The sequence below is a fragment of the Qipengyuania sp. R86523 genome, from assembly GCF_044596365.1.
GTDB classification, from domain to species: domain Bacteria; phylum Pseudomonadota; class Alphaproteobacteria; order Sphingomonadales; family Sphingomonadaceae; genus Qipengyuania; species Qipengyuania citrea.
Map to the genome: position 1 here is coordinate 847644 of NZ_CP138997.1, position 57671 is coordinate 905314.

Genomic DNA, 57671 nt, shown 5'->3' on the forward strand with positions numbered 1-57671 from the left:
CGGTGCCGTGGCCTTCCTGCCCGGCAGCCAGGTCGACATCCGCCCCGTGCGCGACGTCACTCCGCTGATGGACATGGCCCAGCCCTTCCAGATCCTCAAGATGGATCGCCGCCGCGGCAACATCGTCGTGTCGCGCCGCGCCGTGCTTGAAGAAACCCGCGCCGAACAGCGCAGCGAACTGATCGACAAGCTGGCCGAAGGCCAGGTGATCGACGGCGTGGTCAAGAACATCACCGATTACGGCGCCTTCGTCGACCTTGGCGGTATCGACGGCCTGCTGCACGTCACCGACATGAGCTACAAGCGGGTCAACCACCCCAGCGAAATGATCGAGATCGGCGCTACCGTGACCGTCCAGATCATCCGCATCAACGAAGAAACCCAGCGCATCAGCCTCGGCATGAAGCAGCTGGAAAGCGATCCGTGGGATGGCGTTGCCGCGAAGTACCCGGTCGGCATGAAGATGACCGGTACCGTGACCAACATCACCGAATACGGCGCCTTCGTCGAAATCGAACCGGGCATCGAAGGCCTGGTCCACGTTTCGGAAATGAGCTGGACCAAGAAGAACGTCCACCCGGGCAAGATCGTCTCGACCTCGCAGGAAGTCGAAGTCATGGTCCTCGAAGTCGACAGCGAGAAGCGTCGCATCAGCCTCGGCCTCAAGCAGGCCCAGCGCAATCCGTGGGAAGAGTTCGCGGACAAGCACCCGGTCGGCTCGAAGGTCGAAGGCGAAGTCAAGAACGCCACCGAATTCGGCCTGTTCATCGGTCTCGACGGCGACGTCGACGGCATGGTCCACATGTCGGACATCGCTTGGGGCATCTCGGGTGAAGACGCCCTGGCACTGCACCGCAAGGGCGAGCAGGTTGAAGCCGTCGTCCTCGATGTCGACACCGACAAGGAGCGCATCAGCCTCGGCATGAAGCAGCTCGAAAAGGGTGCACCGACCGAGGCCGGTGCCGCCGGTTCGGTCCGCAAGGGCGAAACCGTCACCGTCTCGATCCTCGAGGTTCGCGATGGCGGCCTCGAAGTGCAGGTTGGCGAAGACGGCGCGACCGGCTTCATCAAGCGGAGCGATCTCGGCCGCGACCGCGACGAGCAGCGCCCCGAGCGCTTCCAGGTCGGCAGCAAGGTCGACGCGATGGTCACCGGCTTCGATCGTTCGAAGAAGCCCAACTTCTCGATCAAGGCGCGTCAGATCGCCGAAGAGAAGGAAGCGGTCCAGCAGTTCGGTTCGTCCGACTCGGGTGCCTCGCTCGGCGACATCCTCGGCGAAGCGCTGAAGAAGAAGGACGACTGACGGTAACAGGTTGGCGCCCGCGCGGCGGGCGCCTGCCGCACCGGCATCCCGGACCTGATCCGGGATCATGGGCGACAAGTCCGGCGGTGCCGTCAGCGATCCCGGTTTGCGCCGGGATGACGAACACAGGAAGGCCCGCTTGCGAGATCCGCAAGCGGGCCTTTCCTATACGGGGGAACCCGCCTAGGTTCCCCGTCATGCTCGAAGTTCACCAATTCCCGTGCCTGTCCGACAATTACGGTTTCCTGCTGCATGATCCCGCCAGCGGCGAAACCGCGGCGATCGATACTCCCGACGGAGCGGAATATCTGAAACAGGCCAGCGCCAAGGGCTGGCAGATCACGCAGATCTGGAACACGCACTGGCATCCCGACCATGCGGGCGGCAATGCGGCGATCGTGGATGCGACCGGAGCCACCGTCATCGCCCCGCAGGAAGTCGACAAGTTGAGCCGGATCGACCGCGTGGTCGGCAATGGCGACAGCGTGATGCTGGGCGACTGGCAGGCACGCGTGATCGATGTCTCGGGCCACACCAACGGCCATATCGCCTATCACATCGCCGAAGCGGACATGGCCTTCGTCGGCGACAGCGTCTTCGCGCTCGGCTGCGGCCGCATGTTCGAAGGCGAAGCCGAGCAGTTCTGGAACAGTCTAGACCGGATCCGCCAGTTGCCCGCCGACACGCTGCTCTATTGCGCGCATGAATATACGCAGGCGAATGCCAAGTTCGCGCTGCATGCCGATCCGGACAATGCCGATCTGGCGCTCTATGCCGCGCGCATCGACGAACAGCGCGCCAAGGGCGAACCCACCGTGCCGACCGTGCTGTCGCGCGAACTGGCCACCAACCCCTTCCTGCGGGCGGATGCGGACGCGCTGCGCGATCGCTGGGGCGGGACCATCCCGGCGGAGACCTTCGCCGCCCTGCGCGCCGCCAAGGACAGTTTCTGACCGCAATGAAAGCCGTCCTCGTCACCGCGCTTTCGCCCGACCTGTCGGGCGTCGAACTTGCCGAGGTGGAACGGCCCCGGGGCGAGGTCGTGGTGCGCATGCGCGCGGCCTCGCTCAACTATCCCGACCTGCTGATGACGCGCGGGGACTATCAGTTCAAACCCGAACCGCCCTTCATCGCGGGATTGGAAATGTCCGGCGAGGTCGTGGAAGCGGCGCCCGGCAGCGGCTTTGCCGTAGGCGACCGGGTGCGCGGAGGGGCCAAGACCGGCGCGTTCGCGGAATACGTCGCGCTCCCCGCGTCCGCGCTGCGCCATATGCCGGAAGGAATGGATTTCCCTGCTGCGGCGGCAATGGGCGCGGCCTATCACACTGCCTATGTCGCGCTGGTGGAAATCGGCGGCTTGCAGCCCGGGCAGACCGTGCTGGTGCATGGGGCAAGCGGGGGCGTGGGTCTTGCCGCCTGCGACCTCGCGCGCGCGCTGGGCGGCAGGGTCATCGCGGCAACGCACCGCAAGGACAAGCTCGAGATGCTGCGCGCCGTCGCCCGCCCCGACGCTGCCATCCTCAATACCGGGCGGTTCCGCGAAAACATTGCCCGGATGACCGATGGCCGGTTGTGCGATCTCGTGTTCGACCCGGTGGGCGGAGACGTTTTCGATGAAAGCACGCGCTGCGTGACCTTCGGCGGGAAGCTGCTGGTGATCGGCTTCGTCTCCGGGCGGATTCCCGAAATCGCGGTCAATATCCCGCTGATCAAGGGGTTCTCGGTAGTGGGCGTCCGCGCCGGCGAATATGCGAGGCGGTTTCCCGAGCGCGGCGAGCATGTCGCCCGCGCGATCGACACGCTGGCAAGCGAGGGACGGATTGCGCCGCATGTCGACTGCACGCTGCCGCTAACCTCATGGCGCGAAGCCTTCGAACGGATGGAGCGCGGCGACATCGTCGGCAAGCTGCTCCTCGAACCGTAGCCTCCCGCTGGCACTGGCACCGCCCCAGGCTCCGGCGCCTCCTCCGAGACGCAGCACATACGAAAAGGGCGGCCCCGCAGGACCGCCCTCTCGAATGCCGGGGTGCCGCGCGCGGAATCAGATCCCGGCGATGACCTTGTCGGCCATCAGCCTGTCCGCTTCGGCATCGTGCTTGTCGGAAATCAGCGACCGGCTTGCCGCCGTCGCCACGCTGACCGCGCGGTTGCGCACGTCGGCCACTGCCTCGCGTTCGGCAGCGGCGATCTTGTCTTCCGCCATCCGCTTGCGGCGCTCGACCATGTCCTTGCTGTCGGCTTCGGCCTTCTCGAGGATCGCGTCGGCTTCATGACGGGCATTGGCCAGCATCGCTTCGGCGTCCTTTTCGGCCCCGGCGATCTTCCGCGCATATTCCTCGCGCAGCGTCTCGGCTTCGGCACGCAGCTGCTTGGCTTCTTCGAGCTGTTCCTTGATCGCAGCGATCTTGCCGTCGATCCCGCCGGCCAGCTTTTTGTGAACCTTGGCGCCGAAAAAGGCGAACAGGAGCAGGACCAGCATCGAGATCGAGACGATCTGGAAGGGCGCAAGCCCCCACAATTCGGGCTCGACGTGGACCGGTGCGCCGCCATTGCCATTCTCGACCAGGGTCTGGGCAGCTTCGGTGGCGAACACTTCGGGCGCTCCGGTTACGGGATTAGCCATGAGTCATCGCCTCCTTGACCGCCTTGGTGGCAACCGGCTTGGTCACCTTTACACCGGCCAGACGGCTGACGATGTCCTGAGCCGCTTCGGCAGCGACTGCCTCGACTTCGGTCAGCGCCGCCGTGCGTGCCTCGGCAATACGGTCTTCGGCTTCGGCCAGCTTCTTGTCCAGACGGGTCTGCGCCGCCGTGAGCTTCTTTTCGGACTTGGCGGCAGCTTCGTCCTTGGCCTTGGCCACGATCGCCTGCGCCGCGGCGCGGTTTTCGTTCTCGCGGACCCGCCAGGCCTCTTCCTGCTCGTCGGCTGCATCGCGCGCGGCCTTGGCCGCGCCGAGGTCGGCGGCGATCTGGCTGTCACGCTGGGCGACGGTTTCCATCACCTTCGGCACCATGCCGCGGCCGATGACGAAGAAAGTGATGCCGAAAAAGACCAGCAGCCAGAAGACCTGGCTGGACCATGTTTCGGCAAGCTGTGCGATCTGGGGCATGTCAGCTCTCGAAAGGCGGGTACGGTAAAATCACGGCACCGGCCGGACGCATATCCGGCCGGTGCAATATCGGTGGTCGTGCTTAGGCGACGAAGATCAGGATCATCGCGACGACGAACGCCAGCAGGCCGAGAAGTTCGGCAGCGGCGAAGCCGATGAACAGGCGGCCCTGCTGACCGTCGGCGGCGCCGGGGTTACGCAGTGCGCCTTCGAGATACTTGGCGAAGACATTGCCGACACCCAGCGAGGCAAGACCGGCACCAACAGCGGCGAGACCGGCTCCGAGCAGCTTTGCAGCTTCAGCTTCCATTTCAAACTCCTTTGGAAAAACGCTAAATTAAAACGATTAGTGAAGGTTCTCGGCGTCGTTGATGTACAGCGACGTCAAAAGGGCGAAAACATAAGCCTGAATGCCGGCTACGAGCAGTTCGAGCGCGCAGATGCCGATCATCAGGATAAAGCTGGGCAAACCGACCATCAGGCCGAAGGTGGCGCCGGCATTGGTCCCGTCGATCACGAAGCTCGACAGCACTTCGAGCAGAACGTGTCCGGCCATCATGGCCACGAACAGACGCAGGCCAAGGCTGAACGGGCGCACCATGAAGGAGATGAACTCGATCGGTGCAAGAATGGGGATCATCGGCAGCGGCGTGCCTTCGGGCACGAAGAGCGAGAAGAAGTGCAACCCGTGCTTCCAGAAACCCACCAGCAGCACGATCGAGAAGCTGATGATCGCCAACACGCCGGTGACGGTGAAGTGGCTGGTGAAGGTGAACGGGTGCAGGCCGAACACGCCCAGCGGCATCAGGCCGAGCAGGTTGGCGAAAAGGATGAACATGAACAGGCTGAAGACATAGGGCACATACTTGCGCCCTTCCTTGCCGATGTTCGCTTCGAGCATATCGTCGATGAACCCGGTGAAGGATTCGACGACCATCTGCCAGCGTCCGGGCACGAGTTCGCGCTTCATCCCGCCGAGCACGAAGAGGAACAGGACCACCGTGGTGATCAGCATCCACAGCGCGCTGTTGGTGAAGGCAATGTTGTAGCCTGCGATTTCCCAGCCGCCCGAACCGGCAAGCGGCTCGATCGTGAACTGGTACATCGGGTCGACTTTGGCCTGTTCGGCTGCCACGTCTCTTACGTCCCTAAATCCTGTAACGAACACCCCGTAACCCCCTCGGTTCGGGGATTATTCACCGGGGCGCCGGTTTGCCGCGCGGATAACGTTCCTGAAGGCCACGACTATTCCGAGGAACAGCCCGACCAACAGACCCCACGGGTTGGTATCGGTAAAGAAGCCGATGGCATAACCGATCACCGCACCGCCAAGGAGCCCGCCAAGAAGATCCGCCAGGACCCGGTTTCCGCTGCGATAATTCGCATCGGCACCCGAAGCCTGAGGACGGTTGCGTTCCTCTTCGCGCTGCTGCGCGGCTGCAAGCCGCGCCTCCAGCGCGTCGATCCGCGCATCCTCCTTAACAGGTTCCCGTGCGGGTTCGTCGTTGCTCATGCCTTGCTCCTTTAAGGGGGTTGCGCGGCACGGGCACGGACTTGCCCGCCGAGGGCGTCGCCCCCTTAGAAGGGGGGTGTTGGCGAGTCAACACGGACCGGCGCGTGCTGTGCATCCAAGGTCGGGAAAATCGAAACAGGCCGGGCAGCATAGCCCGCCGGCGTTCACAAATCCGCCCAACCGGCGGTCGGGCCTAAGGGTCAGGGACAGCGCGGGTCGCGCAGGGGAGCGGCCGAAGTGCGCGTCTGCCAGCTGCCGTCGGGCGCCTGGTATTTCTCGCCAACTGCTGTTGCGAGGATGGCCTGGCACCCGGCAGTCAGCGCATATTCCTCGATCGTGGCATTGGTTGCCTTGGCGCGTTCGGAATAGACCGCACGGCGCTTGATGTTGATGTCGTTGACGATGCGGCGCAGCGCCGGGGTCTCCGCCACGACGATGCCGAGATATCCGTCCATCCGCTCGCCCACCTGCCCGGCGGCACGCGCCGAGGCATAGGCGGGATCGCGCTGAGCGAATGCCGGGGACGCGATGCCGCCCAGCGCAGTCGCCAGGGCCGCCGCAGCGAGAACCGATTTCGTTAGCTTGTTCATAACCTCACCCATCAGAAGATATCCGCATTGTCTTCGATCGTATTGCCCGCGTCTTCGGCGAGGCGGTAGATCACTTCCTGGCGGATGTTGACGTTCAGCTCGATCACGATCGGCTCCTCGGGTGCATTGACGGTAATGCAACCACCGAGCGCGACTGTGGCGAGCATGGCGGCAGCCACCCTCCCGGTCAATTTGGGGTCGTTCATAGCCCTCACTCGCTTTCCTGCTCCTGAATGGGTTCTTCATCCGGCACGATGTCGTCCGGGTCGATATCGGGTTCGGCTTCCTCGCCGGTGATCGAGCGCCGCAGCAGGCGCGTGCCGTCGTCGGACAGCAGGCCCAGTTCGCGCGGGTCGCGCACCGATGCGGGATCGTAAAGCGACTTGAGGTTGGTCAGCAGCTGGTAGAACTGCGCCCGCACATTGATGCGGAACTGCAGCGGCAGTGCCGCCAGGCGCCGCGTGACGAAATTGGACCGGGCCGCGTCGCCCTGGCGCACGCCGTCGAAACGCACACGGGTCACGATTTCGCCCGTCAGGGGGCCTTCCATCACGATCCGCATCTGCGAATAATCGAGGCTTTTCAGGGCATCGAAGGCGAAATTGGCAATCGGTGAGAGGTCTTCATAGGTCAGGTCGCCGACATAGGAGACGGTGCCGCCCGGGGGCCGCGAAATCAGTACCCCGGTGTCGATCCGCCCGTCGCCGCGTTCATCGAACACGATTGGAACCGTTCCGTCGAACAGCCCCGTTGCGGAGATGTTTTCGAGCTCCATCGCGGTCACGAAGGTGCCAGCTTCGAGCCCGACGATTTCGAAGATGTAGCGCCGCTCCTCGCTGATCCCCAGCGTCAGATCGACATCGCGGAGCAGCAATTCGCCGCCCATGAAGGGCCACGATCCGCCCGATACCGCCAGCACTTCGCCATTGCGCAACTCGAACCCGACCTCGCCATCGAAGACTTCGATCCCCGGATTGACCGAGGCAACGCGGATCGTCTGGTCGGGTGCGGTCGTAAGGTTGAGCAGGTCGGTGAACTCGACCGTCCCCGCCGCGCCCTTCACCGGTCCGAACGCAGCCGCGAAATCGAGATCGTCGCTGGAGAAACGCCCGGTACTGGTCACGGTCCCGTTTGCGGCCCAGTCGATACGTCCGGTGCCCGTGACCACTCCCCGGGTATTGGCGATCACCCCCTTGGCCAGCTGCGATATCTGTTCGGGCTGCAAGTCTTCATCGAACCGGACACCGGGCACGTCGAGGTCCGCCCAGCCCGCACCGGTTCCAAGATCATGGCGCAGATCGACCGCGGTCACCACGCGTTCGCTTGCCGGATTCCTCAGCAGTGCTTGCGCGTCGATGACATTCTCGGCCAGTGTCAGCGTGGCATTGCGCGCCATAAGCGGTTCGAACCGGGGCGATTCGTCGCGATCGACCAGCGTGAACACGCCTTCCTCGATCGCCAGGCTTCCATCGGCGAAGCGCCACTGCCCTCTCGCCTGCATCAGATCGAGCGGGACGGCCGCAATCGCGATATCCGCATCGCTGAACGTTCCGGCGATGTCCTGCCCGATCCGCGCGTCCAAGTCGGAAATGCGGAACCGGCTGGCGGTCTCGACCGGGCCCAGCGATACATCGATTTCGCGGGCGGTCATTACGCCGGGATAGCCGAACCCGATCGGACCGGTGGCAATCCGTATCGGGGTTTCCCCCAACGATCCCTCGAGATCGAGCCCGCTGGTGCCGGCGGCTATGTGCAGGCCGCCGGGCCCGCTTGAGAGAATGGGGCGTCCCCGTGCCGGGCACAGTGTGACCCCGCGCTTTTCGAACGTGAGGTCGGCGAGCTGAAGCCGGTCGAACGCAACGTCCATGCAGGAACGCCACAGCGCCAGTTGCCCGCCCGCGTAGCGGCCTTCGAGCGGCAGCAGGAGGTTCGTCGCCGAGCCGCCCGGCAGCGGTCCGCTTGCGAGCACCCGGCCAGAGAATCCGAGGGCGCCGCCCGGCCCCTGCGCAATGACGACCTGGGGGACGGCGAGAGCGCTGTCGCCCGCGGCATATCGCTCCATCGCCAGGCGGAATATCGAGCCACCCGATTCGCTGCGCTCCATCCGACCGCTGATCCGCGGCATGTTCGCGCCGCCGGTTGCGATGTTCCCCGCAACGTAAGGGGCTTCGCCATCCGGTGCAGCAATCTCGACGCGTGAAAGCGATACGAGCCGCGCCCCGCTACCACCGCGCAATTCGGCGCGCGGCGCCAGCAGCGAATAGCCAGCTGGATCGATCCGCAGGCGTATATCGGCATCGAGCGCGCTGCCGCGGGCTTCGCGCTGAAGCGCTGCCGCCAGCTTGCCGGTCAGCGGCGCAACCAGCGTGCCCTCCCCGGTCTGCGCCAGCGACTGGATCGCTGCAATCGTGGAGCGGCCCAGCCTTAGCCCGTTGCCTTCCAGATTGCTGTCGAGCTGGACGTGGTCGAAGCCGTCGGTTGCCCGCATTTGCCCTTCGGCGGTGAGCACTGCGGCAAGCGCCTGCGGTGTATCGACCCCGCGCGCGGCGAGCGTGAACCTGGCGGTCGTCAGCCGGTCGCGGATCTGGGCGCGGACCGTGCCCAGCAAGGCTGCGGCGGACTGTTCGCCGAACCTGGTTTCTCCCCCCTCGAGCCGTGCTTCGATCGCGGGATTGGCCAGCGCCGTATCGGCAACGACGCTCAGCTCCATCGCGTAGTCGTCGAGCGCAAGGCCGCTTTCCTCGCAGGTGAGCGCCGCAAAGCGGACGGGTCCTGCGAACTGCGGCTCGCCCGATACCGAGGTGAGCTTGCCGAAGGCGGTGGCATTCTCGATACCGCAGCTCGCAGTCGCGAGCTCGGGGGCGATCGCCGCGATCGATCCCTGCCAGCCATGGCTGAGAAGTCCGGAACCCGCCAGCTTGATGCCGACCGGCCCGTAGTCGGTCGCCAGCAGCGCGCGGCCGTCGCGGACTTCGAAATTCAGATTGGGCAGGCTCGCCGGACTGTCGTCCCCACCGAACACCAGCGGATCGAGCCGCCCGAGGCTCAGTTCGCCATCGCGGTAGCTGGCATAAAGGCGCGGCTTGACCAGCACCACGCCACCGATTTCCGGAATGCCGAACCGGTGGCGCAGGGTGACCACCAGCCGCTCGGCGGTGAAGTCGGGATTGTCAGGATCTCCGAGCACGACGTCGGACAGTATCTGCGTGGTCCCGCCGATCCGCTCGATCGTGTAGCTGCCCGGGATATCATAGGCCTCGAGCTGGTCGCGAATGATGTCGTCGACGATCCGTTCGCGCGACAGCCATAGGCCGAGGCCAGCCAGTAGCAGCGCTCCCAGCACGACCAGCAGCGCCGCCCAGCGCTTGCGGCGCCAGCGGGATCGCCTGACGGAATCGTCGGCCGTCATGTCATTGTCGCTCGCGGCCCGCTCCATCGATCCCACACTTGCGCGATATGCCTGCTAAAGGCAATGCAAGTGCCTCAAACGCGGGATGTGGGGGATCGGTTGCCGGGAGATCCAAAAAATTCGGCGGGCCATGCCGGTACCGGCCATCGACAACGCTTGCGCCAACGGTTGCTCGACGGCGGTGCTGAAGCACTGGCCGATTACGAACTGCTCGAATTCCTGCTGTTCGCTGCCATCCGCCAGGGCGATACGAAACCGCTCGCCAAGGCATTGATCGCACACTTCGGGTCTTTCGCCGCGGTGCTCACGGCCGATCCGCAGGCGCTGCGCCAGGTCAAGGGCATGGGCGATGCCAGCGTTGCGGCATTGCACGCCAATGCGCTGGCGGCGCGGCGCATAGCGCGCGGTGCGGTGCAGAACCGCCCGGTGCTGGGTAGCTGGCAAGCGCTGCTCGACTATCTCAACATCGACATGGCGCATCTGACGCATGAACGGGTGCGCGGGCTCTATCTCGACACCCGGAACCGGCTGATCCTGGATCATCTCCTCAGCGAAGGGTCGATCGACGAAGCCGCCATCCATCCCCGCGAGGTCATCCGCAAGGCCTTCGATGTGGGCGCGACGGCGCTGATCCTCGTCCACAACCACCCCAGCGGGAATCCCGAACCCAGCCGCGCCGATATCACCATTACCGCGCGGATCGCGGAAGCAGGCCGCCTGCTGGGGGTCACCGTCCACGACCACGTCATCATCGGGCGCGAAGGCAACGTCTCGCTGCGCGCCAAGGGCCTCCTCTGATCTGTTCAGGACGGCCCCCCCGGGGGCAAACCTTGCCAATTCTGCCGGCTCGGCCTAGCCGCCGCGCAGCCGCGAATCCCGCCTGACCCGCAATCGGAGCTCTTATATGGTCCCCCGCTACGCCCGTCCCGAAATGACTGCCCTGTGGGAGCCCGAAGCGAAATATCGCATCTGGTTCGAGATCGAAGCGCATGCGACCGAAAAGCTGGGTGAACTGGGCGTGGTCCCGCCGAGCGCGGCCAAGGCGCTGTGGGACTGGTGGGCAACCGATCCCAAAATCGATGTCGAGGCGATCGATGCGATTGAGGCGGTCACCAAGCACGATGTCATCGCCTTCCTTACCTGGGTGGCCGAGAATGTCGGCGACGAAGCGCGCTTCATGCACCAGGGCATGACCAGCAGCGACGTGCTCGACACGACGCTGGCGGTCCAGCTGGCACGCTCTGCCGATATCCTGCTGGCCGATCTCGACGGCCTGCTCGAGGCGATCAAGCGCCGCGCCGAGGAACACAAATACACGCCCACCATCGGGCGCAGCCATGGCATCCATGCCGAACCGGTGACCTTCGGGCTCAAGCTGGCGCAGGCCTATGCCGAGTTCGACCGCTGCAAGACCCGCCTGGTCGCGGCGCGCGCGGAAATCGCGACCTGCGCCATATCGGGCGCTGTCGGCACTTTCGCCAACATCGACCCGCAGGTGGAAGAGCATGTTGCCGACAAGCTCGGCCTGACGGTGGAGCCCGTCTCGACGCAAGTCATCCCGCGCGATCGCCACGCCATGTTCTTCTCGACGCTGGCGGTTATCGCCGGTTCGATCGAGCGCTTGGCGGTCGAAGTCCGCCATCTCCAACGCACCGAAGTGCTCGAGGCGGAAGAGTATTTCTCGCCCGGCCAGAAGGGGTCGAGCGCGATGCCGCACAAGCGCAACCCGATCCTGACCGAGAACCTTACCGGCCAGGCGCGCATGATCCGCGCCTATGCCCTGCCCGCGCTGGAAAACGTCGCGCTGTGGCACGAACGCGATATCTCGCATTCCTCGGTCGAGCGGTTCATCGGTCCCGATGCCTGCATCACGCTCGATTTCGCGCTAGCGCGGCTGACCGGCGTGGTCGACAAGCTGCTGGTCTATCCCGAGCGCATGCAGGCGAACATGGACCGCATGGGCGGGTTGATCCATTCGCAGCGCGTGCTGCTGGCGCTGACGCAGAACGGGGTCAGCCGCGAGGATGCCTACCGCCTCGTCCAGCGCAACGCGATGAAGGTGTGGGAATTCTGATGGCCAGCTGACGCTGCTCGATCTGCTCAAGCGCGACGAGGAGGTTACCGCCGCGCTGGGTGTGGAGCAGCTCGAAGAGAAGTTCGATCTCGAATACCACTTCAAGCATGTCGACACGATCTTCGCGCGGGTCTTCGGCTAGACGCGGGACGGGTCCCGGCCTAGCATCCCACGCCAAGACGAAAGAGGGCTACATTCCATGCAAATCGTGCGCACCATCGGCTGGGTCCTGCTGCTGTTTTCGCTGCTCGCATTCAGCTTTTTCAACTGGAAGCCGGTTGAGGTTCAGATTTGGTCGAACCTCGTGCTCGAAACCAAGCTGCCCGCGCTGGTAGTGGTCTCGTTCCTGCTGGGGCTGATCCCGATGTGGCTCGTGCACCGGGCGAGCAAGTGGCGCGCGACGCGACGCATCAATGCGCTGGAGGCGGCGACCAGCCGGTTCGGCGCGGCCACGCCCGCTCCCGATGCTTCGGCAACCGTCCAGCCCGCGCCTGCTCCTACGCCCGAGCCTCCGGTACACAACCCGCCGCCCGAACCGGCCAATCCCGTCGACCCCGTCGACACAGATCCTGCGAAGCCCGCATGACCAATCCGATCTATCTCGCGCTCGACCTCCCGCATCTGCAGGACGGCCTCGACCTGATCCGGAAGGTCAAGGGCCATGTCGGCGGGGTGAAGCTGGGCCTCGAATTCTTCTGCGCGCATGGCGCGCACGGGGTTCATCTGGTCGGCCAGCTCGGATTGCCGATCTTCCTCGACCTGAAGTTCCACGACATCCCCAATACCGTCGCGGGCGCGATGCAGGCCATCCATGTGCTGGAGCCGCGCATCGTCACCGTGCATGCCAGCGGCGGGCGCGCCATGCTCGAGGATGCCAAGGCCGCCGCAGGCGAACACACCAAGGTCGTTGCCGTGACCATGTTGACCAGCATGGACGATCGCGATCTGGCGAGCACGGGGATCGAAGGCAGCGCGCACGATCAGGTGCTGCGCCTTGCCGATCTTGCGCACCGCGCCGGTCTCGACGGGATCGTCTGTTCGGGCCAGGAAGTGAAATCGGTCCACGACCAGTGGAAGGACGGGTTTTTCGTCGTCCCAGGATTGCGCCCCGCGGGCAGCGGCACCGGCGACCAGAAGCGCGTCGTCACCCCGCGCAAGGCGCGCGATGATGGTGCCAGCGTGCTGGTCATCGGACGCCCGATCAGCCGGGCCGACGATCCGGCGCAGGCCGCCCGCGCCATCGAAGCCACGCTGTAGGTTTCGCCATGGCGGTCCAGATCAAGATCTGCGGGCTTTCGACGCCCGAAACGGTAGATGCAGCGCTTGCCGCGGGCGCGACGCATATCGGGCTGGTTCATTACCAACCCTCGCCCCGCCATGTCGCGCTCGATCTGGCCCGCGAACTGCGCGAGCAGGCCCGGGGCAAGGCCAAGGCGGTGCTGCTGCTGGTCAATGCCGATCCCGAAACCACCGGACGCGCCCTCAACGCGATCCAGCCCGACGTGGTCCAGTTCCACGGCAATGAGACACCGCAATGGATTGGCGGTATCCGTCGCAGCCTGCCCTATGAGGTGTGGAAAGCGGTCGGGCTGAAGGACGCTGGCACGCTGACCCGGAGCGAGAAATACATCGGCAAGGTCGACCGCCTGCTGTTCGACGCACCGGCCAAAGCACTGCCCGGCGGCAATGGCACGGCTTTCGACTGGTCCTTGCTTTCCGGGCACCGCCACAAGATCGACTGGGCGCTGGCAGGTGGCCTCACGGCGGGCAATGTCGCCGAAGCGATCCGCGCGACCGGTGCGCCGCTGGTCGATACCTCGAGCGGTGTTGAAAGCGCACCGGGAGTGAAGGATCCGCAGCGTATCGCCGATTTCTGCCGGGCCGCGCTCGCCGCCTGATCTGCGGCCCGTGGCTGCCAAACCGCAGTCCTCATGCCTCGTGAAAAAGCAAAGCTGTCTCGACTTCGCCTGCTGCGGACGGCATGGGGAGCGCGATGACCGAAACCAATCCCAATTCCTATCGCAACCAGCCCGACGAGCGCGGCCATTTCGGCGACTTCGGCGGACGCTATGTCGCCGAAACGCTGATGCCGCTGGTGCTCGATCTCGAGCGTGAATACCGCAAGGCGCAGGCCGATCCGGAATTCCAGCGCGAATTCGACGATTTGCTCGAACATTACGTCGGCCGCCCCTCGCCGCTCTATTTTGCCGAACGGCTGACCGAGGCGCTGCGCGCCGGTTCGCCCGAGGGCCACGGCGCGCAGGTCTGGTTCAAGCGCGACGAACTCAATCACACCGGCGCGCACAAGATCAACAATTGCATCGGGCAAATCCTGCTCGCCATCCGGATGGGCAAGACTCGCATCATCGCGGAAACCGGCGCGGGGCAGCACGGCGTCGCCACCGCAACGGTCTGCGCACGCTTCGGCCTGCCCTGCGTGATCTACATGGGTGCCGAAGACGTGCGGCGCCAATCGCCCAACGTCTTCCGCATGAAGCTGCTCGGTGCGGAAATCGTGCCCGTCACCAGCGGGCGCGGGACGCTGAAGGACGCAATGAACGAAGGGCTGCGCGACTGGGTCGCGAACGTCCATGACACCTTCTACATCATCGGCACGGCCGCCGGACCGCATCCCTATCCCGAGATGGTGCGCGACTTCCAGAGCATCATCGGCAAGGAGGCGCGGGCGCAGATGCTCGAGAGGATCGGACGATTGCCCGACCTGGCCGTGGCCTGCATCGGTGGCGGTTCGAACGCGCTGGGCCTGTTCCACCCCTTCCTCGACGACGCCGAGGTCAAGCTGCTGGGCGTCGAGGCGGCGGGTCACGGGCTCGATGGCAACGAACACGCGGCAAGCCTGCTCGGCGGTTTCCCCGGCGTACTTCACGGCAACAAGACCTATCTGCTGCAGGACGAGGACGGCCAGATTACCGAAGGTCACTCGATCAGCGCCGGGCTCGACTATCCCGGCATCGGTCCCGAGCATGCGTGGCTCAAGGATTCAGGCCGCGTCGAATACACTGCGGTGACCGATGACGAAGCGCTGGAGGCGTTCCAGCTGCTCTGCCGCACCGAGGGAATCATTCCCGCGCTGGAGCCGAGCCACGCCATATCGGCAGTGGCGAAGCGTGCGAAGGAAATGCCGCGGGACAGCATCATCCTGGCCAATCTGTGCGGGCGCGGCGACAAGGATATCTTCACCGTGGCCGAGAAGCTGGGAGTGGACATTTGACCCGCCTCGCCTCCGCCTTCGCCAAGCCCCACCCCGCGCTCGTCTGCTTCCTGACTGCCGGCGACGGGGACACCGCTGCCAATCTCGACGCCTTGGTCGCGGGCGGTGCGGATGTGATCGAGCTGGGCATGCCCTTCACCGATCCGATGGCGGATGGCCCCGCGATCCAAGCGGCCAATATCCGGTCGCTGGGCGTCGGAACGACGACGGCCGACGTGCTCGCCATCGCTACCGCATTTCGCCAGCGTCATCCCGATGTTCCGCTGGTGCTGATGGGCTATGCCAACCCGATGATTCGCCGCGGGCCCGACTGGTTCGCGGCCGCGGCCAAGGAAGCGGGCATCGACGGAGTGATCTGCGTCGACATCCCGCCGGAGGAAGATGACGCGCTTGGTCCGGCGCTGCGTGCTGCGGAAATCGCCCCCATCCGCCTGGCCACGCCGACCACCGACGCCAAGCGCCTTCCCGCCGTGATCCAAGGCAGCGAGGGCTTCCTTTATTACGTCGCAGTCGCGGGCATCACGGGCATGCAGCAGGCGGCGATCGAGTTGATCGAGGCCAATGTCTCGCGCATCAAGCGATCGACCGACATTCCGGTCGCGGTCGGCTTCGGTGTACGCACACCCGAGCAGGCGAGCGAGATCGCACGCGTGGCCGATGGAGTCGTGGTGGGTTCGGCGCTGGTCGAACTGGTCGCCGAACATGGCGACGACGCTCCGGCGAAGTTGCGCACCTTGGCTTCATCGCTTGCCGAAGCGGTGCGATCAGCCCGCTAGTTCGTCGCCCCTGCGCAGGGATGACGCTCCGGCGGTGCGCTGACTATTTGAGCTTTGTGACAACCTGACTATAGGCTCAGCGCATGAACTGGTTCACCCGCGTCCGCAATTCGATCACCTCGCTGTCCAAGCGCAGCACGGAAAAAGACCTGTGGGTCAAGTGCCCCAGCTGCCAGCAGATGGTCTTCGCGCAGGAATACGAGGACAATTCCTATGTCTGCCCGCGCTGCGGCCACCATGGCCGGATCGGTGCCGACGAACGGCTGCGGCAGCTGCTCGACGAAGGGTTCGAGGTCCTTCCCATCCCCGATGTGAAGGAAGACCCGCTCAAGTTCCGCGACACGGCGAAATACACCGACCGGCTGAAGAAGGCGCGCGCCAAGAGCCCGCACAAGGACGCCTTCCTTGTCGGTTCGGGTGCAATCGAGGGCAAGCCCGCGGTCGTCGGCGTGCAGGATTTCGGCTTCATGGGCGGATCGATGGGCATGGCAGTGGGCACCGCCTTCTGCCAGGGCGCCGAACGCGCGCTGTCGCGGCACTGCCCCTATATCGTCGTTACCGCAGCGGGCGGCGCACGCATGCAGGAAGGCATCCTCAGCCTCATGCAAATGCCCAAGGCAACGGTGATGACGCGGCGTCTGAAGGAAGCCAAGCTGCCCTATATCGTCGTGCTGACCGACCCGACCACGGGCGGTGTCACTGCCAGCTATGCGATGCTGGGCGACGTGCATATCGCTGAACCCGGCGCGCTGATCGGCTTTGCCGGCCAGCGCGTGATCCAGGACACGATCCGCGAACAATTGCCCGATGGGTTTCAGCGCGCCGAGTACCTGCACAAGCACGGCATGGTCGACATGGTGGTGCATCGTCACGAGCTGAAAGACACTTTGGCGACACTGCTCGATTACCTGGCCCCCGCCAAGGCCGCCTGACCTGCGCCATGCGGGACTTCGCCCGCTCCGATCATCCCCGAGTCCAGGCACAGCTCGACCGGCTGGGGCGCCTTTCCGTTCCCGATGGCAGGCTGGGTCTCGAAACCGTGCGCGCCCTGCTCGACCGGCTGGGCAATCCGCACCGTGCTCTGCCACCGGTGTTCCATGTCGCAGGCACCAACGGCAAGGGATCGACCTGTGCGTTCCTGCGCGCAATGCTCGAGGCGCAAGGCTATTCGGTCCACGTCACCACCAGCCCGCATTTGGTGCGTTACAACGAGCGTATCCGCCTGGCGGGCAAGCTAATCGGCGATGAACGGCTTGCCTCCCTCCTGTCCGAAGTGCTCGACGCGGGCGAAGATCTCGGGCCCAGCTTTTTCGAAGTCACCATAGCCGCAGCGTTCCTGGAGTTCGCCCGCATCCCGGCCGATGCCTGCGTTGTCGAAGTCGGACTGGGCGGACGCTACGATGCAACCAATGTTCTGGAGACAGCCGTCCTTGCCGCATGCGGGATCGCGGCGCTGGGGATCGACCATGAACGCTTCCTGCTGGCACCGGAAGACGGTGTACCCAGCGATCCGGTGGCGCGAATTGCCTTTGAAAAGGCCGGAATTGCCAAAGCGGGCGTGCCGCTCGCATGCCTGTCCTATCCGCTGGCAGCACAGCAGCAGATCGAGGCTGCAGCCGCGCGCGCCGGGGCACCGCTATCGGCACGCGGCGCGGAATGGGCGGCGGAAACAGGACGTCACCTCTTCTACCGCGATGCAGAAGGCGAACTCGCGCTCCCGCTACCGTCCCTGCCCGGAGCCCATCAGGCGGTGAACGCCTCGCTCGCCATCGCCATGCTTCGCGCGCAGGATGTGCTGCCGGTCACGCCCCATGCGCTCGCGCAGGGAATCGAGCAGGCGGCCTGGCCCGCCCGGCTGCAGCGCCTTGCCCCCGGTCCCTTGGCAGGCCACCGCGAAATATGGCTCGATGGCGGACACAATGCCGATGCCGGGCGAATGCTGGGTACGCATTTTGCCGGGCAGCAGCTGCACCTCGTGCTCGGCATGCTCGATGCGAAGGATCCGGCTGCGTTGGTCGATCCCCTCGCCCCCATGATCACCAGCCTTGCCGTGGTCCCGGTGCCGGGCCACGATTGGCATCCGGCAGAAGCGATCGCCCCGTCAGCGCGCTTCTTTCCCGATATCGTGAACGCGCTCGCGGCTATTCCCGAAGATGGGTTGCCCGTCCTGATCGCGGGGTCGCTCTACCTTGCTGGCGATGTGCTGCGGCGCAACGGCGAAGCGCCGGAATAGCCCCGGCGCTATTCCGCCGGGGCGACCGCCTGCCCCGCTTCGGGCGCGACCACGCCCGAATTGGCACGCGAGCGGCTTTCGCGATACCATTCGATGCAGACCAGCACCGCCGCCCCCAGTCCGATCCATGTGGTCAGGATGAAGACGTCGTAATAGCCCTGGTTTTCAATCATTTCGCCAAGGGCGCCGCGCCCCAGCGTGCCCACCAGCAGCGTCAGCGACGACAGCAGCGCATACTGCACCGCGCTGAACTTCTTCGAGACGATCGAGGAGAGCCATGCGATATAGGCGGCTCCGGCTATGCCGATCGCGAGGTTCTCGAACGCGATGGTGATGGTGAGCTTGGCAAGGTCCGCATCGCCGATGCCCGGTACCTGTTCGATCAGGTAGGTGAAACCGATCGCCCCGCTGAAGGCCTCCATATAATATCCGCCCACGGCCATATCCGCGTAAAGCAGGTTGGTCAGCGCGGCGAGTATCCCGCCGATCAGCAGCGTCGCCATCCGGCCGATGGTGGTCAGCAACAGGCCGCCGAGCGCGAGCCCTGCGATGATCGCCCCCACGCCGAAGAACTTCGACGCGAAAGCGACGTCGTCATTCGTGTAGTCGAGCTCCCCGAGATAGAAGGGATAGGCGAAAGTACCCCAGATCGCGTCGCAGATACGATAGGTCAGCACCACCGCCAGGATCAGCACCAGCGACCATCCCATCCGTCCCACGAATTCGACCAGCGGCAGCACCAGCGCGCGGTACAGGTGATCGAGGATGTAATTGCCGCCGCTGGCGGGTTCCTCGTTGGCTGTCAGCAGGTGTTCGCCGCGCCGCTTCTTCGAGGCGAGCCAGCCGGCGATCAGCGCGGGCAGGATGATGGTTGCCACGATGATCCACGGGCCGACATTGACCGTGAATTCGGTCGGGTTGGGCCGATCTTCGGGGGCGTAGGTCATCGACATGATCATGAACGTCAGGACGATGCCGATCGCCCCCGCCCACAGCAGCGCGACCAGCGCCAGCGCGCGATTGCGGATCGCGGGTTCGAGTTCCCCCGCATGACGCAGCGCGCGCACCTGCCGTTCGCTTTCGGTCGCCACATCCGCGGCGTTTTCGCTCGCATTGGGCGCCCACAGGCCGATGAAGCCCACGCCCAGCAGGATCGCCCCCATCAGCGCGTAGGTTTCGGGCCAGCCGATCCGCGCGGCAATGATCAGGCCGAGCGCCCCGCCCACCAGCGACGACAGCCGGTAGCCCATCTGGTAAACGGTGGAGAGAATGTCGATCGTCGCGCGCTCGTCGGCCACGTCGATCCGCCACGCATTGATCGCGATATCCTGTGTCGCGCTGGCGAACGCGCCGATTCCCGCCAGCAGGCTGAACCAGCCGAGCTGGGTACGCGGTTCCAGCACGCTCATCGTAATCAGGATCGCGCCCAGCACCAGCTGCATCGGCACGATCCACTGCTTGCGCCGTCCCAGCCGGCGCAGCACCGGTATGTTCACCTTGTCGATCAGCGGCGACCAGAGGAACTGGAAAGCATAGGCCAAACCGATGAGCGAGAAGATGCCCATCGTCTCGAGATCGACTTCGGCTTCGGTCAGCCAAGCGAACAGGGTGCCGAGGAACAGCGCGAAGGGCAGACCGCTGGCAAAACCGAACAGCAACATGAAGCCGGTCTTGCGATTGCCCAGCGCCATGCCGAGCGCGCGCCAGGCGGAAATCTTCTTCTTGTCTTCTGCGACCGCAGCCATTCGCTGGCATCCTTCCAATTCGGCGTGATTTTTGCGACACTAGCGGCGAGAGAGAGGGAGGAACAGGCGTCATGAGCGATGTCGACACCAAACAACCCGCGCATCGCCCGACCCGTGGCATGCTGGCCCTGGCCAGGGATATCGCCGAAGGTCGGCAGCGCGATGCCGGTAGTGCGACCACGGTGCCCGCAAGCGTCTATACCGATCCGGATTACTGGCAGCGAGAAAAGGCGGCGATCTACGACCGGCTGCCGCAGATCGTCTGCCCGTCGGCGCTGTTGCCCGATCCCGGCATGGCGCTGCCGCATGACGCCACCGGGCGCCCCTTGCTGGTGACCCGCGATGCATCGGGCATGGCGCATGTCTTCCTGAACGTCTGCCGGCACCGCGGCACGCGGCTGGTCGAAGGCAATGAGGTTCAGTGCACGAAAAGGCTGGTGTGCCCCTATCACGCATGGACCTATGCGGTGGACGGCCGTTTGCTGGCCCTGCCGCGGCCCGATACCTTCCCCGGGCTCGACAAGGGCGATTACGGCCTCGTGGAACTGCCCAGCCGCGAAACCGGTGGGCTGATCTGGTTCTCCCCTTGCGCAGACAGCGCGGATTTCGGTTTCGCGGACAAGATCGGCGAGGATTTCGACGCGCTCGGCATGGGCGAACACGTGCTGTTCCGCCGCAAGACGCACGAAGTGGCGGGGAACTGGAAACTGATCATGGATGCTTTCCTCGAAAGCTATCATGTCACCCGCCTGCATGCGCAGACGATCGGGCCGTTCTTCAAGGACGGCGCAACCAGCGGCGACATGATCGGACCGCATGCCCGCAGCGCGGTGGGCCGGCTCGAGGAAATGGACGGGGTCGATCTGGAGGACATGGCCGCGCTGCGCCGCGTGGTGACCTTTGCCTATCAGCTGCTGCCCGGCGCGCTGGTCATCCCCAGCCCGGACTACATCAATGTCATGGTGATGATGCCGCAGGCGCACGATCGCACGCTGGTAGAGGATTTCATGCTCATTCCCGAACATCCCAGGACCGACAAGGCCCGCAACCACTGGGAACGCAGCTGGGCCCTGCTCGACGGCGGGGTCTTCGCGGGCGAGGATTTCCGCGCCGCCGAACTCGGGCAACAGGGGCTGGCCACTGGCGCGGTGCCGCAGCTTACCCTCGGCACGCTCGAAGGGGGGATCCGCCGCTATCACGAGACCGTGGAAGAGGCGCTGCGCGCCGTGAACTGAACCCGGCGCGCGCATTTGGCGCGGTAGTCCGGGCACATCGCTAGCAGGTCGGCGGCGATCACCGCTTCCGCATGACGGGGGTTGTGTGTATTGGCGCGCGCATGGCCGATAACCGTTTACCAGAAGAAGGCGATCGGATCGCCAAGCTGCTCGCCCGTGCCGGCGTCGCCAGCCGCCGCGAAATCGAGCGCATGATCGCCGACGGGCGGATCGCGATCGATGGCAAGGTCCTCGACACGCCCGCAGTCAAGCTGGCGAATCTCAATGGCGTGACGGTCGATGGCAAGGCTGTCGGCCGGGCGGAGGCGGCGCGGCTGTTCGCGTTCCACAAGCCTTCGGGGCTGATCACCGCCGAACGCGATCCCCGCGGACGGCCCACCATTTACACCGCGCTGCGCAACGCCTTGCCCAAGGATGCGGGCCGCGTGATTCCCGTCGGCCGTCTCGACTTCACCACCGAAGGTCTGCTGATGCTGACCAATGATGGCGAACTGAAACGGGCGATGGAACTGCCCTCGTCGGGCATACCTCGTACTTACCGCGCGCGCGCCTTTGGCGACGTCACGCAGGCGCAACTCGACGAACTGATCGAAGGCGTCGAGATCGACGGCATTCGCTACGGCCGGATCGAGGCCGACCTCGAGCGCGGTTCGGGCAAGAATCGCTGGGTCGAAATGACGCTGACCGAAGGCAAGAACCGCGAAGTTCGCCGCGTGCTCGAACATCTCGGCCTGCAGGTGAATCGCCTGCTGCGGACCGCCTATGGCCCGTTCGAACTGGCCGACCTGCCGCGCGGGCAGGCAGTGGAAATTCGCCAGGCCGATGTCGAGCGGTTCCGCAAGCAACTCAGGCGCGGGGGCCAGCTTTGAGGATCATCGCAGGCGATTGGCGCGGCCGCAAACTCGTCGCGCCGCCGGGCGATCTGACCCGCCCCACTGCCGACCGGACGCGCGAAACGCTGTTCAACATGCTGGCCAGCCGCGTGGGCAGTTTCGACGGGCTGAGCGTGGTCGATCTTTTCGCCGGATCGGGCGCGCTGGGCTTGGAGGCTCTGTCGCGCGGTGCTGCATCCTGCCTGTTCGTCGAACAGGATGCGCGCGCGGTGGAGGCCATCCGCAAGAATATCGAGACGCTCGACGCACGTGCACGCAGCGTGGTCCAGCAAGGTTCCGTGCTCAGCCTCAGCCCTGCCAAGACGGCGCACGATTTGATCTTCCTCGATCCGCCCTACGATACGGGTGCCGGCCATGTCGCGCTCGACCGGCTCGCGCGGCTCGGCTGGATCGGGCCGGCGACCTGGGTCGCGCTCGAAACCGGCGCGAAGGAAGAAGGCGCTCTGCGGGCCTTCGATATCGTTGCCGAGCGAAAGACCGGCAAGGCGAAGATCACGTTGCTGCGCCTCGCGGCCTGAACCGCGCAGCCCGGCGGCGACAGGTTCGAAACCGGTACCAACCTCGCAGATCCCTGAGACGCGAAAAGGGCGGAACCGCCTTGGCGGTCCCACCCATTCGCTTCGCACCCTGCCCGCTGGCAGGACGCGCATTCAGTTCAGCTCACGACCCCGGCTTGGTTGCGGGAAGCTTCTGGGGGATCGTGCTGGCGGGCTGACCCGGCCAGTATTCGAGCGGGCGATTACCCGTCTTGTTCTTGGCCCAGCTGTTGATGCACCCATCCTGCTGCATGGCCGAACATACCGGCAGGTTTGCATTGTCGGCGGGGGTGTATTCGGGCGGAACCGACTGCGTCACCGCGTTGCTCACGAAGCGGGGCGACGTGGTCGCGCTCGACGATGCACTCGACGTAGTTGCCGGATTGCCATTCATCTGGGCAGCGATCTGGTTCCACGCCTGCATGCGCGTTGCCGGTTCCATTTCGTAGATGGCGACCCGCTGTTCGTCGGTCAGCACCCACCAGCCTTCGGTCTGCACGGGCGACAGCGTCCAGTAATATTCCTGAACGCCTGCGGGCCATGCATCATAAGCGGTCTGGCGATCGGCGGGCCACTGGTCATAGGCGGCTTCCTGCTCGGTGGACCAGCTGTAGCTTTCGCCCGACATGTGATCGTCGGCAGCAGCCGGAACAGCGGTAAAGGCAAGCGCTGCAGCGCCGGCGAGAATCAGATTACGCATAGGAGATTCCTCCATTTGTTTGGTGTGTACGGCTAACCTACGCAGCGCCCCGGTCATCGGTTCCGGCGCGCCCATGTGGCCGGGGCTTGTCTTGCGCCGCTTCGTTCCCTAGCTGTTCCGAACTCCATGACAGACCTCCCCACCCCGTCCGACGCGCCCGCAGATGCGCAGATTCCCGCCTATGCGGCGCGGTTGAATGCTCCCCAGCGCGAGGCGGTGCTGACCACCGAAGGCCCCGTCCTGATGCTCGCCGGGGCAGGTACCGGAAAGACAGCGGCGCTCACCGCACGGCTGGCACATCTCATCGCAACGCGGCGCGCATGGCCCAGCGAAATTCTTTGCGTCACCTTCACCAACAAGGCGGCGCGCGAAATGCGCGAACGCGTGGGCCGGCATATCGGCGATGCGGTTGAAGGGATGCCGTGGCTGGGCACGTTTCATTCGATCGGGGCACGAATGCTGCGCCGCCATGCCGAACTGGTCGGGCTGGAAAGCAATTACACGATCATCGACACGGACGACCAGATCCGCCTGCTCAAGCAGCTGATCCAGGAAAACGACGTCGACGAGAAACGCTGGCCGGCGCGGCAACTGGCCGGCCTGCTCGACCGGTGGAAGAATTGCGGGCTCAATCCCGGCGATCTCGATGCAGTCGAGAATGAAAGCTATGCCAACGGGCGCGGCGCCCAGTTCTACAAGCTCTATCAGGACCGGCTGAAGACGCTCAACGCCTGCGACTTCGGCGACCTCCTGCTTCACATACTGAACATCTTCCGCACGCATCACGACGTGCTCGCGCAATACCAGCAGCGCTTCAAATACATCCTCGTCGACGAATATCAGGACACCAACCAGGTCCAGTATCTCTGGCTGAGGCTGCTCGCTCAGGCGCGCAAGAATATCTGCGTGGTGGGGGACGACGACCAGTCGATCTATTCATGGCGCGGCGCAGAAGTCGCCAATATCCTCAAGTTCGAAAAGGATTTTCCCGGCGCGTCAGTGGTCAAGCTGGAACAGAACTACCGTTCGACGCCGCAAATCCTGGCGGCGGCCTCGGGCCTGATCAATGCCAATAGCGAACGCCTCGGCAAGACGCTGTGGACCGAACTGCCGCCCGGTGAGAAGGTGCGGATCATCGGCGTATGGGACGCGCCCGAGGAAGCGCGCCGCGTAGGCGAGGAGATCGAGCGGCTGGAAAGCGAGGGCGCACCGCTCGACCAGATCGCAATCTTGGTGCGCGCGCAGTACCAGACGCGGGAATTCGAAGACCGGTTTATCCAGATCGGCCTCAACTATCGCATCGTCGGCGGTTTCCGGTTCTACGAACGCGCCGAAATCCGCGATGCATTGGCCTATTTGCGCGTCATCGCGCAGCCGGCCGACGACCTCGCCTTCGAAAGGATCTACAACCAGCCCAAGCGTGGGCTCGGCGCGAAGACGCTCGAGGCGATGCGCCGTCATGCGCGCCAGCTGCAGATGCCGCTTGCCGCTGCCAGCTTAGACCTGTGCGATACCGACGAACTGCCTGCGCGGGCGCGGAACAACCTTGTCGCCTTGCTGGGCCAGTTCGTTCACTGGCGCGAACAGGCAGACAAGGTCACCCCGTCGGAACTGCTGCGCAGCGTGCTTGCGGAAAGCGGGTACGAAGACATGCTGCAGAAAGATCGCAGCGCCGAAAGCGCGGGGCGGCTCGAGAACCTCACCGAACTCGCGCGGGCGATGGAAGAATACGAGACGCTTGGCGATTTCCTCGAGCATGTCAGTCTGGTGATGGACAATGAACGCGCCGGCGATGGCGAGAAGGTCACCATAATGACCATGCACGCCGCCAAGGGGCTGGAATTCGACCACGTCTTCCTGCCCGGCTGGGAAGAAGGCGTATTCCCGAGCCAGCGCGCCATCGACGAGGGCGGCCTTGCAAGCCTCGAGGAAGAACGCCGGCTGGCCTATGTCGCAATTACACGCGCCAAGCGCCGTTGCACGATATTGCATGCAGCGAACCGCCGCATCTACGGCCAGTGGACAAGCTCGATCCCCAGCCGGTTCATCGATGACCTTCCCGAAGACTATATCACGTCCGAAACCACGATGACCGGCGGTGCCTCGCTCTGGCGGGCGAATTGGAGCGAGACCGACGACCCGTTCGCGCATGTCTCGACCAGCCGGCCGGACCGGTCCGGCAAGCGGGGTCCCGGTTGGCAAAGGGCGCTCTCGTCAGGTTATGACACGACGCCCAAGCGTCTGGCTGAACCGGGCCGCAGTGCGGCGAGCTTCGCGGCCAAGCCGCGCAGCGATATCGCGCTTGGCGCCCGCGTCTTCCATGACAAGTTCGGCTATGGCTGCGTGACCGCCCAGGAAGGCAACAAGCTGACGATAGAATTCGAGAAAGCAGGCGAGAAGCGCGTTCTCGACAGTTTCGTCAGCCTGGCCGACTGAGGATTATCGCCGGGCGCACGTACGCCCGGATCGCTATCAGGTCGCGGAAATATCCAGGAAACCGGGGCGCGGACCGTTCCATTCGCCCGCCGGGGCCGAACCGCCATCGTCGCCGCGCTGCTGGCGCCCTTCGCTCTTAGCCCGGGCCTTGCGCGCCGGCTTTTCGCGCGGTGCCTCGTCATCGTCCCGCTTCTTGCGAGCGCGCTTGGGCTTTTCTTCGGCGGCCGCTTCGGCGTCCGTGTCGGGCTTGGGCGAACGCTTGGGCTTTGCCGCGCGTTCGGGCTTGTCTTCGCGCGCTGGCTTGGGTTCGGCTGCCGTGTCGACCAGATCGACACGAACGTCCTTCTTGCCGAACACGGGCACTTCGGCGCCGGTCAGCTTCTCGACATTGGCGATCGCTTCGGCATCTTCTTCGGCCACTAGCGTAAAGGCGCGGCCCTTGGCCCCTGCCCTGCCCGTACGGCCGATCCGGTGGACGTAATCGTCCGGGTGCCAGGGCGTGTCGAAATTGAACACGTGGCTCACGCCTTTGACGTCGAGCCCGCGAGCCGCGACGTCCGAAGCGACGAGGATGTTGATTTCGCCCTGCTTGAAGCGTTCGAGTTCCTTCAGCCGGTTCGACTGGTCCATGTCGCCATGGATCTCACCACTGCGGAAGCCATAGCTCTGCAAACTCTTGTTGAGCTCGCGCACGGTGGTCTTGCGATTGGAGAAGATGATCGCGGTCTCGACGTGATCGTTTTCCAGCAGCCAGCGCAGCGTGTCGCGCTTCTGCCGTGCCTTTACCGGAACCTTGAACGCGGTGATGTCCTTGTTCGTGGTCGCCGCGCGGCTGACTTCGATCCGCTTCGGATTGTTGAGAAACTTCTTGGCGAGCTTCTCGATCGGTGGCGGCATGGTCGCCGAGAACAGCATCGTCTGCCGCGCTTCGGGCAGCTTGGAGCAGATGAATTCGATATCGGGGATGAACCCCATGTCGAGCATGCGATCGGCTTCGTCGATGACCAGCAATTCGCAGCCGTTGAGCAGGATCTTGCCCCGTTCGAAAAGATCCATAAGCCGGCCCGGCGTGGCGATCAGCACGTCGACGCCATCATTCAGCGCCTTGACCTGATCGCCCATCTGCACGCCGCCAATCAGCAGCGCGAGCTTGAGATCGTGGTTCTTGCCGTATTTCTCGAAGTTTTCGGCCACCTGGGCTGCGAGTTCGCGCGTTGGCGCGAGAATCAGCGAACGCGGCATCAGTGCGCGCCGCCGTCCGCTGGCCATGATGTCGATCATCGGCAGCACGAAGCTGGCAGTCTTGCCGGTGCCCGTCTGCGCGATTCCGATGATGTCTTTCATCATCAGGATCGGCGGAATCGCTTCGCGCTGGATGTCGGTCGGCTCTGTATAGCCGGCTTCGCTTACTGCTTTGAGCAAGTCTTCGGAAAGGCCGAGATCGGCGAAAGTCATGCGGTTAGAAACTGTCCCTGGAACATTGGCCTACAAGTCGCCGCGCGTCCGCAGCATTGGCTGGGCGCGCCATTCGCCGGAATCGGCCCAAAAGTCAAGAAATCCCGGCAGACCCGACGCGAATGTCAGTCCGCGACGGCGATCAATCGGCGGAAATCGGCAATCCGGCACTTCGCCCCGGCGCGCGACATCAACCGATCGCGGTTCACGCAGAGCTGCCCGTCGGGGCTGCGTTCGACATAGAAGCCGAGATAGAAATCGCGCGGGCTGCACGCCTTTTCGAGTTCGGCAGAGATGATCTGCCGGTCGCGCATATACATGACCAGCCGACTGCCCCGATCGGCCACGCCGACGATCTCGCCGGCATCGACGCATTCACCGTGGGGCCGCTCGACGACGCGCGGAGCGGTTTGGCGCGGCAATTGCGACAGGAACCCGCGGCGCGAATTGCCCGGTTGCGGCGTGATGCGCATGATCACGCGGCGCTCGATCCGCACCTGTCGGGCGATAGGGGCCTTCCCGGCGGATGCAGCATCGGATGACCATATCGAGCCCCGCCCCACCAGCGGCGCCGCGCCAAGCGGTGCTTCACTCGGAACGGCGGCCTGCCGGGGCACCCCATCGTCGCCGGCGCCCTGGGGCGAGCCCAATGCGATCAGCATGGCAGCGAGGGGAGAAAGCAGGGACATCGGTCGGGTTCGATCGCTCCTTGGCCGCGTGTTGGACACCATGCGGGTACGTCACGTGCTCGGTTGTACCCTCACGGTTGAATGCGGGCTTAATTGTTTGCTTTCGATTGGCAAGTGGTGGCAATCGGCCAGCGAATTGTGGCAGGAGGACATGCGATGACTGACGCCCAGACCTTCCACGAAGCCGCCGCTGGTCTCCTGGGGCCGCGCGGCTTTACCTGCGATCCCGACCTGCTCGATCCGTGGCTGACCGACTGGCGAGGCCGCTATACCGGCCGCGCGCTCGGTCTTGCTTCGCCGACCTCGACTGAAGAGGTCGCCCAGTTCGTCAGGCTTTGCGCGGAGCACGGTGTCCCAATCGTCGCGCAAGGCGGCAACAGCGGAATGTCGGGCGGGGCCACACCCGACGATACCGGCGATAGCGTTATCCTCTCGTTGCGGCGAATGACTGCAATCCGCCACCTCGAGAAGGACAGCATGCAAATCACGTGCGAGGCGGGCGTGATCCTCCAGACGCTGCACGAGGCCGCGGAGAAAGAAGGTTTGCGGTTCCCGCTCACGCTGGGCGGCAAGGGTTCGGCCACGGTCGGCGGCCTGATCTCGACCAATGCCGGGGGTACACAGGTCCTTCGCCATGGGACGATGCGGGCTCAGGTGCTCGGGATCGAGGCAGTGCTGGCGAACGGCGATGTGTTCTCCGGGCTCGTGCCCCTGAAGAAGGACAACCGCGGCTTCGACCTCAAGCAAGTGCTGATCGGCTCGGAAGGCACGCTGGGCATCGTTACGGCGGCCACCTTGCAGCTCGCCCCCGCGATCGGCGAGCGGCGCGTGGCGTGGGTCGGTCTCGCCGGCATTGCCCAGGCACGCCAACTGCTGATGCAGTGCGAACAGCAGGCCGGCGACGCGCTCGAGGGGTTCGAAGTCCTGCCGCGGCATTGCCTCAATGCGGTGCTGGCCTATCTGCCCGACACGCGCAGCCCGCTGGAAAGCGAGCACGCCTGGTACGCGTTGATCGAACTGGTCGCACCTGCAGGCGCCACCGACGGACTCGATACCCTGGTCGAGACGGTTTTCGAAACCGCGATGGAGCGCGAGCTGCTGGAAGACGCGGTCATCGCCGCCAACGAAAGCCAGGCCGAAAGCTTCTGGCACTTGCGCGAAAGCATTTCACCGGCGGAACGTGCGATCGGGCCCGCGATGCAGCACGACATCTCCGTTCCGGTGTCGCGCATGGCCGAATTCGTCGAGACGGTTTCGCCGCAGATCGAGACGCGCTTTCCCGGCACTCTGGTTGCGGGTTTCGGCCATCTAGGTGATGGCAATATCCATTATCATGTTCTCGCGCCCGAGGGCGCCGTTGCGGGCGAATGGGAAGAGCGCGAGGGCAAGGCCATCAGCGCCTTCGTCCATGACCGCGTCACCGAATATGGCGGATCGCTGAGCGCCGAGCACGGGATCGGGCAGATGAAGCGGGACGAACTGGGCCGGCTCGGCGATCCTGTCTCGCTCAGACTGATGCGCTCGATCAAGCAGGCGCTCGACCCTCAGGGGCTGTTCAACCCAGGCAAACTCGTACCGCTTGCGCCTGAGACGGCGAGGCCTTAAAGCCCGCGCTTCGCGCGCATATCCTCCCGGGGTGTGCTGCTCAATCCAATCGAATTTCGGAGAAATCCATGGCCAGCGCGCCGCAGCCCAACCTGCCCCTGTTCTTCAAAGACCTGATGCCGCTCAACAGCAAGGACCATGCGAACTATCGTTCGCGTCCGATGCCGAAGGCCCCTTGGCTGGCCAACCAGCACGCAGTGCCCCTGACGGTTGATGAATTCGTCCAGGCGCAGCGCGACCTGCCGATCGTTTTCTCGACTGGTCCGGATGCCGTTCCGCTCGCGCTGATGGGGCTCAACAACGGCGTAAACACTTTCGTCGATGACGAAGGTACGGTGACCGAACAGGTTTACATCCCCGCTTACGTCCGCCGCTACCCCTTCATGCTTGCACGGCTCAAGCCGGACAGCGACGAACTGTCGCTCTGCTTCGATCCCACCGCCGAGAATATCGGCGAATTCGAAGACGGCCAGCCGCTGTTCGAGAACGGGGAAGCCAGCGAAGGCACCAAGCAGATCCTCGAGTTCTGCGAGCAGTTCGAGCATGCCGGTCAGCGCACGCAGGCCTTCATGAAGGAACTCAAGGACCATGACCTGCTGATGGATGGCGAGATTTCCATCACGCAGCAGGGCAGCGACAAGCCCTTCATCTACCGTGGCTTCCAGATGATCAACCAGGACAAGCTGCGCGAACTTCGCGGTGACCAGCTGCGCAAATGGACCGAGAGCGGCCTGCTGCCCCTGATCTGGGCGCAGATCTTCTCGATGGACGTGATGCGCACGATTTTCGGGCGCCAGCTCCAGCAGGGCAAGGTTCCCCTGCCCGATGCTGCGACCGCCGGTGTCCCGACTGCATAATCATTCGAGTACGGGAGCGCGCACCACTCCGGCTCGCGCTCCCGTGCCTCGATTTGCGCGCATGCGCACGATAGTCGCCGCGCTCGCTCTGGGCATGGCCGGGAGCATGGCTTCGGCGGCTGCGGACGGTAGCGACCCGCCCGAACCTCTCGAAACCTTTCAGCGCAGCGAGGATCGGCTCTTCCGGGTCGGATACCGTCTGGCTACCGCGAACGCGGCATTCTGCGACCAGACGGTGAGGGTTTCCGGCCTCCTGATTCACGATGCAGGCAGTTACAGTGATCCCGCCGCAGTGCGCCGGCAGTTTGGGCTGCTCGGCGATATCGGCGTGCAGGCGGTTGCGCCGCTCTCTCCGGCTGACGCCGCAGGCATTCGGCAGAATGACACGATCCTCGCTATCGCTGGCCGCACGATCGAAACCGAATGGCCACTGACCGATCCCCGCTGGCAGCGTGTCACCGCGCTGCGGGACGTAATCGATGATGCGCTATCCCGGGGAACGCTGGATCTCTCCTTGAGCCGCGCCGAAACGCCGGCGCTGGCGGCTTCGATCACCGGGGTCCCGGCCTGCCCCACGCGGTTCGAGCTCGTTGATTCCAAGAGCAGCGCGGCGGCCGACGGCGAGCGTGTACTGGTCGGGGAAAACTTTCCGGGCCTCGCGTATGAAGAAGCGTCATTCGCGGCCGCGATAGCGCACGAAATGGCGCATAACATCCTGCGCCATCCGCAGACTTTCGCCGAAATCGGCTGGAAAAGGAAACTCGTCCGGCTCTCCGAGCGCGATGCCGACCGGCTAATGCCGTGGCTTCTGCACAATGCCGGCTACGATCCCGCAGCCGCGGTCCGTTTCATGCGGACCTGGGGCCCGAAGCATGGCGGCTGGATCTTCCGCAAGCGTACGCATGACGGCTGGGACGAACGCGTCGAATTCATCGAAGCCGAACTGGCGAAAATCGCCGAGGCTGCACAGTCCCACCCAGCGGGCCTGGCCGATTGGCAAACGGGCTTCGTTCCCGAACTGGAAATTCCGCACGAGGCGAATTAGCAATATCTCCTTGGCGTAAAGGCCTGGCTCCCCCTTTTCAGAGAACCTCGGGTCTGCCACATCAATCCCTTCCAATCGCGGGGAGGCGATGCGCGTGCCGACAATCGTACCTGTTGTCTTGTGCGGGGGCAGTGGAACCCGCCTATGGCCGCGAAGCCGTGCCAGCAAACCGAAGCCGTTTATTCCGCTGTTGGGTTCAAAAACACTCTTCGAAGCCACCCTTTCACGCTGCAAAGACCGGCATCTGTTTTCCGCTCCGATCGTGGTCATTGGCGAGCATCACCTTGAATTCGCCAAACCACAGGCAGCGGCGATCGCGCCAGATGCACAGTTCGTCGTCGAGCCGATGGGTCGCAATACAGCGCCGGCAATTGCTCTTGCAGCAATGGCCTTGGAGCCGCAGGAAATTATGCTGGTATGCCCGAGCGACCATCACATCGTCGATCCGCAGGCATTTCGGGACGCGGCAGGCGCAGCTGCGGAACTGGCGAGCGAAGATCACTTGGTGGCGTTCGGGATCGAAGCCACCGCGCCGGAAACCGGGTATGGCTACCTACACCGCGGCCCTCCCCTCGGCGCCGGGTACGAAGTGCAGAGTTTCGTCGAAAAGCCCGATCTGGCAACGGCGCTGGGTTTCCTGGCGGACGGTGGATACGCTTGGAATGGCGGCATTTTCGCTTTCAAGGCCGGAACCTACCTCAATGAGTTGGAAAAGCATCGACCGGAAATTGCTATGGCGGCTGCAGCAGCCCTTGAAAAGGGCGTGAGATCCGGCAGTGACATCCGCCCCGACGCCGATTGCTTTGCAACGATCTCTGCGGAGTCAGTCGACTACGCGGTTATGGAGAACACCGGCCGCGCCGCGATGATCGATGTTTCCATGGGGTGGTCCGACATCGGCAATTGGGATGCGCTCTTGCGCGAACGAAACCCCGCCAACGAGCCGAACGTCGTCGTCGGACCCGGTGAGATCCTGGGCGCGACAGGTTCCATGATCGACAGCGACGGTCCGCATGTCACGTTAATCGGCGCGGACGACACCGTGGTGGTTGTCGACGGCGACGATGTTCTTGTCGTGGCGCGCAACGCTGCCCAACGGATCGGCGAGGCAAGCCGTTGCAGGAATTCATGATCCAGAAGCTCCGAACCCGGTTCGTCGAAAAAGTATGGGGTGTTTCGCGACTTCCGCCGCTGTTTGGTCACTCGTTTCAGAAACCAATTGGAGAGGTCTGGTTCGAACCGACACGCGATCTAGACCAGCTCTTGGCGAAATACATTTTTGCCAGCGAAAGACTGTCGGTTCAGGCTCACCCCACGAATGAGCAGGCACGAGCATTGGGCCTCGGCACCACTGGAAAAAGCGAATGCTGGGTCATCACTCATGCCGAACCGGGCGCGAGGATTGCGGCCGGGTTTCGCGAAAAGATCAGTGCTGAGCACATGCAAGCGGCCGCGCTGGATGGTAGCATTATCGATCTGCTCGACTGGCACAAAGTCTATCCGGGAGATGCATTCTATATCCCGGGCGGCACCGTCCACGCCATTGGCGGCGGGGTGAGTCTTATCGAGGTGCAACAGAACAACGATATTACCTTTCGCCTGTTCGACTACGGCCGGCCACGCGAACTCCATCTCGACCGCGGCGTCGAAATCGCTGACACAGCCCCATACCCGGCTTCGCTGCGCAGCAGAATCGATGGTGACGCCGGCCAACTTGTCGACGGGCCGCATTTCGACCTGTTCTACTGGCGCTGCAGCGGCGAAGCGCCCTTCCCTGGGCTTGCCGATCACCCGGCTTTATTCATTCCCTTCTCGGGAACGGTCGCCATAGGAAAGGAAGACTTGGCCGTTGGCGAATGCGCTGTTGTTCACGGTCCGCGCTCAGATATGCTGCACGGCGATGCGCTGCTGTTGATCGCGCAGCCAAGGCGCTGACCCGCCCCGGCGACGGCCTCCTGATCCTGCGCTCAACCGTGACGCTTTCACGGCAGGCCGCCTCTTGAAACCAAAACCGCCCGAACCCATTTTTCCTGTGCCGGACGACGCTTTCCCTCATCGCTCGTCCGGTAATGCACGCGAGTGCATTCCTCCCTGAACCTTGGCCACCCTGCGCACTTGCGTGGGGTGGTTTTTTCTGGGTCATTCCGCAGCTTGCGCCGCGACGCCGGAGTTGCCCATCAGCGCCGCCTCGGTGCCGAGCGTGCGTATCAGGCCCGACAGGAGCTTCGCGATTGCCCCTGCCCGCACGCTTGGTTGGTCCAAGCGTGCATCGAGATAGGTACTGCGACAGACCTCGATCTGGATCGCATGAATACCGCGTGCCGTCTGTCCGTAGCGGTCGAGAACATATCCTCCCGCATAGGGCCGGTTGTGCGCCACCCGGCGGCCGTTGTTCGCCAAATACCTGATCGCAAGATCGACCAGCCCCGGTTCGCACGACGCGCCGAACCGATCGCCGATTACGAACTCGGCCGGCTGATCGTGCGGATGCGCTTTGGGCAAGGGCGGCATGGAATGCAGATCGATAAGCAGCGCCGTGCCCCACCGGTCGCGCAAGCGCTCGAGTTCATGGCTCAGAGCCGCATGGTAGGGATGATAGATCCCCGCGATCCAGCTATCGAGCTCGCTCCGATCGAGCGCTCGCCGCCAGATTTCGCCCATACCCGGAAGCCGCCGGGGCACCAGCCCGAGCCCATTGCGTGAACGCCGGTTGGCAAGCGAATGACGTGTCATGCGCGGCTTGGGCCCGCGAACCATGCCCCAATCGATATCGTCCGCCGACCGGTTGAGGTCGATCATCGCTCGGGGTGCATCGGCCAGCAGAAGACTGGTTTGCGTCGTCTCGGCTGCAGGCAGGGCAAGCGCATCGACATGGCGGTCTTCCAGGCGCAGGCTGGCGCGTTCGGGCTGGCGTAGCGCTGCGAGCAAAAAAGCAGGATAGCACCGTCCGCTATGCGGCACCGCGATCAGAACCGGTAACTGCCCCCCTTCCCGCTGCCACAGGCGGTATGATGGCCCGTCGTTCTCCGGGATGCGTCCGCCCGTAAGGGGCTGGAGGCGCTCCTGCGCTGCTGCCGACGTATGTACCATCACCCCACGTTCGTGCGATCGCGGCGATTAGGCAAGCGCGGAATTTCGACGCTGTCGGGCACTCGTCCCCGATAAACTGTCAGGACGTGCCCGAAGCCACCATCTCGCCCCGGCGCCGTTAACAATACTCGTTTCCGATACATGGTTTTTTAAAGCTCGTGCGTTATGCACGCATCCATGAATGCAACACCGAACCAGCGAATCCTGCTTGCCGAGGATGACGATGCGATGCGCGTCTATCTCGAACGCGCGCTCGTCAATGCCGGCTACGCCGTCGATGCGGTCGATCGCGGAACCGAGGCCCTCCCGTTGCTGAAGGAGACGGGCTACGATCTGCTGCTGTCAGATATCGTCATGCCCGAGATGGACGGCATCGAACTCGCGCAGCGTTGCAACGAGATCAGCCCCGACACCAAGGTCATGTTCATTACCGGTTTCGCGGCCGTGACACTGAAGGCCAGCCGCGAGCAGCCGAACGCCAAGGTGCTGTCCAAACCGTTCCATCTACGCGACCTCGTTCTCGAGGTTGAACGGGTCCTCGACGACCGCATCAGCGCCCAGTTTCAATAAGTCGACAATAGGCCCTTGCGCGGCTTTCCCAGGCTCGCTAAAGGGCCGGCCTGCCCCGCAAAGGGGCGCCGTTGGTGCGGGCGTATAGCTCAGTGGTAGAGCACTATGTTGACATCGTAGGGGTCGCAAGTTCAATCCTTGCTACGCCCACCATCGAAGCCTCCAGAGGCATATAAAAGCCCGCCGGAAACGGCGGGCTTTTTTGTTGCGCACTGAGATGCTGCTGTTCAGTCTGGTGGGCCTATGTCGGCCGATAAACAACAGTGAACATCAAGTAGACCGGATTTCGAGTTGATCACTCGCCTAGGCCTCACTCAGCGAGCGATTGGCTTGCTGCGCCTGCAACGTAAACGATTGCGATAATTCAGTAAATCGACGATGGGTTCGTTTCGAGAGACGGACCATGGAGAAAGATCAGGGAATGACAAGCGAACGACAGGCCGCGGCAAATCGGCGCAACGCGCAACTAAGCACCGGCCCTCGAACTCCCGAGGGACGAGCGATCAGCAGTCGCAACTCGCATCAGCACGGTGTTCTTAGTCAACGGGTCACTACCGACGTAGAAGAGAATGAAATCTACGAACGCATGCTAAACAGTCTCATGGAAGAGTATGGCCCACGTTCGAAAACGCAAATCCTACTTGTTGAAAGGCTTGCGAACTTGTTCTGGCGAGAACGCTGGTTAATCCAAACAGAGCGAAGTCAATTATCGTTGCAGCAAGACGATGTCTTTGCGGCGGCGAAAGCGAAGGACCAGTCGCTCACTTTGACAGATCAATTGCTGATTGGTCGTTATCAGACGATGCTAACGAACCAAATCAACATAACTATAGCGCAGATAGGAAGGTTGCTGCAAAGAGATGCCGCTGATTAGAATGGAATATCAATGACATTTGGATCTTAAAATACTTCTTCGAGATCCGTTCATTCCCGTATATAATTTGCCAACGATCAGATTTTACTTCGTATGTGCAACCTAGAGGGCGTCGGGGGAATGGTTCCAACCGTCCCATCTTGTTGGTCTAGAGTAGACCTCTGTCGTGAGGCTTACTTCTTAATTAAGGCAACTCCAAGGCTCGTCCTGCCGGCTGCCAGTTTATAGGGTTCGCGGGGTTATGTCGACATTAGGTGTAGGAGCAGCGCGATCTGTGGAATGGATAACAGCTCACGCGCTCTTAAGATTTACCGCCGCACAACTTCAACCGCTTCGATATTTTCGTTGAGGGCTGAACGGCCGCTCCAAGCTCGCGCTTTCAGGGCGATTTCAATGAAAGCGCAATCGGAAGGCAGGCTGTCGATCCGATATCCATTTCCCTGCTGAGCCAGATTGGCCTCGAATATCGTATCTCCTTGCCCGGCACATTTAACCACGACATCGATATCTGGCAAAGCGCCCTGAGATCCAATGCTATGGTCGACGATGATCGAAAACGGCGTCCCAGGTGCGCGCATCAGGCGACTAGCGACGACGCCGCCCTTGCCCGGCTTGACCGAGATTTCTAGCTCTTTGCCGTTTAGGCTAGGCTGTGCGCGCAATCCAGCTTCATCCGTCAGGCTCCAATCGAAAGGCGGATAATCATTTAACCACGCTCCAACTGCGTCGGTTGCGTCTGAACCGGCGATCCTTTGATATAGCGAGTAGGCCGTAGCAACGTCGCCTTCGCGTACCAGACTACGCAACAACGTCTGGTCGGTAGCTTCGTCCTCAAACGACATCTGGCCGCGCAACTCCGCCAAGTTGCCCAAAGCTGATGGCTGGGTTGCAGCAAAGCGGAAGAAGCGCCCATGCCATTCCGAAGACCCGTCGAGAATATTGGCAAACTCGTCAATTGCGCCCTCTTGCGCGAAGACATTGATAAGAACCGGGAAAAGCTCGTTGTACTGGCTCGGTTTCACACGAAGGATGCGATCGAGCGACGCGATCGCCGCGGGGTAATCCGCATCGGTAACCTGCTGCTGCAAGACCACCGCCTGAAGACGAGGCTCGCGCCGGTTCAAAGCCAAGGCCGCATCGAGGATCTGCCTTCGCTTTTCCGGGTCATCCTCAGCAAGCGCAAGAATTGCATGTGCCTTGGGCACCAAGGGTTCCAGGCGATAGGCTTCGAGAGCCCACGGCAGGGCCGCCTTTGCTCCCTCCTCAGGCGAGCCGGTCGCGTCGGTCGTAGCCAGAAATATCGCAGACGCGATGTTCTCGTGGGCCAGTCCGTTGAGCGGGAACGCCGCGATAGCCGTGTCGGGCGCCTTCTTCGTTAGTGCGATCCCCGCGGACTGCGCACCAAGCGCAGCCGCGAGCACCGCCCCAAGCGCGATTGAGACACCGAGGCGAAGAGGACGAGCGACCTTCATTGCGCAGCCTTATGCCGGTTCTGCGTCACGCTCTTCACCATAGCCATAGCCGTAACCGTAGCCATAGCCGTAGCCATAGCCGTAAGCCGAATTGTTCTGGCTGACCTTGGTGACGATCGCGCCATAGACCTTCGCACCCGAACGCTGGAGACGACCGAGCGCGTTCTCGATCCCGCGCAGCTTGATCCGTTCGGTCTGGATCACGAAGATCACACCATCGACTGCCTTGGACATTTCGATCGCGTCGGCGAGTGCAAGCATTGGCGCACCGTCGATCAGCACTTGGTCGTATTGACCCCGCGCCGCTTCGATGATCTGCGAAAAGCGGTCACCCGCTAGCAGCTCAACAGGGTTCGGTGGCGTTCGTCCCATGGGCAAGAAGTCGAAGCCGAAGTCCTCGAGATGGATAATCTCCGAAGCCATATTGCCCTGCTGATTGGCTAGCAGCGGGACAAGGCCACCCTTGTCGTAGTCATGAAGCTTAAGTGTATCGCGCAGTTTGGAGTTCCGTAAATCCGCATCGATCAGCAGAACCTTCTTGCCCAATTGTGCAAAGCTGGTGGCGACACCAAGCGCCGAGATACTCTTTCCTTCGGACGGCACCGAGGAAGTGAACATAAGCACCTTCGGCGCCCCATCCTGAGTTAGGAAGTTCAGGTTGGTTCTGACCGTCGTATAAGCCTCGTTGATATGTGAAGAGCGCTCCGCAATACGATCGACCATCGCACCTTCGGTATTGCGCGGAATTGCACCCAATAGCGCAAGGTGAAGTCGCCGGCGAACATCTTCAGGATCTTTCAGGGTCTGACTAAGGACGACCTTCAGATAGACCACCGCCGCTGCTATAAACAAGCTCGCCAACAGAGAAACCAAAACATTCTGGATCAGTGATGGAGCATAGGGGCTCACGGGGGTGTCGGCGAGATCGATGATCTGAATATTATTCTGGCCAGCCCCCGACGCCTCAAGCTCCTTGAAGCGTTGGAGAAGGGCATCATAAATCTCTCGGTTGGTGTCGACCTCCCGCTTAAGAATGCCATAGCGGATCCCTTGGCCTTGCTGCCCCAGGAAACGTTGCTTGACTGCCTCAACTTGCTGGCGAAGCTCGGCTTCTCTGATTCTTGCCGAGCGCAGAAGGGATCTAGCACCCACGGAAACCGCGGACCGCAGCGAATTGACTTCCGCTTGCTTCTCTTGGACTTCGGGATAGTCGGGCCCGAAGTTTGCGCGCAGGACAGCTAGCTCAGCTTCCACTTCGCTTAATTTGGTCAGCAACTCGTTGCGCGGATCGGAACTTGGGAAATTGCCTCCCACGACTGCAGCCTGAGCGCTAATCCTGTCCGCCACTGCCGCCGCCAATGCGGTGTTAAGAGCCTGCAGGTCGGCACCTACGAGTGTTTGCCCAGCGCTTTCCGACCCTGTCTCACCCCCAGCATTCAAAACCAGAATTTCGTTCGCGTTCGCGTATTCGACAAGTTCTTGTTCCGAATCTGCAAGCCGCTCCCTTAATTCCGCAATCTGGCTCTGGAGGAAATCTCGAGCCTCGATATTGGCACCGAAGCGCTTCTCGTAGTTCGCAGCCACAAACTCCTGAACCCACAGATTGGCGATTTCAGCCGAGAGCCCCGCGTCTGGACTGGAGAACTTCACATCGACCAAGCTTGATTGATTGATTGGATCAATACTGACGTTGTCGAACAGCGTTTCCTCAATGGCATTTTCGATTCGCGGCTCATCCTCAATCGAGAATGCATTTCGAAATCTCTCATCACGAGGCAGATTTCCCGCGTCCATCACGCGTGTAGCCATGAATTTGGAAACGAGGAGTTTATACTGCGTATTCAAATACTGCAGTTCAGAAATTTGGCCCTCAGCCTCCAGTAAATCAAGGTTGGTTACATCGGCGGTGACTTGCGAAACCTCGAGACGTGCACTTGCTTGATAAAGAGGCGTCGATAAGAGCGTCACTAGAACGCCGAGCACCAATCCCAATGCCACAATGCCAGCAAGCCAATACTTGAGGCCCATCGCCTCATGCCAATAGCGCTCGAGATCTAGCGCGATCGAGTTGTCTCGGCCGTGCTCTTCAGGCGGCAGGCCGCTGTCGCCTCCGCCAGAAGACGATTGGTCAAATTTCAAGGTATTCAACGTCCGATCCGATCAATCAAAATTGCAGAGGTCGATAGCAGCGGTGCGAACCTGAGAATCGCATCAACGCGTCTACGACTAGGAGAGTCCCCCACTACGACGATATCGTTCGGGTAGACGGTGGGGTCCGGGTAATTTCCGCGCTGGATGCCCTGAATGTTATAAGCCCCAATGTAGCGCTGCCCACCGACGGTTCTAAGAACCAAGACATCATCGAGCTTCGCGTACTCAGCCAACCCTCCTGCCTGATTGACCACTCGCAAAAGGGATTGACGCCCGAGAACGGGGTATTCGCCAGGCTTATTTACCTGCCCCCCAACGGATACGGTCGGGAGCGGTATCTCCTCGGGAAGGACACGGACCTGTGGATTCAACAAATAGCGACCGCGTAGATAATCCGCGATTAAGTCCGCCGCATCGCTTGGCGCCAGCCCCCCTAGATTAATGAGACCAATCAGCGGGAAAGCGACGCGCCCCTCTCCATCTGTAAGATACTTTCCGCTCAGGCGTTCGGCGCCCACAACCTCGATCTCAAGCAACTCTTGAGGCCCGATAACATAGAGGTTTTCGACCCTCGGCGGAGGAAGTTCATCTAACTCGGCCACCTCGACCCCGGATGCTGCGCCGTAGCTCCGGTCGGTAGCGCAAGCGGATAGGGCAAGTAGGAGAACCAAGCCACTTAGTGCATTTCTAAAATTCTTCACCGCATTCAGTCTCTTCATGACGCGCGCTTTAGCGCAACTTTCGATCGAATAAAGCCGGACTTCGGGCCACGGCCCAGCGCCGACTATCATGTGATATTCTTGTCACGCGCATCCCGGGACAGCGCGATCAGGAAGAAGATCGTCGACACTTGGAAAACAGGAGTTCGCAGCGGATAGTCAACAAGTGACGCACCGCCAATGATCGCGAATAAAGTGGCCCAGAAAATCACCGAAACCCACCCGAGACTTGAGCCCGTCAGGGTGACGACATTTTTTGCCATCCAACCAATCACAGCAACAAGAAGCAGTCCTCCCGCCACACCACCCTCGATAATTAGTTGGAGCCAGTCGTTATGCGCCTGATTGATGTACTTGGCCATCAAAAGAGAACGCGGCTCAAAAACCTGGTAGACCTGTTCAAAGGAACCAAACCCGGTGCCGATCAGCCAGTGAACGCTCAACATTTCCGCTAAAATGGGCCACACCGACCAACGTAGATCTGCTAGCGGGTCGCGAGCAAAAATGTCTGCGAACGCAGGAGCGCGACCTAACGCTACAAAAATAACGACCAAACCACTCAAAACGGCAAAAGGCACTAATATGATTGCGCGCGGATTTCGCTCCAACCAGCGACGCATCTTCCCAGACCCCCGTCGCCGACGCGACGGCCTCTGCGCCATGGAAACCATCAGAAGGGTGGCCATAAGCGACCCAAGCGCAGCCACGAATCCCGCCCGTGAACCGGTAATCAGCGCGATGGAAAAAATCAGGAAGAATGCGGCTATGTACGCTATTTGCCACCATCTAGCCTCGCCAGCCAATCGAGCCCTCATCGAGAGAAAAGCCACCACCAACATTGAACATGCGGCAAATATGGCAGCGTGGTTTTCATTGGCGAATAGTCCAACTGCGCCGCCAGCGTTCGTCACCTCATAAAAGTAAAGTAAGGTGTACCGCCCCCCGAGAATCTGCGCCAGACCTAATATCGCATTTAACAATCCCAGAGCCGCAACGGCTTGTAACAGCGGGCGTGAGGTCCGCGTAAAAGCAAAAGTCAGTGTCAAAGCAGCGCAGGGGACAATCAGACTTCCAATCGCGTTCCAAGTGCGCATAGGCGCGAGCGTAATGGGCCTCCACTCAGCAGTGAGTCCAACTACGGAATCCAATTCGACAACCATCTGCTGGCCTAGCAGCTCGCTCCAAACCTGAATCGGCAGGGGCACGAGCTGAATGGCCATCAGCATCACCAGTGCCAGAAAAAGATAGGCAAGAGCTCGCTCCGTCGTGCCCCTCCCCGAAGCCAAGAAGTAACACCCTGTCACGGCAAACAGCGCGGAGACGGTTCGCAAGGGAAGAATCTGAAAGGCATCGTACCGCGATGCTCCGCCTGTGAAGGCCACGAGGACGATGAACGACAACCATACGAACACTCCCCCGCGGGCTAATTCAACGCCCGAACCGTGCGCGCTTCTGTAACCAACCATCATTTCGAGACCCAATCCGGCTGCAGACCGAGTGCGGCCTATGACCCATTTCCAACAGGCGCAATTGGAAATTCCAAGGCGGTACAGACCTGTCCACAATTCATCCGCATATTCTATGCAAGTGCCTGATAGATGCGCAGTGAAGCGGGAAAGTTACGAGCTCCCGCTCCAACACCCGATCAGCGCTCCAGTGCTGCGCGCTTGGATCATCTCATGATAGATTAAACTTCCCGAGGGAGCGGCATGTGAAGGAACGACCAGGCAAATCAAGTCCTGACCTGCTCCACGGGGTTGCCCGCTCGAACCGTTCGGCGTCCCGCTCGGGCCGATCCGGGACCGTCCAGTTGCGCTTAAAAGAGTGCTGCACTATCGCACGCGCTCGATCGCTCGAACAACTAAATTGGTGTGATACCTAAACATGCTCAGTTATTTCAGTCGTCTTTCCTCCCTGGGGCGGCGCAAAAAAATTGCCATTCAAATATTTGTAGACACTGCCTTGGTGGTTGTGTGTTTCTTGGCGGCGATGGTTATCCGTCTGGAAAGTTTAAATTTCCTCACGGATCCGAAAATTTGGCCACCGGTTCTGATCTCAGCCATAATTGCAATTACAAAACTATGGTTCGACGGGCTATATCGGGCTCTTGTTCGCTTCGTCACTGGCAAGGTTTTGACGGCTATCCTTCAGGGCGTTGCGAGCTTCTCCATCGCTTTATTTATAACCAGTAATATACTTTCTGCGGGAATTCCGAGGTCGGTACCGGTTATCTCGGGGATTTTGTTGTTCCTTACCATCTCTAGTTTGCGCTTTGGTGCCCGCCATTTGTTCCGTACACCAATGCAGGTCTCTAAGAAGCCCGTTGTAATCTACGGTGCTGGGAGTGCTGGCCTCGAGCTGTTGAACTCGCTCTTCCATGGTCGTGACTATGCACCAATCGCATTCATAGACGACGACCGGCAATTCCATGGTCTCACAATTAGTGGCTATCGCGTGCATCCCCCGAGCGAGATCCCACGGCTGGCCAATGATTTCGGCGTTAAAGTCGTCCTCTTAGCTATGCCGAAATTAAGTCATTCTCGTCGTAAGGAGATTTTCGCATCTCTCGAGCAGACGAACCTCGAGATCAAAACAATCCCCGCCCTGTCCGACGTTATCAGTGGCAAGGCGAAGCTCTCGGAGCTTCGGAACGTATCAGCGGAAGACTTGCTGGGCCGTGACGCCATCGCGCCGAACGAGGAGATGTTAAAGCGCAATATCGAGGGCAAATCCGTCATGGTTACCGGAGCGGGAGGGTCGATAGGCAGCGAACTCTGTCGCCAGATTCTGCTTCAGAAACCGAAAACTCTAATTTTGTACGATATATCCGAGTATGCGCTCTACTCTATAGAAGGCGAACTCCAGAAGATTCGAGACCGAAGCAGCGTCTCAGTACAAATTGTACCTGTAATCGGTTCAGTACAGCGCGCTAGTCGCCTAATATCCACGATTGAAGAACACGCGGTCGAAACGATTTATCATGCAGCGGCCTATAAGCATGTCCCCCTCGTAGAGGAAAATATCGTCGAAGGTGTCCTGAATAACGTATTTGGCACCCTCGCAGTAGTCAATGCAAGTCATGAGCTCGCCGTCGATAATTTCATTCTTGTATCTACAGACAAAGCGGTTCGACCGACCAATGTTATGGGCGCTACAAAGAGAATTGCAGAACTGATCTGCCAATCGTTCGCGGAGAAGAAAACGGCTACGACCTTTTCGATGGTGCGCTTTGGCAACGTGCTTGGCTCTTCAGGCTCTGTTATCCCACGATTCAGAAAGCAAATTGAAGAAGGCGGCCCCATCACGGTCACTCACCGGGAGATAAACCGATACTTCATGACTATTCCGGAAGCTGCGCAACTGGTAATTCAAGCTGGCGCCATGGCGAAAGGTGGGGATGTCTTCGTTTTGGACATGGGGGAAGCCGTCAGGATTGCAGACTTGGCCGTCACCATGGTCAAGCTCCATGGGCTGACGCCATACCTCGTCGATCACCCCGATGAGATACGCCATGGCACCGGCGATATTCCAATCTGCTTTACCGGTCTTCGCAAAGGTGAAAAACTGTTCGAAGAACTGCTTATTGGGAGCAACCCAAAAGCGACCGAACATCCCAGAATTATGACCGCTGACGAAGTGTCGATGAAGCCTGACGAACTCTCACTTTCGCTGGATGATCTTTTTAAAGCGTGCAAAGAGAATGATCTTCGCCAAGTCCGGAGAATCCTTCTAGAGCTTCCCCTTCAGTATGCTCCATCAGAAACCTGAATTAAACGAACAAGGTTTCCCCTGGTTTAGTTTTCCGAGAGGTCCGCTTGGCTGGCGAGCTCTCTCTTTACTTTCGTTGGAAGACCTTCAAGCCAGTCTGAAGCATGATAGCGATATCGAAGCACAAGCTTTGATTCCTCTGATAGATCAAATCGAGGTGAGCCTTACGCGGTATGCATATGCGTTGGTAAGCAGCATCCGTGGCTGCACCATCTTTACAGCCCTCGAGGATTCTCTGCTCATGTCCGCTATATACCAGCGAGGCCAAACCGGTGATGCCTGGGCGAGATAGCAAAACCTCGCTGTAGATGCGAGGGTTCTTGACGACGTACTCTCGCAAGGGCGGGCGTGGACCGACGAAACTGATATCGCCCTTGATAACGTTCCAGAGCTGGGGCAATTCATCAAGTCTGGTTGCGCGGAGAAACCGACCGCTTGCCGTAATCCTATCGGCCTTATCGCCTCCAGACACGCCACTGTTCTCGGACGCAGGAATCATGGTTCGAAATTTGACCATCATAAAGGCTTGATCAGGCGTTTTCATTCGCTCCGAAATGTAAAACACCGGACCGCCCTCAGAGAAAAAAATCCAAAGATAAATTATCAATAGGGCTGGAGAAAGCGCGACAACCAGAATTGTCGCTAGTAAAATATCAAAATATCTCTTACTTACTTTCATCTCACTTAACGTCCCTCCATTGCCTAACAACTTCTTCAGCGCTGCTCTCGAAGGATTTGAATTTGTACAATGATCTTAGGACATTGCAATCTAGAGTTATTTTTTGGCTCTTGTTTTCCATAATCGGTCGCGCCTTCCACGGAGCGCCCGCCGCGTCTGCCAGACTGATCATTGAAATAGGGTGTGGCGCAGCCAGATTGATAACAGCTGGTAGAGACTGGGCACTCTTCGAGAGGACCTTCAAGACACCCGAAAGGCTTTGAGGCCCAATATAGGATCTTATTGGCCCCTCTCCGTTGGGAAAAATGTCTATTTCTAATCGCGTTTGACTGTCAGCGGCGGCGAGGTTCAGTAGCAGCGCATCCGCCCCTGCCACATTACCGATACGCAAACAGTTGACTTCCAAACCTCGCTCGCGCCACTCCTCGCAACAGGCTTCCATCTCCAATTTAGCCCTGCCGTAATCGCTTACTGGACGGCAGTCGTCAAATTCTCGGAAAGGTTCTCCGCTCTTACTCACTCCATAGACAGCCGAAGACGATGCTACGAGCACTCGCGGTATTTCCACTTCAGAAGCTGCACGAAGGCATTGCTCCGCGACAACCCTATTTGCAGCAAGATCGGCACTACGACCAGGGGTAGCTCCAGCGAGAACGATCATGGCTGAGAAAGGACCACTGGCTTTTACCGAAGCTTCCAAGTCAGCGGCACCCGACGCGGGATCCCAATGCAAGAATGCTTGTCCCACGCGTTCCGCCGCAGAGCAATGTTCCGGGTGCCTGAATTGCGCTACGCAATGCGGTCCGTTGCCTGTGGCTCCGCCCCAACTTGCGACGACTAGTCGCCCTACGCGCCCTGATGCGCCGACGACTACAATCTGACTACGCATTGTTCTTACGCCTCAGTGACAGGCCGTCACTGCGAGATCGGCCGCCGCCCCTAACTTCATGCCCCAACCAACGCATTTCTACGCCCCTTTCGAACACCATTAATAGCATAACAAACAAAGTAGTAGACGGCCTGGGGAAGAGGTAGACCCTCTATATGTCGATAGAGATGCCAAGTGTGCCGAGCGGCGTGCAATTTGTTACTGGAAACAGATCCGGGCCGGATACGATATTGGCCAAGCACCTCCGAAACTCCATGTGCCTCCGGAATGTCCTTCAGGATACGCAGCCAGAGACCTAAATCCTGCCTTTTTCGAATAAGCGGCATTTCGACTTTGCCCGTTTTCTTAGTATCATACATTGCTGTCAGACAGCCAATCACGTTGTTTTTCAACAGGCTACTGTAAGTTGCTGTCTGCGGGACTTCAACGCGTCCAATCCCCGAACCGCTTTCGTTGATCAGGTCAAAACTGGCGTACGTAAAGGCCGCGCCGGTTTCTTGCATAAATGCCACTTGCCGCGCTAACTTGTGGGGCAACCAAAGATCATCGGCATCAAGAAATGCAATATAACGGCCTTTAGCAGCCCGGATTGCAGTGTTCCGAGCAACTGCTGCACCAGAATTGACCGGAAGCTTGATAAGCCGTATTCGGCTCTCACGCTTGGCGAGGGCTTCCACGACCGATTGGGTCGCGTCAGTTGAAGCATCATCGACGATGATATGCTCCCAATTCATATATTCTTGGCTCGTGACGGATAGCAGCGTGTCCGCAACGTACTCGAAAGAGTTATAAGTCGGCGTAATTATACTGACCAGCGGTTCGTCAACGCCGCAGCTTACCTTTCCAACCCGGTTCATTTCGTCACGTCTTTCTGTTTTGTTTTGGGCATTGCATCGCAAGCCACTGCGAATTATCCGAACGCTTCAGTAAGTTCGTAAGGCGCGGAATCAAGGGGATCACAGGAGACGCCTTACGGCATCCGAAACCCGCTTTCCCGCGGAGGTTGTAGACACTTTCACGGTCGCGTCGTATCGCGAGAATTGTTCTTCCCAACTGGCGTCAAAATGCTCGTCGATACCGCTCGCGTTATCCAAGACGCCCCACTCAAACTCAGGTAGAATTCCGCTTTCGACGAACTTGTAATAGTCGCGAGGGATGTCATCCATCCCATCTACGTAGAAAGTCGGCTTGCCGTTATGTAGAGATTCGACTCCAACACCGCTGTTGGGCACGAGTACAATATCGACCTTCTCCAGAAACGCCTCCAAAGAGCCCCCTCGTTCCTGAACCAATATACGCTTAGTACCGTGGACGTCGGGAGCTTCTAACTGGAATCGCGGGTGGCACCGCCAGTAGAGAGTGGAGACGTTCGGATGATCAACAATCTTTCGACTAAACGCGATCAATCGCTCGGTCTGTGGAATTGAACTCAGGCACATACCGACGTTCAAGGTTCGGTTGCGGCTCATCCGGGGACGCATGTAGTCGCTAGCGAAGGGCGGCAGTATCACAATGTCCCCCCCAATCTTCCTATTCTGCTTCTGCGCCGCGAGTTCATACGCTTCGACCGACGCTTGGTCATAAAGAACGGAAAGATCGAAATCGAGCGGAGGAAAATACTCCGTAACCGGGGCATGCTGAACATAGCAAGTCGGGAGACCGTTGCGCTTCGCCATGGCCAGCATAGCCATCACGACAGGAGAATGGTCGGAGGCAACTGACAGCAATCGCACCGAACTCGGAAAAGGATAAAAAGCGTAAAAGAGGTATGCCGCCGTAGCATGTAGAGCTTGCAATTGCGGTAGGGCACCGGAATGGCGTTGTCGCCACAGCGCGCAAGAAGCGCTCCACAGCGATCGGATTCCGATGGCGACAAACAACCGCCTTCGTACTGGCGCCTTACGGCCGGCCCGCCCCATCAGTGCGCGAATGTCCTCGTCGAGGCTCTCATTGAAACGACGGAACGCTTCTTGGTTGTTTCTCGTAGGTCCATACTGAAAAACCGCCTGTCCCTCAGCAGGCTCCTCAAAGTTGCGTCCCCAGATGATGAACAACGCCAACAATGCCATATTCCCGAGCCGCGAACGGCCAAACATGCTCACCGACTTAAAAACCAGACGATTGCGAAAACTCTTCTTGGCTATCCCGGCCTCGAGACCCCGATATACCGCTTGGCCATGGAATGAAAAAACTCGGCTCACCAAGCTGCTTACAGCAAACTTGCTCGACGTCAGCCAATCGGCCCCCTCATTCTGCGGAATGGTACTCATACAGAGATTGAACGCTCATTTTTCCTCAGCACAGACCCCGCGCGAGTTGAGAGAACCAGAAGCATCGCAAGCGCGAGGAAACCGACACTGAAAGGATTGAAATTGTCGACAATTGTGTCGACAACAGCCTGCAATACCACGAGCCCGCCAAGATATACCGGAAGGCCGTAACGCCCACCTCCCATCAATCTATCGAACGCGGTCGCGACCACGTATACGTAGAACATGTGCAAAGGCAGGGAAAGAACTCCCCCGGGGAAGTAGAAAAGGGATCCTAGCAGGCCTGGGGACGCGCCCGCGCCAGTTCCATTGTCGAAGGGGGTGATTTGCAAATAGTTCAGCCTACTGACAGTCTGAAGGGTTTCGTTCACGACCTCCCCGCCGAACAAGATTTCAAGTCGACGGAACGATTGGAATGAAATAATTTCCATCGCCTGCCAGCCGAGCGCAAACGAGTTGTCGAAATTATTGATATGATACGCAAACGTATAGGAGTGGTAAAAAATTCTATTCGCAAACAACTCGACGAGATACTGGAGACCCCCAGATGAAAATCGAGTCAAAGCCGCCTCGATACCGACCTTATTTGCGATCCCAGCAAAGACCACACCCGGCAAGATAATAATTATTGCCGGAAGACCTACCTTTGGGACAAGCGCACGTGCCAGCCGGGCCAGCTCAATCCTTGAGTTTTGAAACAGCGAATAGATTGCAACAAAGGCGTGCACCACATCGTTCGAACTAACAAATGCAAAATACAAGCCCCACACGAAGAGCAGTACGTGATAGAACTTAATTTCTATAACGCTTCTGTTTGACAAAGAAGCAAAAACATAGATTGCGCAGACGGTTTTTAACGCAAAGGTTGCAACCGGCACAATACCGGCAGAGGAGTAACTTTCGGTATGACGAAACGCCGTACTGAAAGTTGCAGAAAATTCATATGCGAGTGCAAAGAATGCCAAAAATACCACGGTTACAACAGCATTGGAAGAAGCGAATTTCGCGAATGGCAGACTCACTCCCAGCCCCCTGCCCATGATTTTCCTCAGCCAATAAAATAAGAAGAGGTAGAGGACTGATAAAATGAAAGGCCAGAAAAAATTTAGATCTCCGCTGAGTACGTACTTAATTTTTAAATCAAAAAGAGCATCAATCATCATCGGGCCAAAATAAAATGCCCCGAAATACAAAAATATAAGCTTTTCGCCGAATGACATTCTCGACCAGAATGAAGTTCGATTCGATAAATTGGATCGTGAGTTGACCCTGAATACATTCGACGTCGCCAAGGCTAAATTGTTCTGCGACATGACTGTTTGTATTCCTCGTTCGGTCTGGCCCTGCGCACTCGACAGTGAAGCAAGTCCGTTCGCCTTAGAACAAAGTGAGTTTACCGCAAGGGGGGCGTGTAGGTGCCGTTTCGATCCAAACGCGGTCGAGAGTATGGAGATGAGAAATTGACGCGGTCGATAGTCAATATCCATGCCACTCCAAGCAACACGAACGGTGGGATAATGACAAAGATACTAACGTGCGCGCCTGTCACTAATAGTATCAGGAGAAGAATCAGGATCGCCATAAGAGAACCATTCAGTACGTATGTCCTGAGCAGCCTGGCCTCTTTCCGCATCCATTGTAGGTAGTCCATATGTGCAGCCAGAACTGCGAAGGTCACCGCGTCAGCAATCAACAAAGGCAGAAGCAACGCGGCAAGCCATGCATCGGGCAGTTCGTGGGGAAGAACAAATAGACCACCAGCTAACCACAGAGGCGCCACGATAGCGGGAAGCGCCAGGATACGCATCATCACTTTATGGCGTAGGCGCTGTACGATAGCGGTCTTTCTAGCGATGGCCTTGCGATACGGGATTTGGAACCGAACATTAAATAGCAGCGCTGCAGCCTGTGCTAACTGTGCGGTGGCCAAATATACGTGCGCATAGTCCGGGAAAAGGCGCGTAATCATGATGCGGGGAATTTGTCTGTAGGACGCTGGCAGGAAACTCGCCGCCAAGAAGATAAGTCTGCGTCGGATTATGTCCAACCCGCTTCGCCCCATCTCGAACATCACGCCGGTCACTTTTACAAATACCAAAGCGGAAACGGCGGCGACAACAACCGCCGAAACCAAAAAGGCTACCTCATAATCGGCGCCGAAGAGATAAAGCCCTACCGGAATGATCATCCAGCCCGATCGCATCAGCTGGACGAGAAACCATGATCCGAACGCTTTGCGGAACTCCAGCATTCGGGAACTTTCATCCGAAAACTTCTCGATAAGGAAAACCATGCAGGTTGCGGACACCAGCAGGCTGCCCATCTGACCATCGAGGATGGTAAGGATCGTCGCCAGAAGGAGAAACGTCGAAGCGATAACTATCGTCAATCCAGAAGCATATTCGCTGGCTTTCGCCTGCTCTGTGCCATCAGTCGATTGATAGTAGGACAGGTGGACGGGAATTGACGATAGCGTCAGCGCAAGCATCGCGACGGGGATTGCCAAAACCATGATGTTCTGACCCGGGACAAGCATGCCCTCCAGAGCAATGGCAAGCGGCCTGATAAGCAGCGGTGCTCCTCGCAATAACAACAGCTTGATTGTCATTGGACGTGCCGGGAACGGGCGTTCTGCGATTGTCGCCATCGTATTGTCCGACCAGCCGCCGAGAAGCCGATCGAACACGACTGAAGATAATAGCTCATCACTGTTCTGGTCAATTCATTTGGGTCGGCGCGCTCAACCCCAGGGCCCTCAACTGGCGCGCGAACTCGCCCTCATGAGGCGAGGTGTAGAGCGTCACAGCATAGCGTGAGCCGCTTTCAATCGGCTTTCCACCGTGAATGCACTTTGTGTCGCACACCAGAAGGGTTCCGGCTCCTGACAATACTTCGACCATGTGGTCGTCCTTGCTCAGGTGGTTCAACCGATATTCTCCGAGCGGGTATTTCTTGCGGGAGCCGAACAGGTTCGTATGCGAACCGGGGAGATATTGAAACGGCCCGTTCTGGTCGGTCACGTCCGTCAGATACCAAATGCACTTGACCTGATGGGAGAACGGCGAATCCCGGTGCAGGCCGCCGCCCGATCCCAAATTACCAACTACTGGCTCCACGCGGTTAGCCATCAGATACCAAGAGCGGACTGTTCGGCCGAGATACTTTTCGATCGCGGTAATCCGTCGTTCAATCTGAAACTCGTCAATCAGACGACCAATGTCCTTCTCGAATCCCCATATTCTAGCGTCAGAACCCGAGCTATCTCGCCAGACTCTGGGATGTGCAGTCACCTCCAGTGTGGCGTCGATACGACTGATTAGCGCTGCACAAACATCTTCCGAAAGGTCTTCTAGCAACGTGAATGCCGTGTCTGCGCGCAGCGCTGCGAACTCTCCTCTAGAGCCTATTGCGTTAGTCCAAATATCGGAAACTAACGTCTTCACTATGTTGTTCGCAATTCTCATGAGGCTTTTCACCAGCGCCAACGTTTGATCGTTACGTATTAAATTGGGTCAAGACATGACCACTCAATCGGTTCGGCGAACTTGATGTCTCGCGCCGCCACCCTCCCGATCAATTCGTCGTAGTGCTTAGGAGCGAGCCCGTAGCCAGGCCGAACCGACCTCATGTTCTCGGCCGAGATTGTTTCGCCCTTCGCAATATCTTTCGCAGCATAAAGTGAGCGACGGAAGACCACATTTCCCGACTCACTGGATTTACGACCGTAATCGACCTCGCCAAGCGCATCCCATGCTGTCCTCACACCAGAACATAGCTGGGCAAGTTCTCCAGGTTCAAGCGAGAAGCTATCGTCGGGCCCACCACCTTTCCTATCTAGGGTAAAGTGCTTTTCGATAATTCGTGCCCCCATCGCGACGCTGGCTATAGCAGTTGTATTATCGATCGTGTGGTCTGATAATCCAGCGACCACCCCAAAACGCTTGATCATGTCGGGAATGGTTCGCAGGTTGTAGTCAGCGGGCGGCGCAGGATATGCGCTCACGCAATGCAGAACCGCCAGTTCACGACACCCGCCCGCCCTGGCGGCATCGATAGCCTCACCGATTTCATCCGCATCCGCCATACCGGTGGAAATGATCATTGGCTTGCCAGTCGACGCAACGTACCGGATCAACGCAATATCGACTGCCTCGAAGCTCGCGATTTTGTATGCAGGCGCTCCTAGGTCCTCCAGCAAATCAACTGCGGAATTGTCGAAGGGCGACGAGAACATCGTAATTTCGTGCGCGCGAGCAGTGTCGAACAGTTCCTTGTGCCATTCCCACGGGGTATGCGCCTCTTCATATAGATCGAACAGACGCCGCCCATCCCACAGTCCACCACTAATCATGAACTCAGGACGGTCGCTATCTAAGGTAATCGTATCAGGACGATAAGTTTGTAGCTTGATAGCATCCGCGCCTGCAGCCTTGGCCGCGGCTATCAACTCCAGTGCAGCATCGATTCGTCCGTTATGGTTCGCTGACAGCTCCGCAATAACATATGGCCGATGGTCGGCACCAATCTTTTGGCCAGCTATTTCGAGAATGTTTGCCATTATCCGATCGCTCCAGTGACATTGGGCTGATGTTCACCCAGTGCCTTGTACAGTTTTACAAATTTCCCATCACGCTCTCCTTCACGAAAGCCGCAGCTGCCGAAAAGCTTGAAAGATGCTATGTTTTGACGGTGGACTAAAGCGCAGATCTCGCGGAAACCCTTCGAGGCGGCGAAGTCCATTCCCGCGATCAAGAAAGCTTGCGCAAGCCCGCGGCCTCGGAGTTCGGGCGCAATCGAAATGCTTATTGTTGCTGTACGGCGTGCTTTGCCATTAAGGTCGAAGCGAATGTGTGCCGCGGCACTCCCTTCGAATTCAATAATCAGCATGAGCCTTTGGGTGTCTCCTAACGCATCACTAAACCACTCAAGGTGCTCTTGGTAAGGTACTACCGAGTCCGACTTATAGAATTGGGTAGCACCGCCTGCGTGCCTCCACTCCCAAACCACCTTGGCATCGCTGATTTTGGCCTCGCGTACATGCACCAGGCGGGAGATAATATGGGAAGCTACGCGCGCCGATCCACGGCCATCAACAAGGTCTGCGGCGGACGTCGACAATCGCGCTAGTTTATCACTTCTAAGGAGATCTTCCAAAGTTTCCAGAAGTCGATTTTCCCATCCCGCAACGCGCAAATCTCCCAAGTCGATAGCGATGCCTGAATTGCCCAACGCTAACGCAGCAGCTTTTTGGTTGTCGGCGATACTCAGGAGCAAGCTGGGCACTCCCAAGCAGCAACGTTCCCAAACGCTACCTCCGGCCGCCCCGATCGCGAGATCCATATCGACGAATAATGCGGCCATTTCGGCTACGCCCGATAATAGCTTAGCATCGATTGGCGACCTAGCAATGAGGTCCCGAACAGCGTCCTTGTTGGGAGCAGAATGGCCTAAGACTACTGTTACATCCAATTCATCTCGGATCGGCGAATTGCTAAGCACCGTCAAAATCCGACCGGAGCTATTGTCAATGTCCGTGCCCCCCATTGAGATGAGGAGCTTCATCGGCTTTGCGATTTCCCGGCGGCGAGCCAAGCTCTTCGGGCGGTTTGCCTTGAATTCGGGGCGAAGCAACGCAAAGGTCGGTCCCATAAGACACTTTGTACCGCCTGCTACTAGGCCATCGTAATCAGTTACAGCCCTCCCGAAATTTTGATCTAGTAATAAGTCACACTCATATCGACGATTTGCGAGATCATCGATTACCATTAAGGAGCGATCAGAGCCAACCTTGCGGTGCCAAAGATAATCTAGAGCATAATGATCTACGATGATCATGTCCGGACAAATCTGGTCGACAATATCTTTAGTCTGCTCTGCATCAATTGACTGAGGTTGCCCGAGCCAGCTTGCATAATCGATTTCTGACCCGAGCTGACGCTTTGCGGCAGCGACCGCATCCAGAACATAAAGCCCATGACCGTGATCGACAATTCGATCATTCGAATTGCCTGGATGGCTTCGCGTTACAAACGTGCAAAATGAACCGCGCTCGCTAAGAGCATCGGCGAGTGCAAGGCAACGCATAACATGGCCACTACCGATTTGGTAAGAAGCGTCACATCGGAACACGACATGCATTTGGCCGCTCACCAACTCGTCCAGCCGCCATCGACGCTCAGGATGGCCCCGTTTACGAACGATGATGCCTCCGAAAGCAGGAAAATGACAGGGCCGCTCAATTCTTGTGCATCTCCAACTCGGCGCATCGGAACGCTTAGGGCCAGCCGATCGACAAACCCTGGGTCCGCTCCCCGCACTACGTCGGATGGGAAGGGACCGGGGGCCAAAGCATTTATGCGGACAAACTCGTGACCAAACTCACACGCGGCGTATCGGGTGAACTGAATCAAGCCTGCTTTAGCCGCTCCGTATGATGGCGGGTTGGTTTGATCAGGGTGTCCATAATTTCGGTGAACTGGGCTAACCAAACCATACATCGAAGCAACGTTGACGACCGAGGCATACCCAGATTGAGCGGCGGCTTGTCGAAGATTAGGAAGGCCTGCCCTTATCAAACGGTGCGCAGAGGTCACTGTCACCTCGTAAGCCTCACCGTAGGCCGTTTCCGTTAGCGTCTCAATCGTTCCGCCTCGGCCAGAGAATGCATTGTTGACGAGGCCATCTAATGGAGCGCCATCGAGGTCTTCGAAAAAACGCGCAACTTGCTCATCATCGGTAACGTCAAATGCCGCCGCGCTCGCCGAGAAGCCAAGTTCTCTTACTTCTGCCGCCATTGCTAGACATTTCTCGGGGCTTCTTCCGTTCACGAATACATGAGCACCGGCCCGGGCCAAGTCGCTGACCATCGCGCGCCCCAGATATCCGTATGCCCCAGTTACCAATATACTCTTGCCCGTAAGCGAGAACAGCGATTTACCGCGTGGTTGCATCTGTTTTACCTTGCCAGCCAGCGTGACGGATCGGCCGTCTCTGGTGCCAACTGAGGGCGTGAAGCATCGACGTAATCGAGCTCCTCCGCGGTCAGCGCTGGGTTTCGAGCTAATTCGAGATTTTCTGTAAGCTGAGTAAGATTGTCGGCACCAACGACAATCCCGTCGATCCATTCCTGAGCCTGCGCCCAAGCCATACAGAGGTCCGCCGCGTTCTGACGACGAGTATGGGCTAAGGCTTTAGCCATCCAGGACCATATACCTTCAGGTTGATGGACATGCGCCCTCGCCCAATCGCCAGGATTGCGGGAGAGTAGAAGTCCTTGTAAGAAAATACTTCGAACGTGGACGCGCAAACCACGTTCTTGGCGCGCTGCAATCAATTGCGGAATATGACGTTTCCAACGATGATCCACCAGGTTGCAAGGCAGCTGAATATGATCGACATTCTCAGTAGAAAGAGCCAGTTGCAGCTCGTCCGGCGTTTGAACAGAGGCACCTAAAGTTCCTATTACGCCCTCTCGTTGCATTCGGCATAGCTGCGACCACACCGCGCCGCCGGCGACGGTCAGGTGCTGAACACGGTGCACCAATAACGTGTCCAGGCGCTCCAGACCCAATGCCACGCAAGATCGCCATACCGAACACTCCGTGGCAAGACGCCACTCTGATTCCTGACTTTGCGCAGAAAGTCCCACCAACGGATCGAGTTTCGTGATAACCTCGAACCGCCCTCCCCACCCTTCAGCCAGCACCCGCCCAATGACGGCTTCACTGGTCCCGTAGACACGTGCGGTATCAACGGCAGAAACACCTTCTCCAATTGCGCGCTTGATCATGAACTCTCGTTCGCTGTCAGTGCCTAATTTCGCCCGCGAAACTCCGTAATCGAGACCTAACTGCGCGGTACCCATAACGATTTTCGGCACAGGGCGCTGGGACGAAGGCTGGTACGGCCCGGTCTTCGCCGCCTCGACTAAATCCAACCATGACGCATACTCCGCATTCGGTACGCCTTCGAACACGTCCCTCAAGGTCATGTAGTCGTCGAGAGAATCCACCGTGACGCGATACCCACTCAATTTCAACGCACTGCGTCCCAAAAATGGTTCGCTGCCATATCGGGAAATCACGCCACTTGTGACGTGCTCTCTCGCGGAGCCCGCCGCATCGCGTGCGATTGCGCGGAGGCAACGTGCCCGGGTCATCTCGATACTCACACCATACGGAAGTCCGGATGCGGGATCTGTGGTCGTGATGTACTCCAGTCCCCGATCGAGGAATTCACGCTTTACCTCGTCGATCAGTGCACCGTCCGGTACCGGATTGTCGGCTGTCAGCCGAATAATCACAGCATCGTCTGAATAATCAGCAATGGCGGATAAAAACCGACTTAGAACGTCGTCAAGCGAGCCGCGGAAGACCTCGACACCATGGTCGGCAGCCTCCTTCGCTAGCGCGTCATCGGCGCTTTCCCTTGAGGTAGCCAAGATCACTCTACTACCAGTGTTCGCTGCTCGCTTTGCCGCCAAAATCGCCATTGGCATCCCCGAAAGAGGTAAAAGCGATTTGGCTGGCAAACGTCTTGATCCGGTCCGAGCCTGAATTACGACCACACTTTCGGTCGAGCTATTCATCACAAACTGCTGATGCAACGGCGCTTATGACCTTGCTCTGCTCCACGTCATCGAGAGAATGGTAAAGCGGAATACTAATTGCACGAGAGTAATATTCTTCCGCCACGGGGAAGTCTCCCACATCAAACCCCAAGTCGCGATAGTAGGGCTGCAAATGTACCGGGATATAGTGGATGTTCACGCCTATCCCTTCGTCTCGTAAACGTTGAAAAACCAAACGATGCTGATCAGAAGCAGGATTTAAGAGCCGTATTATATAGAGATGGAAAGATGACCTCGTCTGCGCCTGTCGGCCTGGCAGAGCGAGGGGAAGCTTAGTGAGCTCATCATCATAGCGATCAGCCAACGCGTTTCGTCGGTCGACGAATTGGTCCAATCGGTCGAGTTGACTGAAGCCCAGTGCTGCTTGCAGCTCGGTCATGCGATAGTTCCAGCCTAGTTCGATCTGCTGGTAGTACCACGGACCATCGGGAGACTGGGTCATTTGGCCCGGATCTCGGGTAATGCCATGACTTCGAAGGAGAGCCATTTTCTGAGCCAACTGCTCGTCATTGGTGACAGCCACCCCGCCCTCCGCCGTAGTCACGATCTTCACCGGGTGGAAGCTGAAAACTGTTACATCTGAATACAGACCTGCGCCGACTGGAAGCCCTTCATACTCACCTCCGATAGCGTGACTAGCGTCTTCGAGTATCCGTATCCCGAGTGGACGTACCAGATCAGATATCTCTTTCATGGCCGCTGACTGGCCGCCCATATGGACAGGTACAATTACCTTCGGCAATCGACCGGCCGCCTTAGCTTCCTCTAGCTTAAAAGCGAGAGCCTGAGGCGACATGTTGAATGTGTCGGGATCAATATCAACAAAATCGACGTCCGCACCAACATACCGCGCACAGTTCGCCGAAGCAACGAAAGTAATTGGGGACGTCCAAAGCAGATCCCCCTTACCCAATCCGAGAGCAGACACCGCTATGTGCAAAGCGGAAGTTGCAGAGTTAACGGCAATCGCATGCCGAGCAGACACTTTGTGAGCCAAGGCTTCCTCGAACCGCGGCACCATGGGGCCTTGGGTAAGGAAGTCAGACTTTAGAGCACGAACTACTGCTTCGACATCCGCTTCCGAAATATCCTGGCGTCCATAGGGGATCATCAGAAAGCACCCA

Annotated in this window: 53 protein-coding genes, 1 tRNA gene and 1 pseudogene (2 of these 55 cut by a window edge); 25 read left to right on the forward strand and 30 right to left on the reverse strand. The window is 60.0% G+C overall.

What is annotated here, in order from left to right:
• The 3 genes from rpsA to SJY12_RS04135 all read left to right on the forward strand — a co-directional run.
• Positions 1–1303: the 3' portion of a 30S ribosomal protein S1 gene (rpsA, locus tag SJY12_RS04125; RefSeq protein WP_050601094.1), read on the forward strand. The gene continues 401 nt to the left of window position 1, outside the view; the window shows 1303 of its 1704 coding nt (coding positions 402–1704); its start codon lies beyond the left edge, outside the window; the stop codon is at positions 1301–1303.
• A gap of 197 nt (positions 1304–1500) precedes the next feature.
• Positions 1501–2256 carry a hydroxyacylglutathione hydrolase gene (gloB, locus tag SJY12_RS04130; RefSeq protein WP_397506084.1) on the forward strand — a complete coding sequence of 252 codons (756 nt, stop codon included), beginning with the start codon at positions 1501–1503 and terminating at the stop codon, positions 2254–2256.
• 5 nt (positions 2257–2261) lie between these two features.
• On the forward strand, positions 2262–3227 hold the full coding sequence (locus tag SJY12_RS04135) for an NADPH:quinone oxidoreductase family protein (protein WP_397506085.1): 966 nt from the start codon (positions 2262–2264) through the stop codon (positions 3225–3227).
• A 117-nt stretch (positions 3228–3344) separates the two neighbouring features.
• On the opposite strand, the gene SJY12_RS04140 is transcribed toward SJY12_RS04135, so the two are convergent.
• The 8 genes from SJY12_RS04140 to SJY12_RS04175 form a co-directional block, all read right to left on the reverse strand.
• Positions 3345–3926, reverse strand: coding sequence for a hypothetical protein (locus SJY12_RS04140; RefSeq protein WP_063505958.1), 582 nt, complete (start codon positions 3924–3926; stop codon positions 3345–3347).
• The gene (locus tag SJY12_RS04145; RefSeq protein ID WP_397506086.1) at positions 3919–4413 is read right to left on the reverse strand and encodes an ATPase; all 495 of its coding nucleotides are present in this window, start codon (positions 4411–4413) and stop codon (positions 3919–3921) included. Before SJY12_RS04145 ends, SJY12_RS04140 begins: the two co-directional genes overlap by 8 nt.
• 82 nt (positions 4414–4495) lie before the next feature.
• Positions 4496–4723, reverse strand: a complete 228-nt coding sequence (locus SJY12_RS04150; RefSeq protein WP_050601089.1) for a F0F1 ATP synthase subunit C — start codon at positions 4721–4723, stop codon at positions 4496–4498.
• A 36-nt stretch (positions 4724–4759) separates the two neighbouring features.
• On the reverse strand, positions 4760–5548 hold the full coding sequence (locus SJY12_RS04155; RefSeq protein WP_255357767.1) for a F0F1 ATP synthase subunit A: 789 nt from the start codon (positions 5546–5548) through the stop codon (positions 4760–4762).
• Positions 5549–5605: 57 nt separating this feature from the next.
• Positions 5606–5926, reverse strand: coding sequence for an AtpZ/AtpI family protein (locus SJY12_RS04160; protein ID WP_063505957.1), 321 nt, complete (start codon positions 5924–5926; stop codon positions 5606–5608).
• A gap of 200 nt (positions 5927–6126) precedes the next feature.
• Entirely contained in the window at positions 6127–6516 is a 390-nt protein-coding gene (locus SJY12_RS04165; protein WP_082835713.1) for a YdbL family protein, read from the reverse strand.
• A gap of 11 nt (positions 6517–6527) precedes the next feature.
• Entirely contained in the window at positions 6528–6722 is a 195-nt protein-coding gene (locus tag SJY12_RS04170; RefSeq protein ID WP_050601086.1) for a YnbE family lipoprotein, read from the reverse strand.
• Positions 6723–6727: 5 nt separating this feature from the next.
• Entirely contained in the window at positions 6728–9952 is a 3225-nt protein-coding gene (locus SJY12_RS04175) for a YdbH domain-containing protein (RefSeq protein ID WP_397506087.1), read from the reverse strand.
• A gap of 36 nt (positions 9953–9988) precedes the next feature.
• Here SJY12_RS04175 and radC point away from each other — a divergent pair, with 36 nt between their 5' ends.
• The 9 genes and pseudogenes from radC (at position 9989) to SJY12_RS04220 (ending at position 18240) form a co-directional block, all read left to right on the forward strand.
• Positions 9989–10723 (forward strand): DNA repair protein RadC, encoded by a 735-nt coding sequence (gene radC, locus SJY12_RS04180; RefSeq protein ID WP_397506088.1) that lies wholly within the window; start codon positions 9989–9991, stop codon positions 10721–10723.
• A gap of 106 nt (positions 10724–10829) precedes the next feature.
• Positions 10830–12141, forward strand: a pseudogene (purB, locus tag SJY12_RS04185) (adenylosuccinate lyase).
• A gap of 57 nt (positions 12142–12198) precedes the next feature.
• A complete protein-coding gene (locus tag SJY12_RS04190; protein ID WP_063512236.1) occupies positions 12199–12585 on the forward strand; it encodes a DUF1049 domain-containing protein in 387 nt (128 codons plus the stop codon).
• On the forward strand, positions 12582–13256 hold the full coding sequence (pyrF, locus tag SJY12_RS04195) for an orotidine-5'-phosphate decarboxylase (protein ID WP_050601082.1): 675 nt from the start codon (positions 12582–12584) through the stop codon (positions 13254–13256). Before SJY12_RS04190 ends, pyrF begins: the two co-directional genes overlap by 4 nt.
• Before the next feature lie 8 nt (positions 13257–13264).
• On the forward strand, positions 13265–13897 hold the full coding sequence (locus tag SJY12_RS04200; RefSeq protein ID WP_050601081.1) for a phosphoribosylanthranilate isomerase: 633 nt from the start codon (positions 13265–13267) through the stop codon (positions 13895–13897).
• Between the two features lie 95 nt (positions 13898–13992).
• Entirely contained in the window at positions 13993–15231 is a 1239-nt protein-coding gene (gene trpB, locus SJY12_RS04205; protein ID WP_063512238.1) for a tryptophan synthase subunit beta, read from the forward strand.
• Complete coding sequence (gene trpA, locus SJY12_RS04210) at positions 15228–16007, forward strand: tryptophan synthase subunit alpha (protein WP_397506089.1); 780 nt, start codon at positions 15228–15230, stop codon at positions 16005–16007. The genes trpB and trpA overlap by 4 nt, the downstream gene beginning before the upstream one ends.
• Positions 16008–16090: 83 nt before the next feature.
• Positions 16091–16939, forward strand: coding sequence for an acetyl-CoA carboxylase, carboxyltransferase subunit beta (gene accD / locus SJY12_RS04215; RefSeq protein WP_050601079.1), 849 nt, complete (start codon positions 16091–16093; stop codon positions 16937–16939).
• Between the two features lie 8 nt (positions 16940–16947).
• Positions 16948–18240: a bifunctional folylpolyglutamate synthase/dihydrofolate synthase gene (locus tag SJY12_RS04220; RefSeq protein ID WP_397506090.1), complete on the forward strand. Its 1293-nt coding sequence runs from the start codon at positions 16948–16950 to the stop codon at positions 18238–18240.
• Positions 18241–18248: 8 nt separating this feature from the next.
• Here the strand turns inward: SJY12_RS04220 and SJY12_RS04225 are convergent, their stop codons facing one another.
• Positions 18249–19985 (reverse strand): AmpG family muropeptide MFS transporter, encoded by a 1737-nt coding sequence (locus SJY12_RS04225; RefSeq protein ID WP_397506091.1) that lies wholly within the window; start codon positions 19983–19985, stop codon positions 18249–18251.
• A 71-nt stretch (positions 19986–20056) separates the two neighbouring features.
• On the opposite strand from SJY12_RS04225, the gene SJY12_RS04230 reads away from it, so the two are divergent.
• The 3 genes from SJY12_RS04230 (at position 20057) to rsmD (ending at position 22631) form a co-directional block, all read left to right on the forward strand.
• A complete protein-coding gene (locus SJY12_RS04230) occupies positions 20057–21220 on the forward strand; it encodes an aromatic ring-hydroxylating dioxygenase subunit alpha (protein ID WP_397506092.1) in 1164 nt (387 codons plus the stop codon).
• A 101-nt stretch (positions 21221–21321) separates the two neighbouring features.
• The gene (locus tag SJY12_RS04235) at positions 21322–22089 is read left to right on the forward strand and encodes a pseudouridine synthase (protein WP_348345324.1); all 768 of its coding nucleotides are present in this window, start codon (positions 21322–21324) and stop codon (positions 22087–22089) included.
• Entirely contained in the window at positions 22086–22631 is a 546-nt protein-coding gene (gene rsmD, locus SJY12_RS04240) for a 16S rRNA (guanine(966)-N(2))-methyltransferase RsmD (RefSeq protein WP_397506093.1), read from the forward strand. The genes SJY12_RS04235 and rsmD overlap by 4 nt, the downstream gene beginning before the upstream one ends.
• 142 nt (positions 22632–22773) lie before the next feature.
• Here rsmD and SJY12_RS04245 read toward each other — a convergent pair whose 3' ends face one another.
• A complete protein-coding gene (locus SJY12_RS04245; RefSeq protein WP_050601073.1) occupies positions 22774–23349 on the reverse strand; it encodes a hypothetical protein in 576 nt (191 codons plus the stop codon).
• Positions 23350–23475: 126 nt separating this feature from the next.
• Between SJY12_RS04245 and SJY12_RS04250 the strand changes: the two genes are divergently transcribed.
• On the forward strand, positions 23476–25785 hold the full coding sequence (locus tag SJY12_RS04250; protein WP_397506094.1) for an ATP-dependent helicase: 2310 nt from the start codon (positions 23476–23478) through the stop codon (positions 25783–25785).
• A gap of 36 nt (positions 25786–25821) precedes the next feature.
• Here the strand turns inward: SJY12_RS04250 and SJY12_RS04255 are convergent, their stop codons facing one another.
• Positions 25822–27240 (reverse strand): DEAD/DEAH box helicase, encoded by a 1419-nt coding sequence (locus SJY12_RS04255; RefSeq protein WP_397506095.1) that lies wholly within the window; start codon positions 27238–27240, stop codon positions 25822–25824.
• A gap of 125 nt (positions 27241–27365) precedes the next feature.
• Positions 27366–27929 carry a hypothetical protein gene (locus SJY12_RS04260; RefSeq protein ID WP_397506096.1) on the reverse strand — a complete coding sequence of 188 codons (564 nt, stop codon included), beginning with the start codon at positions 27927–27929 and terminating at the stop codon, positions 27366–27368.
• 156 nt (positions 27930–28085) lie between these two features.
• Between SJY12_RS04260 and SJY12_RS04265 the strand changes: the two genes are divergently transcribed.
• The 5 genes from SJY12_RS04265 (at position 28086) to SJY12_RS04285 (ending at position 33371) form a co-directional block, all read left to right on the forward strand.
• Positions 28086–29534, forward strand: a complete 1449-nt coding sequence (locus SJY12_RS04265; protein WP_397506097.1) for an FAD-binding oxidoreductase — start codon at positions 28086–28088, stop codon at positions 29532–29534.
• Positions 29535–29602: 68 nt separating this feature from the next.
• Positions 29603–30391: a SapC family protein gene (locus SJY12_RS04270; protein ID WP_397506098.1), complete on the forward strand. Its 789-nt coding sequence runs from the start codon at positions 29603–29605 to the stop codon at positions 30389–30391.
• 61 nt (positions 30392–30452) lie between these two features.
• On the forward strand, positions 30453–31436 hold the full coding sequence (locus SJY12_RS04275) for a hypothetical protein (protein ID WP_230833136.1): 984 nt from the start codon (positions 30453–30455) through the stop codon (positions 31434–31436).
• A gap of 88 nt (positions 31437–31524) precedes the next feature.
• Complete coding sequence (locus SJY12_RS04280; RefSeq protein ID WP_397506099.1) at positions 31525–32568, forward strand: mannose-1-phosphate guanylyltransferase; 1044 nt, start codon at positions 31525–31527, stop codon at positions 32566–32568.
• A complete protein-coding gene (locus tag SJY12_RS04285; protein WP_397506100.1) occupies positions 32565–33371 on the forward strand; it encodes a class I mannose-6-phosphate isomerase in 807 nt (268 codons plus the stop codon). Before SJY12_RS04280 ends, SJY12_RS04285 begins: the two co-directional genes overlap by 4 nt.
• Before the next feature lie 204 nt (positions 33372–33575).
• Here SJY12_RS04285 and SJY12_RS04290 read toward each other — a convergent pair whose 3' ends face one another.
• Positions 33576–34526 (reverse strand): N-formylglutamate amidohydrolase, encoded by a 951-nt coding sequence (locus SJY12_RS04290; protein WP_397506101.1) that lies wholly within the window; start codon positions 34524–34526, stop codon positions 33576–33578.
• A 177-nt stretch (positions 34527–34703) separates the two neighbouring features.
• On the opposite strand from SJY12_RS04290, the gene cpdR reads away from it, so the two are divergent.
• The 3 genes from cpdR (at position 34704) to SJY12_RS04305 (ending at position 35970) form a co-directional block, all read left to right on the forward strand.
• Entirely contained in the window at positions 34704–35096 is a 393-nt protein-coding gene (gene cpdR / locus SJY12_RS04295) for a cell cycle two-component system response regulator CpdR (protein WP_050601063.1), read from the forward strand.
• Positions 35097–35174: 78 nt separating this feature from the next.
• Positions 35175–35249: transfer RNA gene (locus SJY12_RS04300), tRNA-Val, on the forward strand.
• A gap of 250 nt (positions 35250–35499) precedes the next feature.
• A complete protein-coding gene (locus SJY12_RS04305; RefSeq protein WP_397506102.1) occupies positions 35500–35970 on the forward strand; it encodes a hypothetical protein in 471 nt (156 codons plus the stop codon).
• A gap of 308 nt (positions 35971–36278) precedes the next feature.
• Here SJY12_RS04305 and SJY12_RS04310 read toward each other — a convergent pair whose 3' ends face one another.
• The 4 genes from SJY12_RS04310 to SJY12_RS04325 all read right to left on the reverse strand — a co-directional run bounded on the left by SJY12_RS04310 (position 36279) and on the right by SJY12_RS04325 (position 41712).
• Positions 36279–37442 carry a hypothetical protein gene (locus SJY12_RS04310; protein WP_397506103.1) on the reverse strand — a complete coding sequence of 388 codons (1164 nt, stop codon included), beginning with the start codon at positions 37440–37442 and terminating at the stop codon, positions 36279–36281.
• Between the two features lie 9 nt (positions 37443–37451).
• Positions 37452–39590, reverse strand: coding sequence for a GumC family protein (locus tag SJY12_RS04315; protein WP_397506104.1), 2139 nt, complete (start codon positions 39588–39590; stop codon positions 37452–37454).
• Complete coding sequence (locus tag SJY12_RS04320; RefSeq protein ID WP_397506105.1) at positions 39587–40312, reverse strand: polysaccharide biosynthesis/export family protein; 726 nt, start codon at positions 40310–40312, stop codon at positions 39587–39589. The genes SJY12_RS04315 and SJY12_RS04320 overlap by 4 nt, the downstream gene beginning before the upstream one ends.
• Before the next feature lie 68 nt (positions 40313–40380).
• Entirely contained in the window at positions 40381–41712 is a 1332-nt protein-coding gene (locus SJY12_RS04325) for an O-antigen ligase family protein (protein ID WP_397506106.1), read from the reverse strand.
• 484 nt (positions 41713–42196) lie between these two features.
• Between SJY12_RS04325 and SJY12_RS04330 the strand changes: the two genes are divergently transcribed.
• Positions 42197–44080 (forward strand): polysaccharide biosynthesis protein, encoded by a 1884-nt coding sequence (locus SJY12_RS04330; protein ID WP_397506107.1) that lies wholly within the window; start codon positions 42197–42199, stop codon positions 44078–44080.
• A 67-nt stretch (positions 44081–44147) separates the two neighbouring features.
• Here SJY12_RS04330 and SJY12_RS04335 read toward each other — a convergent pair whose 3' ends face one another.
• The 13 genes from SJY12_RS04335 to pseB form a co-directional block, all read right to left on the reverse strand.
• On the reverse strand, positions 44148–44759 hold the full coding sequence (locus tag SJY12_RS04335) for a sugar transferase (RefSeq protein WP_397506108.1): 612 nt from the start codon (positions 44757–44759) through the stop codon (positions 44148–44150).
• A 1-nt stretch (position 44760) separates the two neighbouring features.
• A complete protein-coding gene (locus SJY12_RS04340) occupies positions 44761–45648 on the reverse strand; it encodes an NAD-dependent epimerase/dehydratase family protein (RefSeq protein WP_397506109.1) in 888 nt (295 codons plus the stop codon).
• A 56-nt stretch (positions 45649–45704) separates the two neighbouring features.
• On the reverse strand, positions 45705–46505 hold the full coding sequence (locus SJY12_RS04345; protein ID WP_397506110.1) for a glycosyltransferase family 2 protein: 801 nt from the start codon (positions 46503–46505) through the stop codon (positions 45705–45707).
• Positions 46506–46604: 99 nt separating this feature from the next.
• Positions 46605–47918 carry a hypothetical protein gene (locus SJY12_RS04350; protein WP_397506111.1) on the reverse strand — a complete coding sequence of 438 codons (1314 nt, stop codon included), beginning with the start codon at positions 47916–47918 and terminating at the stop codon, positions 46605–46607.
• Entirely contained in the window at positions 47915–49138 is a 1224-nt protein-coding gene (locus tag SJY12_RS04355) for a hypothetical protein (protein WP_397506112.1), read from the reverse strand. The genes SJY12_RS04350 and SJY12_RS04355 overlap by 4 nt, the downstream gene beginning before the upstream one ends.
• A 173-nt stretch (positions 49139–49311) precedes the next feature.
• Positions 49312–50604, reverse strand: a complete 1293-nt coding sequence (locus SJY12_RS04360; RefSeq protein ID WP_397506113.1) for a hypothetical protein — start codon at positions 50602–50604, stop codon at positions 49312–49314.
• A 31-nt stretch (positions 50605–50635) separates the two neighbouring features.
• Positions 50636–51394 (reverse strand): phytanoyl-CoA dioxygenase family protein, encoded by a 759-nt coding sequence (locus SJY12_RS04365; protein ID WP_397506645.1) that lies wholly within the window; start codon positions 51392–51394, stop codon positions 50636–50638.
• 26 nt (positions 51395–51420) lie between these two features.
• Positions 51421–52476 carry a pseudaminic acid synthase gene (gene pseI, locus SJY12_RS04370; RefSeq protein ID WP_397506114.1) on the reverse strand — a complete coding sequence of 352 codons (1056 nt, stop codon included), beginning with the start codon at positions 52474–52476 and terminating at the stop codon, positions 51421–51423.
• Positions 52476–54068 (reverse strand): UDP-2,4-diacetamido-2,4,6-trideoxy-beta-L-altropyranose hydrolase, encoded by a 1593-nt coding sequence (gene pseG / locus SJY12_RS04375; RefSeq protein WP_397506115.1) that lies wholly within the window; start codon positions 54066–54068, stop codon positions 52476–52478. The genes pseI and pseG overlap by 1 nt, the downstream gene beginning before the upstream one ends.
• Positions 54065–54868: an SDR family NAD(P)-dependent oxidoreductase gene (locus SJY12_RS04380; protein WP_397506116.1), complete on the reverse strand. Its 804-nt coding sequence runs from the start codon at positions 54866–54868 to the stop codon at positions 54065–54067. The genes pseG and SJY12_RS04380 overlap by 4 nt, the downstream gene beginning before the upstream one ends.
• A gap of 5 nt (positions 54869–54873) precedes the next feature.
• Entirely contained in the window at positions 54874–56505 is a 1632-nt protein-coding gene (locus SJY12_RS04385; protein WP_397506117.1) for an aldo/keto reductase, read from the reverse strand.
• A complete protein-coding gene (gene pseC / locus SJY12_RS04390) occupies positions 56498–57658 on the reverse strand; it encodes a UDP-4-amino-4,6-dideoxy-N-acetyl-beta-L-altrosamine transaminase (protein ID WP_397506118.1) in 1161 nt (386 codons plus the stop codon). Before pseC ends, SJY12_RS04385 begins: the two co-directional genes overlap by 8 nt.
• Positions 57658–57671, reverse strand: the 3' end of a protein-coding gene (gene pseB / locus SJY12_RS04395; protein WP_397506119.1) for a UDP-N-acetylglucosamine 4,6-dehydratase (inverting). Its footprint extends 985 nt past the window's final position; the window shows 14 of its 999 coding nt (coding positions 986–999); the start codon falls outside the window, past its right edge; it ends in the stop codon at positions 57658–57660. The genes pseC and pseB overlap by 1 nt, the downstream gene beginning before the upstream one ends.

Coding starts and splice junctions, on each gene's coding strand:
- gloB (WP_397506084.1), top strand. CDS start 1,501: ATGCTCGAAGTTCACCAATTCCCGTGCCTGTCCGACAATTACGGTTTC.
- SJY12_RS04135 (WP_397506085.1), top strand. CDS start 2,262: ATGAAAGCCGTCCTCGTCACCGCGCTTTCGCCCGACCTGTCGGGCGTC.
- SJY12_RS04140 (WP_063505958.1), bottom strand. CDS start 3,926: ATGGCTAATCCCGTAACCGGAGCGCCCGAAGTGTTCGCCACCGAAGCT.
- SJY12_RS04145 (WP_397506086.1), bottom strand. CDS start 4,413: ATGCCCCAGATCGCACAGCTTGCCGAAACATGGTCCAGCCAGGTCTTC.
- SJY12_RS04150 (WP_050601089.1), bottom strand. CDS start 4,723: ATGGAAGCTGAAGCTGCAAAGCTGCTCGGAGCCGGTCTCGCCGCTGTT.
- SJY12_RS04160 (WP_063505957.1), bottom strand. CDS start 5,926: ATGAGCAACGACGAACCCGCACGGGAACCTGTTAAGGAGGATGCGCGG.
- SJY12_RS04165 (WP_082835713.1), bottom strand. CDS start 6,516: ATGAACAAGCTAACGAAATCGGTTCTCGCTGCGGCGGCCCTGGCGACT.
- SJY12_RS04170 (WP_050601086.1), bottom strand. CDS start 6,722: ATGAACGACCCCAAATTGACCGGGAGGGTGGCTGCCGCCATGCTCGCC.
- SJY12_RS04175 (WP_397506087.1), bottom strand. CDS start 9,952: ATGGAGCGGGCCGCGAGCGACAATGACATGACGGCCGACGATTCCGTC.
- radC (WP_397506088.1), top strand. CDS start 9,989: ATGCAAGTGCCTCAAACGCGGGATGTGGGGGATCGGTTGCCGGGAGAT.
- SJY12_RS04190 (WP_063512236.1), top strand. CDS start 12,199: ATGCAAATCGTGCGCACCATCGGCTGGGTCCTGCTGCTGTTTTCGCTG.
- pyrF (WP_050601082.1), top strand. CDS start 12,582: ATGACCAATCCGATCTATCTCGCGCTCGACCTCCCGCATCTGCAGGAC.
- SJY12_RS04200 (WP_050601081.1), top strand. CDS start 13,265: ATGGCGGTCCAGATCAAGATCTGCGGGCTTTCGACGCCCGAAACGGTA.
- trpB (WP_063512238.1), top strand. CDS start 13,993: ATGACCGAAACCAATCCCAATTCCTATCGCAACCAGCCCGACGAGCGC.
- accD (WP_050601079.1), top strand. CDS start 16,091: ATGAACTGGTTCACCCGCGTCCGCAATTCGATCACCTCGCTGTCCAAG.
- SJY12_RS04220 (WP_397506090.1), top strand. CDS start 16,948: ATGCGGGACTTCGCCCGCTCCGATCATCCCCGAGTCCAGGCACAGCTC.
- SJY12_RS04225 (WP_397506091.1), bottom strand. CDS start 19,985: ATGGCTGCGGTCGCAGAAGACAAGAAGAAGATTTCCGCCTGGCGCGCG.
- SJY12_RS04230 (WP_397506092.1), top strand. CDS start 20,057: ATGAGCGATGTCGACACCAAACAACCCGCGCATCGCCCGACCCGTGGC.
- SJY12_RS04235 (WP_348345324.1), top strand. CDS start 21,322: ATGGCCGATAACCGTTTACCAGAAGAAGGCGATCGGATCGCCAAGCTG.
- SJY12_RS04245 (WP_050601073.1), bottom strand. CDS start 23,349: ATGCGTAATCTGATTCTCGCCGGCGCTGCAGCGCTTGCCTTTACCGCT.
- SJY12_RS04250 (WP_397506094.1), top strand. CDS start 23,476: ATGACAGACCTCCCCACCCCGTCCGACGCGCCCGCAGATGCGCAGATT.
- SJY12_RS04255 (WP_397506095.1), bottom strand. CDS start 27,240: ATGACTTTCGCCGATCTCGGCCTTTCCGAAGACTTGCTCAAAGCAGTA.
- SJY12_RS04260 (WP_397506096.1), bottom strand. CDS start 27,929: ATGTCCCTGCTTTCTCCCCTCGCTGCCATGCTGATCGCATTGGGCTCG.
- SJY12_RS04265 (WP_397506097.1), top strand. CDS start 28,086: ATGACTGACGCCCAGACCTTCCACGAAGCCGCCGCTGGTCTCCTGGGG.
- SJY12_RS04270 (WP_397506098.1), top strand. CDS start 29,603: ATGGCCAGCGCGCCGCAGCCCAACCTGCCCCTGTTCTTCAAAGACCTG.
- SJY12_RS04275 (WP_230833136.1), top strand. CDS start 30,453: ATGCGCACGATAGTCGCCGCGCTCGCTCTGGGCATGGCCGGGAGCATG.
- SJY12_RS04280 (WP_397506099.1), top strand. CDS start 31,525: ATGCGCGTGCCGACAATCGTACCTGTTGTCTTGTGCGGGGGCAGTGGA.
- SJY12_RS04285 (WP_397506100.1), top strand. CDS start 32,565: ATGATCCAGAAGCTCCGAACCCGGTTCGTCGAAAAAGTATGGGGTGTT.
- SJY12_RS04290 (WP_397506101.1), bottom strand. CDS start 34,526: ATGGTACATACGTCGGCAGCAGCGCAGGAGCGCCTCCAGCCCCTTACG.
- cpdR (WP_050601063.1), top strand. CDS start 34,704: ATGAATGCAACACCGAACCAGCGAATCCTGCTTGCCGAGGATGACGAT.
- SJY12_RS04305 (WP_397506102.1), top strand. CDS start 35,500: ATGGAGAAAGATCAGGGAATGACAAGCGAACGACAGGCCGCGGCAAAT.
- SJY12_RS04310 (WP_397506103.1), bottom strand. CDS start 37,442: ATGAAGGTCGCTCGTCCTCTTCGCCTCGGTGTCTCAATCGCGCTTGGG.
- SJY12_RS04320 (WP_397506105.1), bottom strand. CDS start 40,312: ATGAAGAGACTGAATGCGGTGAAGAATTTTAGAAATGCACTAAGTGGC.
- SJY12_RS04330 (WP_397506107.1), top strand. CDS start 42,197: ATGCTCAGTTATTTCAGTCGTCTTTCCTCCCTGGGGCGGCGCAAAAAA.
- SJY12_RS04335 (WP_397506108.1), bottom strand. CDS start 44,759: ATGAAAGTAAGTAAGAGATATTTTGATATTTTACTAGCGACAATTCTG.
- SJY12_RS04340 (WP_397506109.1), bottom strand. CDS start 45,648: ATGCGTAGTCAGATTGTAGTCGTCGGCGCATCAGGGCGCGTAGGGCGA.
- SJY12_RS04345 (WP_397506110.1), bottom strand. CDS start 46,505: ATGAACCGGGTTGGAAAGGTAAGCTGCGGCGTTGACGAACCGCTGGTC.
- SJY12_RS04350 (WP_397506111.1), bottom strand. CDS start 47,918: ATGAGTACCATTCCGCAGAATGAGGGGGCCGATTGGCTGACGTCGAGC.
- SJY12_RS04355 (WP_397506112.1), bottom strand. CDS start 49,138: ATGTCATTCGGCGAAAAGCTTATATTTTTGTATTTCGGGGCATTTTAT.
- pseI (WP_397506114.1), bottom strand. CDS start 52,476: ATGGCAAACATTCTCGAAATAGCTGGCCAAAAGATTGGTGCCGACCAT.
- SJY12_RS04380 (WP_397506116.1), bottom strand. CDS start 54,868: ATGCAACCACGCGGTAAATCGCTGTTCTCGCTTACGGGCAAGAGTATA.
- SJY12_RS04385 (WP_397506117.1), bottom strand. CDS start 56,505: ATGAATAGCTCGACCGAAAGTGTGGTCGTAATTCAGGCTCGGACCGGA.
- pseC (WP_397506118.1), bottom strand. CDS start 57,658: ATGATCCCCTATGGACGCCAGGATATTTCGGAAGCGGATGTCGAAGCA.